This window comes from Clostridium sp. UBA6640 (genome assembly GCF_002455975.1).
Lineage (GTDB): Bacteria > Bacillota > Clostridia > Clostridiales > Clostridiaceae > Clostridium_J.
Map to the genome: position 1 here is coordinate 794 of NZ_DKLM01000128.1, position 46,586 is coordinate 47,379.

At 29.3% G+C, this 46,586-nt stretch carries 43 protein-coding genes and 1 pseudogene; 41 read left to right on the forward strand and 3 right to left on the reverse strand.

What is annotated here, in order from left to right; genetic code table 11:
* Window positions 1-53 precede the first annotated feature (53 nt).
* Window positions 54-1,052: a hypothetical protein gene (locus tag B2W91_RS13645; protein WP_291581843.1), complete on the reverse strand. Its 999-nt coding sequence runs from the start codon at window positions 1,050-1,052 to the stop codon at window positions 54-56.
* 344 nt (window positions 1,053-1,396) lie between these two features.
* On the opposite strand from B2W91_RS13645, the gene cdaA reads away from it, so the two are divergent.
* From cdaA to B2W91_RS13790, 30 genes and pseudogenes are all read left to right on the forward strand, one after another.
* Window positions 1,397-2,245 carry a diadenylate cyclase CdaA gene (cdaA, locus tag B2W91_RS13650; RefSeq protein ID WP_291581845.1) on the forward strand — a complete coding sequence of 283 codons (849 nt, stop codon included), beginning with the start codon at window positions 1,397-1,399 and terminating at the stop codon, window positions 2,243-2,245.
* The gene (locus B2W91_RS13655; RefSeq protein WP_291581847.1) at window positions 2,215-3,468 is read left to right on the forward strand and encodes a CdaR family protein; all 1,254 of its coding nucleotides are present in this window, start codon (window positions 2,215-2,217) and stop codon (window positions 3,466-3,468) included. Before cdaA ends, B2W91_RS13655 begins: the two co-directional genes overlap by 31 nt.
* Window positions 3,449-5,053 carry an NAD(P)/FAD-dependent oxidoreductase gene (locus B2W91_RS13660; protein ID WP_291581850.1) on the forward strand — a complete coding sequence of 535 codons (1,605 nt, stop codon included), beginning with the start codon at window positions 3,449-3,451 and terminating at the stop codon, window positions 5,051-5,053. Before B2W91_RS13655 ends, B2W91_RS13660 begins: the two co-directional genes overlap by 20 nt.
* A 102-nt stretch (window positions 5,054-5,155) precedes the next feature.
* Window positions 5,156-6,244 carry a butyrate kinase gene (buk, locus tag B2W91_RS13665; RefSeq protein WP_291581854.1) on the forward strand — a complete coding sequence of 363 codons (1,089 nt, stop codon included), beginning with the start codon at window positions 5,156-5,158 and terminating at the stop codon, window positions 6,242-6,244.
* A 704-nt stretch (window positions 6,245-6,948) separates the two neighbouring features.
* On the forward strand, window positions 6,949-7,854 hold the full coding sequence (gene ptb, locus B2W91_RS13670) for a phosphate butyryltransferase (protein WP_291581856.1): 906 nt from the start codon (window positions 6,949-6,951) through the stop codon (window positions 7,852-7,854).
* A gap of 17 nt (window positions 7,855-7,871) precedes the next feature.
* Window positions 7,872-8,942 (forward strand): butyrate kinase, encoded by a 1,071-nt coding sequence (gene buk, locus B2W91_RS13675; protein ID WP_291581859.1) that lies wholly within the window; start codon window positions 7,872-7,874, stop codon window positions 8,940-8,942.
* A 12-nt stretch (window positions 8,943-8,954) separates the two neighbouring features.
* Window positions 8,955-9,626, forward strand: coding sequence for an ATP-binding protein (locus B2W91_RS13680; RefSeq protein WP_291581862.1), 672 nt, complete (start codon window positions 8,955-8,957; stop codon window positions 9,624-9,626).
* 135 nt (window positions 9,627-9,761) lie between these two features.
* Window positions 9,762-9,971: a 4Fe-4S dicluster domain-containing protein gene (locus B2W91_RS13685; RefSeq protein WP_291581865.1), complete on the forward strand. Its 210-nt coding sequence runs from the start codon at window positions 9,762-9,764 to the stop codon at window positions 9,969-9,971.
* 16 nt (window positions 9,972-9,987) lie between these two features.
* A complete protein-coding gene (locus B2W91_RS13690) occupies window positions 9,988-11,055 on the forward strand; it encodes a 3-methyl-2-oxobutanoate dehydrogenase subunit VorB (RefSeq protein WP_291581868.1) in 1,068 nt (355 codons plus the stop codon).
* Window positions 11,055-11,804: a thiamine pyrophosphate-dependent enzyme gene (locus tag B2W91_RS13695; RefSeq protein ID WP_291581871.1), complete on the forward strand. Its 750-nt coding sequence runs from the start codon at window positions 11,055-11,057 to the stop codon at window positions 11,802-11,804. Before B2W91_RS13690 ends, B2W91_RS13695 begins: the two co-directional genes overlap by 1 nt.
* 2 nt (window positions 11,805-11,806) lie before the next feature.
* Window positions 11,807-12,337: a 2-oxoacid:acceptor oxidoreductase family protein gene (locus tag B2W91_RS13700; RefSeq protein ID WP_291581873.1), complete on the forward strand. Its 531-nt coding sequence runs from the start codon at window positions 11,807-11,809 to the stop codon at window positions 12,335-12,337.
* 240 nt (window positions 12,338-12,577) lie between these two features.
* Window positions 12,578-12,763 (forward strand): hypothetical protein, encoded by a 186-nt coding sequence (locus B2W91_RS13705; protein ID WP_291581876.1) that lies wholly within the window; start codon window positions 12,578-12,580, stop codon window positions 12,761-12,763.
* Between the two features lie 1,035 nt (window positions 12,764-13,798).
* Entirely contained in the window at window positions 13,799-14,590 is a 792-nt protein-coding gene (locus tag B2W91_RS13710) for a polymer-forming cytoskeletal protein (RefSeq protein WP_291581878.1), read from the forward strand.
* A 32-nt stretch (window positions 14,591-14,622) separates the two neighbouring features.
* The gene (locus B2W91_RS13715; RefSeq protein WP_291581880.1) at window positions 14,623-15,243 is read left to right on the forward strand and encodes a YhbD family protein; all 621 of its coding nucleotides are present in this window, start codon (window positions 14,623-14,625) and stop codon (window positions 15,241-15,243) included.
* 83 nt (window positions 15,244-15,326) lie between these two features.
* The gene (locus B2W91_RS13720; RefSeq protein ID WP_291581883.1) at window positions 15,327-15,680 is read left to right on the forward strand and encodes a hypothetical protein; all 354 of its coding nucleotides are present in this window, start codon (window positions 15,327-15,329) and stop codon (window positions 15,678-15,680) included.
* 345 nt (window positions 15,681-16,025) lie between these two features.
* Complete coding sequence (gene glmM / locus B2W91_RS13725; protein WP_291581886.1) at window positions 16,026-17,375, forward strand: phosphoglucosamine mutase; 1,350 nt, start codon at window positions 16,026-16,028, stop codon at window positions 17,373-17,375.
* Between the two features lie 592 nt (window positions 17,376-17,967).
* The gene (locus B2W91_RS13730; RefSeq protein ID WP_291581889.1) at window positions 17,968-18,687 is read left to right on the forward strand and encodes an ABC transporter ATP-binding protein; all 720 of its coding nucleotides are present in this window, start codon (window positions 17,968-17,970) and stop codon (window positions 18,685-18,687) included.
* Between the two features lie 12 nt (window positions 18,688-18,699).
* Window positions 18,700-19,293, forward strand: coding sequence for a putative ABC exporter domain-containing protein (locus B2W91_RS13735; RefSeq protein ID WP_291581891.1), 594 nt, complete (start codon window positions 18,700-18,702; stop codon window positions 19,291-19,293).
* A 47-nt stretch (window positions 19,294-19,340) separates the two neighbouring features.
* Window positions 19,341-20,249, forward strand: a pseudogene (locus B2W91_RS13740) (putative ABC exporter domain-containing protein); the annotation flags it as partial.
* A gap of 173 nt (window positions 20,250-20,422) precedes the next feature.
* Window positions 20,423-20,989 carry an RNA polymerase sigma factor gene (locus B2W91_RS13745; protein ID WP_291581893.1) on the forward strand — a complete coding sequence of 189 codons (567 nt, stop codon included), beginning with the start codon at window positions 20,423-20,425 and terminating at the stop codon, window positions 20,987-20,989.
* Window positions 20,968-22,386 carry a hypothetical protein gene (locus B2W91_RS13750; RefSeq protein ID WP_291581896.1) on the forward strand — a complete coding sequence of 473 codons (1,419 nt, stop codon included), beginning with the start codon at window positions 20,968-20,970 and terminating at the stop codon, window positions 22,384-22,386. Before B2W91_RS13745 ends, B2W91_RS13750 begins: the two co-directional genes overlap by 22 nt.
* A 602-nt stretch (window positions 22,387-22,988) precedes the next feature.
* Window positions 22,989-23,462: a sensor histidine kinase gene (locus tag B2W91_RS21125; protein WP_422653275.1), complete on the forward strand. Its 474-nt coding sequence runs from the start codon at window positions 22,989-22,991 to the stop codon at window positions 23,460-23,462.
* Window positions 23,447-23,689, forward strand: coding sequence for a sensor histidine kinase (locus tag B2W91_RS20930; protein WP_349680808.1), 243 nt, complete (start codon window positions 23,447-23,449; stop codon window positions 23,687-23,689). The genes B2W91_RS21125 and B2W91_RS20930 overlap by 16 nt, the downstream gene beginning before the upstream one ends.
* A gap of 2 nt (window positions 23,690-23,691) precedes the next feature.
* Window positions 23,692-24,342, forward strand: coding sequence for a response regulator transcription factor (locus tag B2W91_RS13760; protein ID WP_291581900.1), 651 nt, complete (start codon window positions 23,692-23,694; stop codon window positions 24,340-24,342).
* A gap of 450 nt (window positions 24,343-24,792) precedes the next feature.
* Window positions 24,793-25,728 (forward strand): ABC transporter ATP-binding protein, encoded by a 936-nt coding sequence (locus B2W91_RS13765; protein WP_291581903.1) that lies wholly within the window; start codon window positions 24,793-24,795, stop codon window positions 25,726-25,728.
* 10 nt (window positions 25,729-25,738) lie between these two features.
* On the forward strand, window positions 25,739-26,923 hold the full coding sequence (locus B2W91_RS13770; protein ID WP_291581905.1) for an ABC transporter permease: 1,185 nt from the start codon (window positions 25,739-25,741) through the stop codon (window positions 26,921-26,923).
* 11 nt (window positions 26,924-26,934) lie between these two features.
* Entirely contained in the window at window positions 26,935-28,143 is a 1,209-nt protein-coding gene (locus B2W91_RS13775; protein WP_291581908.1) for an ABC transporter permease, read from the forward strand.
* 342 nt (window positions 28,144-28,485) lie between these two features.
* Window positions 28,486-29,805: an erythromycin esterase family protein gene (locus tag B2W91_RS13780; protein WP_291581911.1), complete on the forward strand. Its 1,320-nt coding sequence runs from the start codon at window positions 28,486-28,488 to the stop codon at window positions 29,803-29,805.
* 864 nt (window positions 29,806-30,669) lie between these two features.
* The gene (gene glmS, locus B2W91_RS13785) at window positions 30,670-32,496 is read left to right on the forward strand and encodes a glutamine--fructose-6-phosphate transaminase (isomerizing) (RefSeq protein WP_291581914.1); all 1,827 of its coding nucleotides are present in this window, start codon (window positions 30,670-30,672) and stop codon (window positions 32,494-32,496) included.
* 287 nt (window positions 32,497-32,783) lie between these two features.
* Window positions 32,784-33,320, forward strand: coding sequence for a GNAT family N-acetyltransferase (locus B2W91_RS13790; RefSeq protein WP_291581917.1), 537 nt, complete (start codon window positions 32,784-32,786; stop codon window positions 33,318-33,320).
* A gap of 168 nt (window positions 33,321-33,488) precedes the next feature.
* Here the strand turns inward: B2W91_RS13790 and B2W91_RS13795 are convergent, their stop codons facing one another.
* On the reverse strand, window positions 33,489-34,388 hold the full coding sequence (locus B2W91_RS13795) for an AraC family transcriptional regulator (protein WP_291581920.1): 900 nt from the start codon (window positions 34,386-34,388) through the stop codon (window positions 33,489-33,491).
* Between the two features lie 286 nt (window positions 34,389-34,674).
* Between B2W91_RS13795 and B2W91_RS13800 the strand changes: the two genes are divergently transcribed.
* The 11 genes from B2W91_RS13800 to B2W91_RS13850 all read left to right on the forward strand — a co-directional run bounded on the left by B2W91_RS13800 (window position 34,675) and on the right by B2W91_RS13850 (window position 45,046).
* A complete protein-coding gene (locus B2W91_RS13800) occupies window positions 34,675-35,577 on the forward strand; it encodes an alpha/beta fold hydrolase (RefSeq protein WP_291581923.1) in 903 nt (300 codons plus the stop codon).
* Window positions 35,578-36,154: 577 nt separating this feature from the next.
* On the forward strand, window positions 36,155-36,862 hold the full coding sequence (locus tag B2W91_RS13805) for a hypothetical protein (protein WP_291581925.1): 708 nt from the start codon (window positions 36,155-36,157) through the stop codon (window positions 36,860-36,862).
* Between the two features lie 65 nt (window positions 36,863-36,927).
* Window positions 36,928-38,619, forward strand: a complete 1,692-nt coding sequence (locus tag B2W91_RS13810; protein ID WP_291581928.1) for a M3 family oligoendopeptidase — start codon at window positions 36,928-36,930, stop codon at window positions 38,617-38,619.
* A gap of 63 nt (window positions 38,620-38,682) precedes the next feature.
* Complete coding sequence (locus B2W91_RS13815) at window positions 38,683-39,141, forward strand: GNAT family N-acetyltransferase (RefSeq protein WP_291581931.1); 459 nt, start codon at window positions 38,683-38,685, stop codon at window positions 39,139-39,141.
* Between the two features lie 84 nt (window positions 39,142-39,225).
* Window positions 39,226-39,657, forward strand: a complete 432-nt coding sequence (locus tag B2W91_RS13820; protein ID WP_291581933.1) for an NUDIX hydrolase — start codon at window positions 39,226-39,228, stop codon at window positions 39,655-39,657.
* A gap of 60 nt (window positions 39,658-39,717) precedes the next feature.
* Window positions 39,718-40,176: a GNAT family N-acetyltransferase gene (locus B2W91_RS13825; protein ID WP_291581935.1), complete on the forward strand. Its 459-nt coding sequence runs from the start codon at window positions 39,718-39,720 to the stop codon at window positions 40,174-40,176.
* A gap of 153 nt (window positions 40,177-40,329) precedes the next feature.
* Window positions 40,330-41,175, forward strand: a complete 846-nt coding sequence (locus tag B2W91_RS13830) for an aminoglycoside 6-adenylyltransferase (protein WP_291581937.1) — start codon at window positions 40,330-40,332, stop codon at window positions 41,173-41,175.
* Between the two features lie 247 nt (window positions 41,176-41,422).
* Window positions 41,423-41,905, forward strand: a complete 483-nt coding sequence (locus tag B2W91_RS13835; protein ID WP_291581939.1) for a GNAT family N-acetyltransferase — start codon at window positions 41,423-41,425, stop codon at window positions 41,903-41,905.
* A 31-nt stretch (window positions 41,906-41,936) separates the two neighbouring features.
* On the forward strand, window positions 41,937-42,812 hold the full coding sequence (locus B2W91_RS13840) for a putative PEP-binding protein (protein WP_291581940.1): 876 nt from the start codon (window positions 41,937-41,939) through the stop codon (window positions 42,810-42,812).
* Window positions 42,809-44,239 carry a UDP-N-acetylmuramate--L-alanine ligase gene (murC, locus tag B2W91_RS13845; protein ID WP_291581942.1) on the forward strand — a complete coding sequence of 477 codons (1,431 nt, stop codon included), beginning with the start codon at window positions 42,809-42,811 and terminating at the stop codon, window positions 44,237-44,239. The genes B2W91_RS13840 and murC overlap by 4 nt, the downstream gene beginning before the upstream one ends.
* 237 nt (window positions 44,240-44,476) lie before the next feature.
* On the forward strand, window positions 44,477-45,046 hold the full coding sequence (locus B2W91_RS13850; RefSeq protein ID WP_291581943.1) for a hypothetical protein: 570 nt from the start codon (window positions 44,477-44,479) through the stop codon (window positions 45,044-45,046).
* 245 nt (window positions 45,047-45,291) lie between these two features.
* Here the strand turns inward: B2W91_RS13850 and B2W91_RS13855 are convergent.
* The coding region (locus tag B2W91_RS13855) for a radical SAM/SPASM domain-containing protein (protein ID WP_291581944.1) at window positions 45,292-46,586 on the reverse strand (1,295 nt) is incomplete at its 5' end.

Consider the following 46,586-nt stretch of genomic DNA (forward strand, 5'->3'; position numbering starts at 1 on the left):
TTATGGAAATTAAAATCATGCATAAATTAAATTTTTATCGTGGAACTCTATATTTAGATTAGAGCAGGTGCACTTTTAAGTTTTTTATAAACGCTTTTAAATTTACTGTAGTGAGTTTCTGCACTACTTAAATGTTGTTTTGGTGTTATATATAGAGATTCGTAAAAATCGCTATCAGTTTTTTCATTTTTAGCATGGACTTTTTCCATGGATAACGCGTACTTAAAATTTTGAAGATAATTATAATATTCCTCCATAGAGGCATCTAATTCTTCATAAGATTTTAATCCACTATTAGGTACTGAAATATCTTTTAAGCTATCTTTTAAAGTTTTTAGAGAAGTAATTTGAACATCAATATCAGAAATAGCTAATTCATAAGTTAAAAGATTATTTCTAGCTTTTAAGGATAGAGGAGAAAAATCTATTTTTAATTTATCGTAATAACTACTAACGTTATCTATAGCATTTATAAATAGTGTATTTTGATCATCGTTAACTTCTTTTTCTTTAGTGGAATTGAAAGCTGATAAGCAATAATTAGTAATATTATCAATTGCAAAAAAACTTGATTTTAATATAGATATAGCATTTTCACTAAAGATAGAATAATAATTTGAAGCAATAGTATAATAAGTTTTTAAATTTTTAGCTGCTTTTTCTATATCATTTCCTGCTGGATTTTTTAACATAGCTTCCATTTGTATATACATAAGTATGTTATTTTCCACTCCATTTCTTAAGCTATCTAATTTTTCAGGATCATATTCTTGAATGTTGATATCATCCTTTATTTTATTTAACTCATTAATCATTTGAGGAATTATTTTTAAAGACTTATTTACATTGATACTATCTTTCACTATAAAGTCATTACATCTATTATTTATTGTATTGATTTCTTTCAAAGTACTATCAATGTAATTTACTTGTGAATTTACAGTTTTATCCTTAAAAAAATTATAGCTAAAGCAGAATAATGATATAGCTGCAACAACAATCATCAAATAGTTTAGAAATATTTGCTTTTTATCTTTGATTTCTATATTCATGAAATCATCCTCCTAATATTAAAAGTTTATTAATTTTTAAAAGTATGTTTAAGATTTAGATATCTAAAAAATAATTAGTTAAAACTTTTAGAATACTTCACATTTCACAAAAAGTTAGATTGCAAAATTATAGAATAATTAGTTTATGAACATTAGATATAACTGTATCTACTTAAGGATGGAGTTATTACTTTTTTATTATTGTTATATTAGGGATTAAGGGAAAATATTCATAAATTGTAAATTCATTATTTTACTAAATAAAAATAAACTTACAATGTATTATAAATAAAGTTATTAGTGTATAATTATAATTAGGAATTATAGTAAGAGGTGAGGCAACAATGGAGGGTTTAAATTTTATAATAAATAGCTTAAAAGGATTTGATAAGTTTGCACTTATAGATATTTTGGTGGTTTCTGTAATATTTTATAAAGGATACACACTTATAAAAGAAACAAGAGCTGTACAACTCTTAAAAGGCATATTACTTATACTTTTATTAATGCCTATAAGTGAGTTTTTCAATTTGACAATGATTAAGTGGATCTTAAGCAATACACTCACAATTGGATTAACTCTTGTTGCTATTATCTTTCAACCTGAATTGAGAAAAGCATTAGAACATATAGGAAGAACTTCTTTCATGGATAAGATAATTTATGAAGATGAAGAAATTATGAATAATGTTGTTAATGAAATTGTTGATGCTGTAGAAGAGTTAGCTAAAGAAAAAACAGGAGCACTAATTGTAATTGAACAAAAGACAGGACTTGGAGATATTATAAATACTGGTACTAAAATAGACGCAGTGGTTTCTTCTGCATTGCTTCAAAATATATTTGTTGTAAATACTCCTTTACATGATGGAGCTACAATTATTAGAAATGATAGAATTGTATCAGCAGGATGCTTTCTTCCACTTACTAATAATGATAAATTGAATAAGCAGTTAGGTACAAGACATAGAGCAGCTATAGGTGTTACTGAAATAACAGATTCACTTACAATTATAGTTTCTGAGGAAACAGGTGTTGTATCTTTAGCTGTAAATGGACGATTGCTAAGGCACTATGATAAAGATAAGTTAAAGAGTATTCTTGTTAAGATAATGAAGAGCAGACATAAAACGAAAGTAACATTTAAAGAGAGGGTTAGAGTATGGATAAAGAGAAAAGACAAGATATCTTAATTAAAATCTGCTGTATCATAGCCTCATTTGCATTATGGCTTTATATAAGAGGTACAGAAAATCCTATTACAAGTCATTCAATAAAAAATATATCAGTACAAGTCTTAAACGAAGAAGCTTTAGCTCAAAATAATTTAGTGTTACTACCTGGCCAAGATTTTAAAGTTAATTTAAATGTAAAAGGACCAGCATCAGCTGTTTACCTTATAGATAAAAATAAAGATTTTAAAATTGAAGCAGACTTAAGTAAATATGCTCTAAAGGCAGGACCTAATAAGGTACCGATAGAGATAACGAAGAGCCCAAATAGTGTAAATATAGTGAGTGAAAATTTATGGATAGATGTACAAATTGATACTTTAAAGGAAAAAGAAGTAGCAGTTATACCAGATATACAAGGAGATTTAACTTCAGGGGCATATAAAGAAGAGCATTTTATTTCTCCATCAGTTGTAAAGGTAAATGGACCATCTAAGTATGTAGATATGGTACAAAGCGTATTAGGGAAAATAGATGTTACTAATATGGACAGAGATATAGAAAAAGTTGCTGAATTAATACCAATTGATGGTAATGGGGATGTGGTAAATAATGTTACATTATCAACTTCCACTGCAACAATAAAAATCTCAATAAAAAAAGGTAAATCTGTACCAATACAAATTAATACTACTGGGCAAGCACCAGATGGAGTGACGATTGAAACTATGGACGTCAATCCAAAAAATGTTGAGATAATAGGTGTTAGCGACGTGGTAAATAATATAGCTAGTTTATCAACAGAACCTATAGATTTAAGTATTATAAATGCCGATACAACTTTAGATGTAAATTTACAAGTACCTGAGGGTGTTAGAATATCAAATGATATTATTACGGTAAAAGTTAAGTTTACTTTAGATTTAAAGAAAAAATCAGAAAAAACCTTTAATATAGGCATAAAACAACTTAATGTTCCAGAAAAATCAACGGTAACTCTAGATAAAGATGCCTTGGAATTAGTATTATCTGGTTATGATGAAGATTTATCTAAGGTGACTTCAGAAGCTATTACTGCAACTTTAGATTTGAAAGATTTAAATGAAGGAGATCATGATGTTCCAATAATTATCTCTGGTATTCCAGAAAATTTAACAAAAGTATCACAAAATATACAAACGGTAAAAGTAAATATTAAGAAACCTACGGAGGGAAATAACGATAATGTGGATTCGAGTGAATAACCTAATCCTAGATATAGAAGAGGATATTAATTTATTAAAAACAAAAGCAGCTAAAAAGTTAAAGATAAAAGAAAATCAAATAAAAGATTTTAGAATTTCTAAGGAATCTATAGATGCGCGTAAAAAGAATTCTATAAAATTTAATTACTGCGTTGAAATTACCTGTGACAATATGGAGAAAATTGTATTAAAGGCTAATAGTAGCGATGTTAAAATAGAAAAGAAAAAATATAATGCAGAAATTGAATTTGGAAATGAAAAAATGCATAGTAGACCAATTATAATAGGGATGGGACCAGCAGGACTTTTTGCTGGTCTTCTTATGGCTCAAAAGGGATATAAACCTATAATAGTTGAACGGGGCCAAGATGTAGATAGTAGAAGTAAGGCTGTGGACAATTTTTGGATTAAAGGAAAGTTAAATACAGAGTCTAATGTCCAATTTGGAGAAGGAGGAGCAGGTACTTTTTCTGATGGAAAACTAACGACAAGAATTAAAGATGATAGATGTGATTATGTTTTAGAGGAATTGGTTAAGGCAGGAGCACCAGAAGAGATATTATACATGGCAAAACCGCATATAGGAACAGACATATTAAAGTTAGTAGTTAAGAATATAAGAGAAACTATTATTAATTTGGGTGGAGATGTATTATTTAATTCTAAGCTAGAGGATTTAATTATAAAGAATAACAGAGTAGAAGAGGTAATTGTAAATGGACAAAAAATACCTTGTGAAGCATTAATATTAGCTATAGGCCATAGTGCAAGAGACACTTATGAAATGCTTTTTAAAAGAGGGGTATTTATGACACCAAAGCCTTTTGCTATAGGAGTTAGAATAGAACATCTTCAAAGTTTAATAAATGAAAATCAATATGGAAAGTATAAAGACCATCCTAGGCTAAAAGCTGCAGAGTATAAGTTAACTTATAATAGCAAAAACTTAAATCGATCTGTTTATAGCTTTTGTATGTGTCCCGGTGGTCAAGTAGTTGCTGCTGCTTCAGAGGAGAATACAGTAGTAGTTAATGGAATGAGTAATTATAAAAGAGATAGCGACAATGCTAATTCAGCTTTAGTAGTATCCGTTAATCCAGAGGATTTTGGAAATACTTCTCCAATAGCAGGTATAGAATTCCAAAGACATTATGAAGCTTTAGCTTATAAGGTAGCAGGGAAAAGTTATAATGCACCGCTACAATTAGTAGAAGATTTCTTGAAAGATAGAAGATCAACAAAATTAGGTAAGGTTAAACCAAGCTATACACCAGGTTATGAATTTAGTGAAATGAAGGATTGCTTGCCTAATTATGTCATAAAGGCTTTAAAAGAAGCACTACCAGTATTTGATAACAGAATAGCAGGATTTGGTAGTGGTGATGCAGTACTTACAGGTGTTGAAACTAGAACATCTGCACCAGTTAGAATAAATAGAAATGAAAGCAATACAAGTATCTCAACAGAAGGATTATATCCTGCTGGTGAAGGTGCAGGATATGCTGGAGGAATTATATCTGCTGCTGTAGATGGACTGAAAATTGCAGAAACAATAATGAAGAAATACAATGTACCGAATTGTTAGTCATTTTAAGTTGATATTTACATTGAAAATTTGATAAAATATAAGTGGGGATTTATAAAAATTGTAAAAGTATGACGAATTTTCGGCATAGAGGGGGATATTATGGCAAAGAAAAGTTATATGTTAGTAATTAATCCAGGATCTACATCTACAAAGCTAGCAATTTTTAATGATGAAAACTCTATAGTATCAACAAATTTAACTCATGATATAGAAGAAATTAAAAAATTTGATACTATATACGAACAAAAAGATATGAGAGTTAAAATGATTTTAGAATGGCTTAAAGAAAAAGGCATAGAATTAAATGAATTAGCTCTTGTAGTAGGAAGAGGTGGGCTTCTAAGATCCATGCCAGGTGGAACTTATGAAGTCACAGAAAGAATGCTTGAAGATTTAAAAATAGGAATACAAGGACAACATGCTGCAAATCTAGGTGGAATTATTGCCTATGAAATAGCTAAAAAAGTAGGCATACATTCTTACATTGTTGATCCAGTTGCAGTAGATGAAATTGAAGATGTAGCAAGAATATCAGGAATGCCTGAACTGCCAAGGAGATCTTTACTTCATGCACTAAATATGAAGGCAGTAGTTAGGAAAGTTTGTAAAGATAAGGAGTTAGATTTTTTTAATAGCTCTTTTGTAGTAGCACATCTTGGTGGAGGAATATCTATATCACCATTTAAAGATGGAAAGTTGATTGATTGCAATAATGCAAGCCATGAAGGCCCACTTTCTCCAGATAGGACAGGAACGCTTCCAGTAGGCGATTTAGTTGAACTTGCTTTTAGTGGAAAATATACGGAAAAAGAGCTAAGTAAAAAAGTAATGGGACAAGGTGGCTTAATAGCTTATCTTGGAACTAATGATGGAAGAGTTATAGACAAACTTATTGATGAGGGAGACAAAAAAGCAGAGCTTATTTTTAAGACTATGGCTTATCAAATTGCAAAAGAAATTGGATCTATGTCAATAGCACTAAAAGGTAAAATGGATGCGATAATAATAACAGGGGGATTAGCTCATAATAAAAGGTTAATGAACTGGATTTCTGAATATGTAGGATTTATTGCACCAATAGAATTGGTTCCTGGTGAAGATGAAATGTTAGCTTTAGCTCAAGGTGCTTTAAGGGTACTCAAAGAAGAGGAAATTGCAAAAATTTATGAGCAAGAAGTAAGCTTTTAATTCTTCATTTTGAAGCATAGTCACGCACTCTCGTGGGTTCAGTCATGAGTTAGTGGTGGCTAAATAAAGTAGGGTAGGAAGTATCCGAACTAACGCCCATAGACATAGTAGGTTACGAGGTGGATGATGTGGGAAAATCTAAGAGTAATCTTAGAAGCACGTGACTTTAGTTATGTGAGCTTCACTTAGGCATCTTGCAAAAAGTAATAAGTCAGTATGTTAGCCTATTTTGCATCATACTGCGTTGTTGGAACCAATCTATTATTACTATGAATGGAACCTGAGACCTTGTCTGATATAAAATAGACTAATATCTTTGGCTTATTATTTTNNCATCTTCAAAAAAATAATAGACTAGTATGCTAGCCTATTTTCTATCATACTGCGCTCACAGAACCTGCCCATAGCACCACTATGAGCAAAATCTGACGCCTTGTATGATATGAGGCATATTCAAAAAATAACTAGTCAGTATGTTAACTTATTTCGTATCACACTGCGTCGTCAGAACTTCATGATAGCTAAACTATCGTGAAAACCTGTCTTCTTGTCTGATACAAAATATATTCCGAATCTTTAAACTAGTTATTTTATTTCATATGCTTAAAATATACTAACATCTTTAATCTATTATTTTCTTCCAGATGTCTTATAAATTATCATTAGCTTAAAAAGCTATAACTAATGCATAGGGAGGATAAAAAATGATAAAGTCATTTGATGAAATTATTGGTAAAGTTAAATCTCAAGCTATAAAAACTGTAGCAGTTGCAGTGGCTCAAGATGAACCGGTATTAGAAGCTATAAGAGATGCTAAAAAAAGTGGCATTGCAAATGCTATACTAGTTGGTGACAAAGAAGAGATAATTAGTATTGGTAAAAAAATAGGAATGAATATGGATGACTTTCAGATTATTGACGAAAAAAATGTAAATGCTGCTGCATTAACAGCAGTTAAATTAGTATCAAGTGGTAAAGCTGATATGATGATGAAGGGATTAATAGATACAGCTACGTTTCTAAGAGCAGTATTAAACAAAGAAGTGGGACTGAGAACTGGAAAGCAAATGTCTCATATAGCAGTGTTCGAAATTCCAGGATATGATAGATTAATATTTTTAACTGATGCAGCCTTTAATATGTATCCAGAATTAAAAGAAAAGGTAGATATAGTTAACAATGCTATTATGGTTGCAAAAGCAGTAGGAGTTGAAATTCCAAAAGTAGCGCCAATTTGTGCTGTAGAAGTTGTAAACCCAGCAATGCAAGCAACACTAGATGCTGCTATGCTTTCAAAAATGAATGAAAGAGGTCAAATAAAGGGATGCATAATTGATGGCCCACTAGCACTTGATAATGCATTATCAGAAGAAGCAGCTCATCATAAGAAAATATCTGGGCCAGTTGCTGGAAAAGCAGATATATTACTTATGGCGAACATAGAGGCTGGCAATGCAATCTACAAATGCTTAACATATACAACAAAATCTAAAAGCGGTGGATTACTTGCTGGAGCAGCAGCACCTGTTATAGTTACATCTAGAGCAGATTCACCAGAATCTAAGATGAATTCTATAGCACTAGCTGCATTAGTTGCAGAAAGTAGATAGTTTAGGAGGATGAATTTATGGCATTTAAGTTACTTATTATCAATCCAGGTTCCACTTCAACGAAGATTGGTGTGTACGAAGACACAAATCCTATATTAGTTGAAACATTAAGACATAGCTCTGAAGAAATTGGAAGATTTCAAGCTATATATGACCAATTCAATTTTAGAAAAGAAGTTATATTAAATGTATTAAAGCAAAAGAATTTTGATGTTAATACATTAGACGCAATTGTTGGAAGAGGCGGATTACTTAAGTCAATTGAAGGTGGCACATATGATATAAATGAAACTATGTTAGAAGACTTAAAAGCAGGAATACAAGGACAGCACGCATCTAATTTAGGTGGAATAATAGCTAATGAAATAGCTAAAGAGTTAAATATCCCAGCCTACATAGTTGATCCAGTGGTTGTAGATGAAATGACTGATATAGCTAGAATTTCTGGTATGCCAGAATTAGAGAGAAAAAGTATATTCCATGCACTAAATCAAAAAGCTGTTGCTAAAAGATATGCTAAAGAAAAAAATATTAAATATGATGAATTAAATTTAATAGTAGCCCATATGGGGGGCGGAATTTCTGTTGGAGCGCATGAAAAGGGTAAAGTTGTTGATGTTAACAATGCATTAGATGGAGAAGGACCATTTTCACCAGAAAGAAGTGGTGGATTACCAGTTGGAGACTTAGTAAGTATGTGTTTCAGTGGAAAATACGCCAAAGAAGAAATTAAAAAGAAAATTACTGGGCAAGGTGGATTTGTAGCATATTTAAATACAAATGATGCTAAAGAAGTTGATGATAAAGCTTCAGCAGGAGATGAAAAATATAAATTAATATTCGAAGCAATGGGATATCAAGTGGCAAAAGAAATAGGTAAGTGTGCAGCAGTTCTAAGAGGAAAAGTTGATGCTATAATATTAACAGGAGGAATTGCATATTCTAAATCAATGGTAAACTATATTAAAGAAAGAGTTGAATTTATCTCTGAAGTAGTAATTTACCCAGGAGAAGATGAATTATTAGCACTTGCTGAAGGTGGATTAAGAGTTTTAAAAGCAGAAGAACAAGCTAAAGAATATAAATAAAAAGGTGATAATATGAGTAGAATTAGGGTTTTTACAGGGCATTTTGGAAGTGGAAAAACAGAAATAGCAATAAACTACGCCATAAATCTAGCAAAAGAAGGAAAAAAGGTTGCAATAGTCGATTTAGATATTGTAAATCCATATTTCTGTGTTAGAGATTTAAAAACTGAATTAGAAAAATATAATATAAGGGTTATATCTTCTAACCCAGATTTCGTAAATGCAGAGCTTATGGTGGTACCAGCAGAAGTGCTTTCTGTATTTAATGATAAAAGCTATGATGTGGTATTTGATGTAGGAGGAGACGACTCAGGGGCAATAGGATTAGGCCAATATAACAGATATTTTAGAGAAGAACCTTATGATATGTATTTTGTTATAAATGGAAATAGGCCATTTACATCAAATAATATAGATACTAAAGAATATATAGAAATGATACAAAGGGCTTCAAGACTTAAAGTATCACACTTAATATCAAATACTAATTTATCTTATGAGACTACTAAAGAGCACATAATTAAAGGTGATAAGGAAGTTTCAAAATTAAGTAAAGATCTTAATATACCTCATGCATTTACAGTTTGTACAAAAAATATAGTGGATGAAGTAAAAGATGAGATCAGTGGAAAATTATTCCCGATAGACATTTTTATGTTACCACCATGGCGTAAATTTGAATAGTCAGAATTTTAACAATCAATAAAATTGACAGGAAATTCAGACGGCGTTAGAATGTAGTTAACAAGCTTAAAATTATTTATCTGATATGTCGAATTGTTAAAATATAGGATTTGGCATTATAAGGAGGTAGAAGTTATGGCAAGAGTTATATTTAGAGAAGAAAGATGTAAAGGATGTGGTAACTGTATAGCATCATGTCCTAAGAAAATAATAAGCTTCTCTGAAAAGCTAAACGTAAAAGGATACCATCCAGCTACAATCGCTAAAGATAAAGAAGACGAATGTATTGGATGTGCGTCATGCGGAAGAATGTGTCCAGATCTTGTAATTACAGTTGAAAAGTAAATAGGAGGTTAGATTCATGGCAGAGAAAGTATTAATGAAGGGAAATGAAGCTATCGGTGAAGCAGCTATTAAAGCTGGATGTCAATGCTTCTTTGGATATCCTATAACACCACAAACAGAAATATCAGCATATCTTTCAAGAAGAATGCCTAAAATAGGAAGAGTATTCTTACAGGCAGAGAGTGAAATTGCAGCTATAAACATGGTTTATGGATCAGCAGGAACAGGAACAAGATGTATGACATCTTCAAGTTCACCAGGAATAAGCTTAAAGGCTGAAGGAATATCATATATAGCAGGGGCTGAACTTCCTTGCGTAATCGTTAACATTGTAAGAGGAGGCCCAGGACTTGGTGGTATTCAACCAGCGCAATCGGATTATTTCCAAGCAACCAAAGGCGGAGCTCATGGTGACTTCAATATGCCAGTATATGCTCCAGCTTCAATACAAGAAATGGTTGATATAATTCAAGATGCTTTTGATGTTGCTGAAATATACAGAACTCCTGTAATGATAATGGGAGACGGTATGATGGGTCAAATGATGGAACCTGTTGAATTTAAAGAAAGAGAATCTAGAGAACTTCCAGTCAAAACTTGGGCTGCTGAAGGATTAAGAGGAAGAAAAACTCATAACGTAATAAATTCTCTTTACTTAAAACCAGAAGGTTTAGAAGATCATAATAAAAAATTACAAGCCAAATTTAAAGCTATAAAAGAAAATGAAGTCAAATATGAATTATTTAATTGCGATAGAGAAAATGAATTAGTGTTAGTTGCTTATGGAACAACTTCAAGAATTTGCAAAAATGTTGTTAAAATGGCAGAAAAAGAAGGTATTAAGTTAGGTTTAATAAGACCAATAACTTTATGGCCATTCCCAGTAGAAGCTTTTGAGAAAACTGTAAATAATACAAAAGGATATTTATCAGTTGAACTTAGCTGTGGACAAATGGTTGAAGATGTAAGATTAGCAGTTGAAGGAAGAAAACCAGTAAGCTTCTTCGGAAGAAGTGGTGGAATGGTTCCAAACCCAGATGAAATTTTAGATAAAGTAAGAGAAATAGTAGGAGGTGCTAAGTAATGGCTATAGTATTTGAACCAACAAAAGCATTATTAGATGTTCCTACACATTATTGTCCAGGATGTACACATGGAGTTATCCATAGATTGGTAGGAGAAGTTTTAGAAGAATTAAATGTTTTAGATAAAACAATAGGAGTTGCTCCAGTTGGATGTTCAGTTTTAGCATATGATTATTTTGCATGTGATATGTTTGAAGCAGCACATGGAAGAGCACCAGCAGTTGCAACAGGAATAAAAAGATCAAAACCAGATTCAGTAGTATTCACATATCAAGGAGATGGAGACCTTGCTGCAATAGGAACAGCAGAGATAGTTCACGCTGCAACAAGAGGAGAAAATATAGTTACTATATTCGTTAATAACTGTATATATGGTATGACAGGAGGACAAATGGCTCCAACTACATTACCAGGACAAGTAACCGAAACTTCTCCATATGGAAGAGATGTAAAAACTCAAGGACATCCAATAAGAGTTTCAGAAATGATAGCTACTTTAGAGGGTGCTTGTTATGTTGAAAGAGTGTCTGTAGATAGTGTTCCAAATGTACTTAAAACTAAAAAAGCTATAAAAAAAGCTTTTGAGAATGCTATAGCAGGAAAAGGATTCTCATTAGTTGAAGTATTATCAATATGCCCAACTAACTGGGGATTATCTCCGAAAGAGTCAATGGAATGGTTAAGAAGCAACATGATGCCATTCTACACTTTAGGAGTTAAAAAAGACGCAACTGCGGAGGTGAAGTAATTATGGCATCACAAGAAATTATATTTGCTGGATTTGGAGGACAAGGTATTCTTTCAATGGGTAAATTCTTAGCTTATGCAGGAATGGACGCTAATAAAAACGTTTCTTGGTTACCATCTTATGGTCCAGAGATGAGGGGAGGTACAGCTAACTGTTCTGTAATAGTTACTGATGATCAAGTTGGATCTCCTATAGTTACTAAGCCAACTTCAGTTGTAGTAATGAATAGACCATCATTAGATAAGTTTGAAAAAACATTAGTTAAAGGTGGATTACTAATAATAGATAGTAACTTAGTAGATAGAGATATTGAAAGAACTGACATTGAAGTTATAAAAATTCCAGCACAAGATGAGGCTGCTAAAGTAGGAAGTGGTCAAATAGCTAACATGGTGCTTTTAGGAGCATTAGTGGCTAAAACTCAAATAGTTTCTATGGATGAATTATTAGAGGCTTTAAAAGCACATGGAAAAGAAAAATTCTTTGAAATTAATAAAAAAGCGTTAGAAATAGGAGCTTCATACACTAAATAATAAAAGGAGCTAAGGATTTAGAAGAAAGAGCTAAAATATTCGCTGAAGCTAAGAAGATATTGCTTTATGAAGATACAGCAATTAGCCTGGGAGTATGGAGATTTTTAAATACCTATATACGTAATTTTATTAAAAAATATAATTCACTAATTTTTGGGGTACCAGATTATAAATGCGTTTATACTGGTGAAGAGAATAATTTATATAATATGCAAAATATAAAAAAATGGGGGACTTAAAATGGGGAAACAATATCGTGGAAAAGGGCTATGGAAATTACCAGCTAGAGGTAGGGGTACTTGTCCGATATGCAAAGCTGAAAGGATAAAAGTTTTATATGATATAACTTTAGAAGACGGAAGTAAGATAAAAGTTTGCAAAAGATGTCAACACAAAAAAGTTGATGCATTGTCAACAGTTAGTTGATAATAGGGAATTATCATTAAAACTGAGAGTTTAAATGGGGCTATTGCATTAGCAGTTAAAAACTGCTGATGCATAGCTCTTTTTTATTCTATAGGAAATTATAAAAAGTCAAATATGTGGATAACCTTAGATAATGGACAATTGACAATTGAGGTTGAAATTATTTTTAGAGAAAAAATTCCTTTAAATTTATCTTTAACTAGCAATATAATTGCTAGTTTTTTAAAGAAAGTTACCCTGTAACTTCAAAAAAGAATCAATTTAGAATTTCTCAGTGGCAACTGAGAAATATCCATAATTGTGAACTTTGCATTGTGAATTAGAAAAAGGAGCTGGGCACTAATTACTTAGTGCGACAGCTCCTTTTATTAAGATATAAAATATATTACAAGATTTTAAATATTTTTAGCGTCTTTATCTTCATGTGCTTTAATATAGCCGTTATAGCTACAATTTGGGCATTGGGTTTTATAATTGTTATAAATAAGAGATGTTTTATTTGTCTTAGAATTAAAAATAAAGCCACATTCTGGACAAATAAAATAGTATTTCTTAATTATATTTTTAAAGATAAAAGTAATAATTAGTGTCAAAGATATTGCTATAATTATAGGCAATATACTAATAATAGAAGAATACATTCTTCAATAATCCCCCTTTATGATTAAACCAATAATAAATTATATATTACTGAAAATAATAACTTTAAGCAAGAATATTTCACAACTAGGAATTTCAAATATAATCATTATAGTAGATTAGTAGCTTAAAGCTAACTAGAAATTACCTTATATTATATAGCCCTCTATTATTTCAAATAGATATGCAGAATTGTGAAATATTAATGAAAAAGTTATGATTTCGTTGTAATTATATTATATTAAAATAAATGATAATTTACATCCTATTTAAAAAAATTTAAATATAATATTGTGTAATGAAACAATGTTATGTTACAATGAATATATAAAATTTAAATGAAACTTTATATAGAGTTATTGTAGAAGAATTTATATTTGAAGAGAGGTAATGTTTATGTCTTTTGATAAAAATCAATTGAGAGAATTAAAAATTTCAGGAAGTGGAACTTCATCAGGTGGCAAATTTGACGATGTGAGCATAAGTGGAAGTGGAAAGATATATGGTGATACAGAGTGCAATGACTTTAAAATAAGTGGAAGCGGTAAGTTAATTGGAAATTTAAATACATCAGAATTTAAGATAAGTGGCAGCGGTGGAGTAGAAGGTAATTTAAAATGTAAATCAGGAAAGATTAGTGGTTCAGCAAAAATATTAGGAGCCGTTGATTCAGAAGACTTTAAAATAAGCGGCTGCGGAAGGATTGAAGGGGATTTTAAAGGAAAAGATATTAATATTTCTGGATCAGCAAAGGTTCTAGGAAGCATTTATGGAGAAGATATTAAAATTTCTGGTGGTATTGATATTGAAAAGAATATAGAAACTGATAATTTTCAGATGACTGGTAATTTTAGGTCAAAAGGCATGTTGAATGCTGAGAATGTCAACATATATTTAGGTGGAAATTCTAATGTAGAAGAGATAGGTGCTACTAATATTGAGATTTTAAAGAGTCCCAGGAAAAACGGTATAGTATCATTAATAGCTAAAGTTATTGGAAATAATTTTGGCACGCTGACAACTAAGGTCATTGAGGCAGACGAAATCTATCTTGAAAATACTAATGCGGAAGTTGTTAGAGGGAAAAATATTATAATAGGTGATGGCTGTAATATAAAACTAGTAGAATATAAAAATGAACTTAAGATAACAGGTGATAGTATAGTTAGGGAAGAAAGACATATATAAGTTGGAACTAAAGAAAAATAGGAGGTGATAGCATGGAGGAATTAATCTCTAAAAAAGAGCTTTTAGAAATAACCAATATTTCATATGGCCAACTATATAGATGGAAAAGAAAGAAGTTAATTCCAGAGGAATGGTTTATAAAGAAGTCTAGTTTTACAGGACAGGAAACCTATTTTCCGAAGGAAAAAATATTAGATAGAGTAGAAAAAATTTTATCTTTTAAAGGAGATATGCAGCTAGACGATTTAGCAGAAATGTTTTCACCTAAAGTTCAAGTTGATAAAAAGAGTAAAGAAGAACTTCTAAAACTAAATATTATAGATAACTCTACTCTAGAAATTTATAGTAAGGTATATGGCGAAAAGGAAATATATGATTTTCATCATATACTCTCAATGTATATTTTAGATAATATTTTACCTAAGGGAGAAATAATTTTAGATGAAGCTAAATCTATAATAGCTATTATAAATAATAATTATATGGAATTTCAAAGTAATAATTATAAAATATTCTTAATGAGAAAATTAGGAGTTTCTTTCTGTATAGCTACTGTTGAAAATAACAACGTAATATTAGATGAAAACGTAAAAGTTGTACTAAAATTAGAACTATCTAATTATATAGAAGAGCTAAAATTAAAGTTAATGTAATTTAAAATAATTCTATTTTCTAGAATTACTATAATCATCTTATCATATACTTTATGAGTAGTACTAATTTAGGGGGGGAGTCGATGAGGGATGAATTAACTAATATATTAACTTCTCTTAAGGAAAATAATATATCTGTTGATAATGCCAAGATGCTAATTGAACGATTATATACTCCTTATAAAGGAAAAAATATGAATATTATAGTATTGCAAAGTGGAAAAGAGTCTGTTAAGCTCAATTTGCCTATAAAATTTGTACTTTCTGTAATTAAAACCTTTGGTGTAATACCAAATTTAGGAATAAAACAATTAGATTCAGTTGATTTAAAAAAACTTTCAAAACTTGTACCAGTAGCAGTACAGGAGAAGATTACAGGTGAAATTTTAGAGCTAGAAACAGATGATCATAATATAATTAAGATTTCTATAGTGTAAACCTTAGTCAGGGGAGAATTGAGGATGGAAGATTGACAATTGTGATTGAAATGCGAACTTTTTTAATATATAAATTAAATTTGAATTAGTATAACTATAGGTACATTTAGAAGCATGGTATAAGGCCATGCTTTTTTTTACTTAAGATCATTGTCGCAATTTCCAATTTCTTCTCATATTGTAGAGGTAAGGGTTTTATATTATAATAACAATGTATATTAATTAATGATTTATGAAAGAAACTATATTTATATAAAATTTGATTTTAGACGTCTGAGATAAAATAATTAGTAAAGATGTCTTGTACGAAATTAGAGAAAAACTAATTAGAAAAGAGGTAAAAATATGAGTAGAATATTTGGTACTGATGGTGTTAGAGGCATTGCTAATAGTGAATTAACAGTAGAATTTGCATATAATTTGGGACGAGCAGGAGCTTATGTGCTAACTGAAACAGCACATAAGCCTAAAATATTGGTTGGAATGGATACTAGAATATCAGGAGATATGCTTGAAGCAGCATTAGTTGCTGGAATTTTATCTGTTGGTGCGGAAGCAGTTTGTTTAGGTGTTGTTCCAACTCCAGCTGTTGCTTATTTAATTAAGAAATATAATGCTGATGCAGGAGTAGTTATATCTGCTTCTCATAATCCTGTGGAGTATAATGGTATAAAATTCTTTAATAAAGAAGGATTTAAATTAAGTGATGAATTAGAAGATAAAATACAAGCTACTATAGAAAATAACTTCCAAGGAGTACCTGTTCCTGTAGGAAAAGACTTAGGAAAAAAATCTATAGTTGACACAGCTATTGAGGACTATGTTGATTTTACAATTTCAACAGTTGAAGGAAATCTAGAAGGATTAAAAATAGCAATAGATTGTGCTAATGGTGCTTCATATAAGACTTCAGAATTAGCACTTAAAAAGCTAGGAGCAGAGGTTTTAACTATAAATAATACTCCAGATGGATGTAACATAAATTTAAACTCTGGTTCAACTCATCCTGAAGGATTAATGAAATTTGTTGTTGATAATAAATGTAACTTAGGACTAGCCTTTGATGGTGATGCTGATAGATGTTTAGCAATTGATGAAAAAGGAAACCTTGTTAATGGAGATTTTATGATGGTAATTGCTGCAAAGCATTTAAAGCAGCAAGGAAAGTTAAATAAGGACACAGTAGTTGTAACTGTTATGAGTAATTTAGGATTAGATATAGCATTAAAAGAAGAAAATATAAAAACTATCAAAACTAAGGTTGGAGATAGATATGTTTTAGAAGAAATGAAAAAGAGCGGATATAGTATAGGTGGAGAACAATCAGGGCACGTTATATTCTTAGATTATAATACAACAGGGGATGGACTAGTGTCAGGATTACAACTTGCTGAAACAGTTAAAGTAAGTGGAAAGACTTTAAGTGAACTTGCTTCAGTTATGACAGAACTTCCACAGATATTAGTTAATGCTAAAGTTCCTAATGATATGAAGAATATTCATAATGAAGATAAGGAAATAATGGATGAAATAGCTAAAATGGAAGCAAGACTTCAAGGGTGTGGAAGAGTATTAATAAGACCTTCAGGAACAGAACCACTAGTAAGAGTAATGCTTGAAGGAAAAGTTCAAAGTGAATTAGATGAAATGGCACATTCATTAGCTAAGTTAATAGAAAAAAAAGCAAATAAATAAATTTTTTAACTAGCAATAATATTATTGCTAGNNGGTTCCCCTGAGGTGCAGTATACTTTGGAACAAAATCAGAGATATTAAACAAAAATTGTAGAGATAAGCAATATAATCCAAATATTAAATAATATAAATATTGTAGTATAATACACTACACCTCATGGAGGGAGGATAATTTTGTAGCAGAGAGCATTGTTCATCATTTTCCACATCAGGATAGCAGTAGTCAGTCTTGAAGTAAATCGCCTAATTTAATAAAAAATTGTGTTGGAAATTAGTTCATAATGAATTAATATATTCAAAAATTGTAGATTATAAACTGCATATTGTTAATTTAATAACATTATTTAATTATTAAAAATTCATTAAGTTACCAAATTTAAAGTTTTTATATGCAATAATAGAAAAGAAACAAATTTATCACATAACTCTATTTATAATTAAATTATGAATTTCTTCAATTTTATGAAAAGATATCCGTAAATTCATAATTGTTTAAAATTTACTTGTATTTATAAAAATAACGAGTTATTATATACTATATTAAACGATATAAAATAATATGTATTATATGTTATTGGCAAGGGGGAAAACAATGTTAAAGGTTGAGAATCTAACAAAGAAATATGGTAAAACCTTAGTAGTAAAGGATGTATCTTTTGAGGTTAATGATGGAGAGATTGCTGTATTATTAGGACCAAATGGTGCAGGAAAATCAACCACTATAAAATCAATTTTAGGATTATTAAAAACTAAGGGAGAAATTAAGGTAAATGGGTATGATAATAAATCTATTGAGGCTAAAAAGGATTTAGGCTTTATTCCAGAAATGCCGGTTTTATATGACTGGTTGACAATAGAGGAACATGTTGAGTTTGTATCTAAGGCCTATGGAATAAAAGATTATAAAGAAAAAATGGAAGAATATTTTCAGCGATTTGATTTAAAGGATAAGAGAAGTAAGCTTGGTAGAGAATTATCTAAAGGTATGCAACAAAAGGTTTCAGTTATTTGTGCACTAATTACAAATCCAAAAGTAGTTTTATTTGATGAACCAATGATAGGACTTGATCCTAAGGCGATAAAAGAGATTAAAGCAATTGTTAAAGAATTAAAAGATAATGGTTGTACTATTGTTATTTCAACTCATATGATAGATTCTGTAGATGAACTTTGGGATAGAGCTTTAATAATGGACAAGGGTGAAATTGTAGTGTCTAAGTTAAAATCTGAAGTTGAAGAAGGTGGAGAATCCCTAGAAGAGATTTTCTTTAGAGTAACGGAAAAAAGCAGTGAAGAAGCAGAAGAGAAGTAGGAGGTGAGATAAATGAAACCATTACTTTATATACATTATAGAAGCTTTATTAATTTCTTTAAGGATATGGTTAAAAAACCTTTAAAGCTTTTAGGGATGCTTTTCTATGTGGCATTATTAGCCTTTGCAATAATTGCAGGAATAAAAAGTGGAAGAGAAGGGGATTATAAGTCGCCAGAAATGCTTTTAGCTATAACATCAAGTGTTTGTATTTTCTTTTATGGATTGGCTTTATTTGGCAGTGGAGATAGTAAAGGCTTATTTAGAAAAAGTGATGTAAACTTTGTATTCACATCTCCTATTAAGCCGCAAAAGGCAATTGTTTATGCTTGTATTAAAAACATGACACAGCTACTTATATTTGTTATTATGATTGCTTTTAATTCAGCTACATTGGTGAATTTATTTAATTTAAAAGATACAGGCTTAATAAACATTTATGTATCAATAATTTTTTGTTTAGCTTCAACTAGTACAGCGTCTGTATTATTAATATCTCTAAATACCAAATATCCTATAGTAAATAAAATAACTAAGTATATAGCATATATACTAGGGGCAATTCTTGTTATGCAATTTGGATTTAGTTNNATGAAGCGTTTGTAAATACCCTTAATAATAATCTTTTATATTATGTTCCATTATTAGGATGGAATATGCAGATAGTTAAGGGTGGATTAGTTGGTTTTGAAGTTAATACTATTATTTTCATAGGAGCATTTTTATTATTTATAGCTGTAATAATCTATACTATAAATAGAATGAACTTAGAATACACAGAAGAAATGGTACAAAGAGCGGAAGACTTCGAGGAAGCACTGGAATCTGTTAAAAATGGTAAACAAATGAATGTTTTCACCAAAAAGGGAAAGGCGAAAATGTTAAGAGAAGCTAAAGTTAATTACAGCAAAAGTGGTGCTGCAACAATCTTTAAAAGACAGATTTTAGAATTTAAAAAGCGTGGAGTATATACTCAAGGATTAAAAATATTAGGATTTACACTAATTACTATTATAGCAACATATAAATCAGGAGAAAACGGCTTCGATATGGCACTTGGAATAAATATATATTTTGCTTTTATAATGACAATGTCAGGATTAGTAGGGTCAGAAAGAAGAAAGCATTACATTTATCTAATTCCAGATAGTAATTTTAATAAGTTATTTTATAGTACTTTATTTGATAACTTAACCACTGCTTTTAATGGATTAATAATTTTCTTCCTTCCTGGTGTTATATTTAAGATAAGTATAATTAATATGCTATTGAACATAGCTATATATTCAATGTTTCACTATTATTTAAGATATAATGAAATAGTATTTGCTAAGTATTTAGGAAATATATTAACAAAACAATTGAAACCACTTATATATTCCTTACTTTTGGTTATAACTTTAGCCTTAGGTGGAGTAATAATTGGAGTAACATCAGCTTACATTGGTGAAGCATTCACTATTATTTATGGTAAAATAATAGCATTAATATATCTCACAATTTTATGTTTCATATTTATGATATGGGCAAAAGCTGTATTTAATAATATGGAATTGGAATAAAGGGATTTAAGAATAGCAATAGAAGATAGTCTTGAAAGAGGCTATCTTTTTTTATGATTAAATTAATAGCTGTAATACATAAAATTTTATTATTTTTCCAAAATTTAAGCTTTAAAGTTGTATTACTATATGAAAGGCTTTTCAAATTAATAAATTTTGGGAGGAGGGGTATTGTGGATGATAAAGAAATCATCAAATCAATATTAGAGGGAAATAAGAACGATTTTGAAAAAATACTTATTAAGTATGATAAAAAAGTATATGGATTTATATGTAAACTTATAGAGGATAAGTATATAGCTCAAGATTTAACTCAAGAGACTTTCCTTAAAGCATATAGAAATCTATCTAGTTTTGATTATAATAAAAATTTTATAACTTGGCTTTTTACTATAGCTAAGAACACCAGTTTTAATTATTTAAAAAGCAATGAAGCTAAAAGCTTTGAAAGAATTGACGAAGAATTTATCCATGGTTTAACACCAGAAGTGGTTATCGAAAATAAAGAAAACATGAAAGAACTATATGAATTAATTCATAGCTTGCCTGAAAAATATAGAGTTTTAATATTACTTAAATACGTAGAAAAATTAACTGCAGAAGATATAGGAAAAGTTTTAAACTTGCCAAAAGGTAAAGTAGAATCAAGACTTTATATAGCTAGGCAAAAACTTATATCCATGAGAAATAAGAATAATGAAAAGAAGGTGAAGAATTTATGCATGATAAAAGACAATTAAAACTTATAAAGAAGTTATTTAATATAGAAAAAACATATGATATAAATTCTGAAGAAGAAGCCATTCTTGAGGAAGAACTTTTAGAACTATTTGAGGAAGAAATACCAGATGAAAACTTTAGAAGTAATGTAATGGAATTAATAAATAAAGAAGAGGTGCAATTTAAAAATAAAAAATTAGGAAAAAATAAAAAATCTTTAATAGCAGTTTGTGCAGCTATAATAGTTTTAATAATAGTATTACCTTATAACAAAGTTATAGTAGACGCTATTGAACAATGGGTAAGAAGCATAACTGTCACAAATGATGGAATATCACAAACTTTTAAAAATATGGAGGATATAGAGGCTTGGACGGAAAGTAGTAAAGAAATAAAAGTAAGTGAATATGAAAAAATAAAACGGTTTAGACCAATCTGTGGAAAAGAATATATTAATGCTGATTTAAAAGGAGCAGAAGGATTTTTTGATTCAAAAGGAGCAGAAGAATACCTTAAGAATGAATCAATAATACAATTGTATAAGCTTGGAGATTTAGAATTAGATAAGATGATATATTATGAATATAACGATAGCAAAGTTTTTCAATATTTTTTTTCAAATGGATATCGAATAAATGATGACTTAGAGGATTATGGCAATATAAATGTTTTAATAGAAAAATACGATAAAGGACCTGTTAATAGTACTATTTATTATGAAGAAAATAGTAAATTTAAAAAGGTTAAGGTATTATCTTATGAGGGTGCTTTTCAACATGGGACCTTTGAGTACGAAAACCATCCGTATAATTCTAAATTTATAATTATACCTATTCCAGAAGAAGGAGTAGAAATAAGATTAGAATTTAATAATTACTTAAGTAAGAATTTAGATAAAAATCTTGAAGATGAAGTAATAAAAATGGTAGAGAAGATAATAAGAGAAATAAAGAGAAATAAGAATTTAAAAGTAGTTACTGAGAAAAAATATGATACTGTAAAAGAGGGAGAGAAATATATAAAAGAGCAATCAATTATAAAATTACATGAACTATTAGGAATACAATTGGATAGTATGGAATATAAAAAGTATACTACTAAAGAAAAATTCAGCTATTTATATATAGATAAAAACCTTGATGCAACATCTTCTAAGAGTATAAATAATATTAGTGTAGATATAACAAAATATAATGAAAATAATAGTGGCAATATATCAGTACCAATTTCAAATTTTGAAAAAGTAAAGATTTTATCTTATGATGGAATATTTATGACACCTTTTGATGATGGCGAATGCCTTGAATTATATATGCCAGATAAAAAAATTAAGATACATTTATCTTCCACTAATTACATGAACAAAGAAGACGCAATAAAAGCGATGGAAACAATAATAAGAGATATTAATAAATAATTTAATAAAATTTAAAAAAAGTGGTATTTAAGAGGTTCTTAGATACCACTTTTTTATATAAATTATAACAGAGTGATTTTTATTTACTATTTATTCTAATTAAATTATCATATAAATTAGAAGCTCTGGGGGTAATTTTCATGAAAGAAACAAGTTTATTTTATTTACTTTTATCAAGATTTATAACTTATATAGGTGTATTTATAACATCTCTAGTTATCATGAATAAAGATATAAACACATTAGTAATGTTTTCTTTTCTATTTATAATAATTTTAATAAATTCTTCCTTTAGAGTAAGTAAATTTATATATAAACCTTCTCTTTTTATATTATCAGCACTTGTAGAAATTCTAATTGTTATATATATGCAATATGGTAATAATTCAATTGCTTTTGTATATTTTTATATAATAAATATAGATTTATATTTGCTTTTAGAATTAAAGCAAGCGCTTTATTTATCTATTCCCATATATATTGGAATGTTTATATGTTTATTACCTAACACTTTAGAAGTTATTCTTAAAGATTTTATTTTAAATTCTTCCATTATGATATTTATGTCATCATCCGCATCTTTAATGAGAATTGAAATTGTAATGAGGCAGAAAATACAAGGATTATATGATGAACTTAAAAAATCTAGAGACGAGCTTGAGAGTGCAAATGAAAAGCTTACTGAATACTCTAAAAGAGTTGAGAATATTGCTGTATTAAATGAGAGAAATAGGTTAGCAGGAGAAATTCATGATACTATAGGTCACAGTCTTACTGCTTTAATAATGGAATTAGATATATGTGATAAATTAATAGATAAAGATATTGGTAAAACAAAGACAGAGCTAAATAAGGCAGCAAAGCTTGCTAGAGATTCCTTATCTGAGGTAAGAAGGTCTGTTAAAGCTATCAAACCTTCAGATAGCAAAAGTCTTGCAGGAATACATGCTATAGAAGAGCTTATAAAGAATTTTGAGAAAAGTTCTAAGATTGATATAGAATTTAAGATTTCTAGAAATCAATATAAGTTGTCTCCAACGGTCGAAGTTANNCTAGAGCCATACAGGAAGCATTAACAAATTCAGCGAAACATGGAAAAGTAGATAAGGTTTTAATAGATTTAATTTTTAGCAGTGGCAAAGTAATTCTTAATATTAAGGATAATGGAAAAGGGAATGGCGTATTTACAAAAGGTGTAGGCCTTAGAACTATGGAAGAGAGAGTACATTCTCTTGGAGGACAAATAAAATTTTTATATGATAATGGATTTACAGTATATATAGAAATACCTTTGGAGGATTAGTTATGGATAAAATAAAGATTGTTATAGCAGATGATCAATCTATAATAAGGGACGGGTTAAAGCTCATCTTAAGTATGGAGGACGACTTAGAAGTTGTTGGCGTTGCATCTAATGGTGATGAAGCATATAAAATGGTAAAAGACTTAAAGCCTCATGCAGTGCTTATGGATATAAGAATGCCTGTTTGTGATGGAGTTATAGGTACAAAGAAAATTTGCGAAGAATATCCAAATGTAAAAATTATAATACTTACAACTTTTAATGATGATACTTATATTTTTGAAGCTTTAAAAGCCGGTGCCAAAGGTTATTTACTTAAGGATGTCCAATCTGATGAACTTGCAAACTCCATAAGAATTGTTGCTAAGGGGGGAGTGCTAATCCACCCAGACGTTGCAGCAAAAGTGGTAAAGGAGTTAGGTAATCATAACAAACATGATGAAGGTGAAAATAAGGCATTAAACGACCTCACAGCAAGAGAATTTCAAATAATGAAGCTAATAGGCAAAGGAAAAACCAATAAAGAAATTGCTTCAGAATTATTTATATCTGAAGGAACAGTTAAAAATCATATAACTAACATACTAAGTAAACTTTACTTAAGAGATCGTACCCAAATAGCCCTCTATGTTACAGAAAACAAATTTGTATAATATCTTTAAATCCACCTCTGGGGAACTTAATCNNTCAATGGAGAATTGAGAATGGAAAATTGACAACTTAAATCAATGCACAATGCACAGTTCACAATGCACAATTGTGGGTGAAATTATTTTTTAGCAAAATAATTTCTTTAAATAGATTTTTTTGACTAGCAATTTTATATTGCTAGTTTTTATAAAAAGTTACGGAGTAATTTGAAAAAGTAATAATTATAAATTTCTTAGCTTTTGCGAAGAAATATCCATAAATTCTTCATCCTTCATTTTTAATTCTTAATTACTTATAAGATTACAGGAGAACAAAGTATTAATCCTGAATTGTCACCATGACTTAGGTCATGGTTTTTCTATTCTAAATTATGACCTTATGTAGATTTAGGATAAAGAATTTTTTCATATAATTTAGATAGAGTAGAAAAAGTTATGGGGAGAGGGGATATTTTGAGCTTTATAGAGATTAAAAATTTAGTAAAAAGATATAAAGGCAATACTGCTGTAGATAATGTTAGTTTTCATATAGAAAAGGGGGAGTTGTTTGGTCTTTTAGGGCCTAATGGTGCAGGAAAATCCACTACGATATCTATGCTATCAGGAATTTTACAACCATCAGCCGGAAATATCTATATAAATGGTAATGATGTTGTGGAGAAAAATATTATTGTTAAAAAAATTCTAGGACTCGTTCCACAGGATATTGCTTTATATCCTACATTGAGTGCAAAAGAAAACTTAATGTTTTGGGGGAAAATGTATGGAGTGCCTAAAATGGCTTTGAAAAATAGAGTATCAGAAGTTTTGCAAATAGTAGGACTTGAAGAAAGAAAAAATGAAATGATAAAAAACTATTCTGGTGGTATGAAAAGAAGAATTAACATTGGAGCAGCTCTTCTTCACAATCCTGAGATATTAATTATGGATGAACCTACAGTAGGTATTGATCCACAATCAAGAAACCATATACTAGAAACAGTAAAAAAGTTAAATCAAGAGGGTATGACTGTAATATATACAAGCCACTATATGGAAGAAGTAGAGTATCTTTGTAATCAAATCGGAATAATGGATAAAGGAAAGTTAATAGCTTTTGGAAATAAAGATGATATTAAGAAAACTGTAATTAATAAAGAAAAAATAGAAATTAAATTATCACAAATTACTCCAGTGATAGGTGAAACAATAAAAGAATTTCCTTCCGTAGAAGAGCTAATTATAAAAGACAGGGATATCACTATATATTCAAAAGGTAATGGCGAGCTTTTAGAAGATATAATTTCTATAACTAATAAGGCAGAGATAAAGATATTATCTATAAACATTGAAGAACCAAATTTAGAAAGTGTATTTATACATCTTACGGGAAAAGCATTAAGAGATTAGGAGGACAGATATGAAGATATTAAGTATAGCCTTTAAAGATTTGCTCATAACGGCAAAAGATAAGGGAGCATTAGGTATTATAATGCTTATGCCTATAGTTTTAATATTTGTTCTTGGTATGAGTTTATCAACTATGTTCAATGAAGATAAATTAATCATGAAGCCTTTTGATGTTGTAGTGGTAGATAAAGATAAAGAAGAATATGGAAAACACTTTAAAGAATTTTTAAAATCTAAAGATATAGAAACTATAGTTAATATAAAAGAACTAGATGAAAATATAGCAAGAAATAAAGTTAAAAATGGCGATATACCTGTATTAATAATAGTTCCAGAACAGTATTCAAAATCTATAAGGGAAGGAAAGGAAACTAATATTGAAATCTATACAGATCCAGGAAGTCCACTTAGTAGTAAGATAATTGAAAGTTTAGTAAAAAGTTATACAGGTATAAACTCTTCAATTCAGGGAGCAATTGATGCAGCAGATAAAGTTCTTAAAGATTATAATATGAACGGATATATGATTGTACCTGATTTAGAGAAGGTTATAGAAAGTAATAAAATTCAATTTAAAGAAAGCAGTTTTAAAAGTGGTAGTGGATTGTCTGCAATTCAATACTATTCTGCAGCAATGACTGCAATGTTTATATTATTTGTAGGAATGATAGGAACAAGTTCAATAATTGAAGAAAGAAATCGGAAGACACTTTTAAGACTTATGAGTTCATCAGTGTCAAAAGGAACTATAGTTGCAGGGAAATTTCTCGGACTTTTTGCTATTGGTGTGCTAGATGTTTTTATTTTAATAGTATTTACAAAACTTGTATTTAAAGTAAGTTGGGGCAATTCTATTTTAGGGTTAATAATACTTTCAACTTCAATGATATTTGCATCCTGTGGATTCTCCATGCTATTAGCTGCTATGTTTAAAATTTCAAAGGCCGTTAATTCAATAAATCCGGCTTTAATAATGATAATGTCCTTTTTAGGTGGAAATATGTATCCCCTATCTTTAATGCCTTCAACATTACAAGCTGTTTCAAAAATAACCCCAAACAATTGGGCGCTTAGAGGATATTTAAGCCTTATGCTAAATAATGGTGTTAGCTCAATTTTTCTTCCTTCAACAATTTTATTTATTATGGGTATGGTATTTCTTATATTAGGAATATCAACACTAAAGCTTGATTAGGGGGAGATAATATGAAGAAACTTATTGATATAGCATTATTAAAAGTTAAAATTACACTTAAAGATAAGACTGCATTATCATGGATGTTCATTGCTCCATTAATATTCATAATAATACTTGTTTGGGGCTTTGGATCAGGAGATAAAAGTGAGGAAAATTACCCAATAACTATAACAAATATGGACAAAGGTTACTATTCAAAGGAGCTTATTACTATGCTTAAAAATGACAAGGCATTTGAAATAACAGAATGCGACTATGAAAAAGCAAAGAAAACTGTTGAGGATGGCAATACTGCTATGGGCATTATTATTCCTAATGGGCTTTCTAGTTCTATAGAAAAGGAAGAAAAGATTCAAATTGAGCTATTAAAACTTCAAGATAATGAAAGCACAGCTTCAATAACTACTATTATAAATAATTATATATATCAAATTAACATTAAATATAAAGCAAAAGATGCTGTGTCTTCGATTTTATATAGAATTGAAAATATAGATGATAAAGAGAGAATAAATGGTGAAAAAGTTATGGAAGCTTCACTGTTAAATAATATGAATTCTCCAAAAATAAAATACTCTATAAAAAGTACTCTAGAAAATGAAGAAAAGAATATTGATAGTCTATCTTACTCATCTTTAGGCATATTAGTAATGTTTATAGGACTTTTTCTATCAGGAGATTCAGGGGCAATACTTGAAGAAAAGGATATTAACACTTGGCATAGAATAAAATCAACCCCAACAAAACAGTATAGTTTTCTTGGAGGACATGTCTTAGGTAACTTTATACTTGGATGGATACAGGTTGGCCTATTAATAATCATAAGCAGATATATATTTAATATAAATTGGGGAAATTCTATACTTGGATTATTTATATTGTTTTCTACCTTTATTCTTTCGATAATTGGGTTAGGAATTTTCCTATCGTCTCTTGTAGACTCTAAAGCTCAGCTTTCTGCATTAGCACCCTTAACTACTATGCCTGCATCACTACTAGCAGGATGTATGTGGCCAATAGAAATAATGCCAGATATAATGATAACCATATCCAACTTTGTACCACAAAGATGGGTTATAAAAGGAATGACAGACTTAATTTCTAGAGGGGGCAGCATAAGTTCAATATATATACCATCTGCAGTGTTACTACTATTTGCAGCTATATTTTTTATATTAGGACTAACAGTTAATCAATTGAGATTTGAGAATGGATAATTGACAATTATGGTTGGAATTAATTCTTAAGAAATTAATTTCTTTAATATACTTTTGTAGGGGTGAACAGTGTTCGCCAGTTCCATAATATATTTTCAGAACCTGTTGCAAAATGACTAAGCTGTAGTCAAAGGCAACAGGTTCTTTTTTACAAAGATTATTTCCATGCTTTTATATAAATTGTTGTAATATGATGAAGATTGCGTATTTTATTTATGAAATTTGTAAGCGATTAAAAAAGATACTATATTTACAAAAAAGATAAAAAACGGACAAAGTATTCATAAAATATTAATTATATTAGATTTATGTATACTATCAAAAATTAAGGGGGAGAAGGTTTTGAAGAGAAAAATTATATATATTATATGTTTTATATGTATTTTAGCAGGAGGAATTATTTTTTATAATCGCCCTATGGATAATATTGATTATATTAAGAAAAACAGTAGGGATTTAAAACTTAATGATATTAATGATAATAATGATTTAGATTTAATATGGGAAGATATAAAGGATAAAAGCGTAATCTTTACAAACGAGACCCATGGAGTTAAAGAAAATACAGATATTCAATATAAATTTATAAATTATTTAATGGATAATTGGGATTTAAAATATTTTTTAATGGAATGTGGGCATGCATCTGGACTTATCTTTAATAAATATTTACAAAGTGGAGATGAAAAATTATTAGATGATATTTTTCAATGGGGAATTGTAGGGAAAATGAACACTGAGTCTACAAAGGCACTTATGAAAAAATTATATTTAAAAAATAAGGATTTACCAGAGGAAAAGCAATTAACTATAGTTGGATTAGATGTTATGGAAGGTGTTGAAGGAGTAACTTATTATTTTAAAAATATATTAGAAAAGTATAAGGAAATGCCGAAAGAACAATTAGATAAAATGAGAAAAATTTTAGAATGCTCTGAAGAGGAAGATACTATTGGAGAAAAAAGCAGCAAATTTTCTAAAGCCATTGAAGATTTGGAGAAGGATCTAAAAGTAAATGAAGATATATATGCGAAATACTTAGATGGTGAAGAAATATTTAATCTTAAGTTAATAGTAAATAATTTAAAAAATAGTTCTAAGTTAGGATATACAATTGATGGAGGAATAACTGTTAATAAAGAGCTCTATGAAGCAAGAGATAAAGTGAATTATGAGAACTTTAAGAAAATATTCGAGCATTTTGGTGGTGGGAAGTATTATTGTCATTATGGTATAGACCATGTTTATCAAAATGAAATTAATAATGTTAAGTTTTTAGGCGCAAATATTAAAGAAGATCCTAATTTTAAAGATCAAATATATAGTATAAATACCATATACAAAGAAGGACAATGTTATAATTATAGTGATTTATCACCAATGCATTTTTATAGTATTACTACAGAGTTAGAAAATATTTTAAAAGATGCTGGGATAGAAAATGGGAATAAAATAATTGTATTAGATGCTAAAAAAAGTCCATATAAAAAGAATATTTTTAAAGAATGTTTCTCATTTTTAGATGTATATGTAGATGAAAAGCTCTTTGAAGCTAATAAAGGTGCAACGACAGATTATTTTCAATCAATAATAGTAATAGAAAATCCAACTCCAATTAAGTGGTTGTATTGGGAAGATCTTATGAAAGGAAACATTAAATAAAGATTAAAAACTCTACAATGATTTCGAAATAAATAATACATTAATAGTAAAATTGAATATTATAGTTAAATGTGAAAGAGGCTGTTTTATAAGAAGTTACTATGTAACTTGAAAAGAAATTTTTGTAGGGGCGAACAGTGTTCGCCAGTCCTCTTTTGTTTATGAATCATAATTTAATATAGATTGATATAGATTGATATAATAGCGAACGCTGTTCTCCGGTACAGTTAGGTAATTAATATGGAGATTAATTTTTACTAGCATGAAGATGCTAGTTTTTCCACCTCTGGGNNAGGGTTCCCCTGAGGTGCAGTAAAATTCGGAGCAATGCCTAATGAATTTAACTAATATGATGGAGATACAGAGTACAATTAAAGTATTAATTAATTTACAGTAAGCCTCATGTTACTTATGTGTTATACTAAATAACACCAAAAATAATCTTCAATCTTGAACAAATTGTTATTTGCTTTCGTAAATATAATGTATAATAATATTATTTTTAGGAGGTAAATATTTGTTGGCATAAATTAACATTGACCATTTTAAATTACTTGAATATAATAAACTGTGATTTAATTAGTTTAAATCTTAGATTTTTAAAGCGCCAGAACTTATAAAGTTTTTATAAGTTGACGAGGATGGGGAGTATCGAATCTTCGGCGGGTGCCCCACGGTATCGCACTACCGTTAACGATTGACAAAAGCAGAGAGTAATTTCTGTTACAAATCAATCTGGTGTTAAAACCTTATTATGCAATATAAGGAAACGGTTCTATTTTTATGGTATTTATTGAATATTGTGACAAATGACCTTTGCTTATCTTTGTGTAAAATATTTTAATATGGAAGGAAGAAGATTTTATGTGCGGAATAGTAGGTTATTTCGGAAAAAGAGAAGCGTCACCGTTATTAGTTGAAGGTTTAAGTAAACTGGAGTACAGAGGTTATGATTCAGCAGGAGTTGCTATTTTAAAAGAAGGTAATCTTGAAATAGCAAAATGCAAAGGAAGACTTTCTTGTCTTGAGGAAAAATTAAAGGATAGTCCTCTTCATGGAACAATAGGAATAGGACATACAAGATGGGCAACTCATGGACAGCCATCAGATGTCAACTCACATCCACATTCAAATGGAAAGAAAACTATAAGTGTTGTTCACAACGGAATTATAGAAAATTACATTAGTATTAGAGAGTGGTTAATATCAAAAGGATATGAATTCACATCTGAAACAGATACAGAAGTAATACCTCAACTTATAGACTATTACTACGATGGAGATTTGGTTAAAGCTGTAATGAAAGCAGTTTCCAAAATGGAAGGAGCTTATGCAATAGGAGTTGTTACAACTCATGAGCCAGATAAGATGGTGGCTGTAAGAAAAGATAGCCCGCTTATAGTTGGTCTTGGAGAAGATGAAACTTTTATAGCTTCAGATATACCAGCAGTTTTAAACCAAACTAGGGATATTTATTTATTAGAAGATAAAGAATTTGTTATTATAACTAAAGATGGCGTTAAAATAATAACTGAAGATGAAGAAGTTGTAAATAAAGAAGTTTATCATGTAACTTGGGATGCAGATGCTGCTGAAAAAGGCGGATATGAGCATTTTATGATAAAAGAGATACACGAACAACCAAAGGCAATAAAAGATACAATGACATCAAGAATAGTTTTAGGACAACCTATAAAACTTGATGATATTCATATAACTAAAGAGCAAATAAATAAATTAAATAAAATTTATATAGTTGCTTGTGGAACAGCCTATCATGCTGGAGTAGTTGGAAAATATGTTATAGAAAAGCTTGCTAGAATACCAGTTGAGCTTGATATAGCATCTGAATTTAAATATAGAGATCCAATTTTAGATGAAAATTCATTAATGATAGTTATAAGCCAATCAGGAGAAACAGCAGACACTATGTCAGCGTTAAGACTTGCTAAATCTAAAGGTGCAAGAGTTATAGCTGTTACAAATGTTGTAGGAAGTTCAGCTTCAAGAGAGGCAGATGACGTTCTATATACTTGGGCAGGACCTGAAATAGCAGTTGCATCAACAAAGGCTTATGTAACTCAGCTTATAGCAATGTATATAATTGGATTATTCTTTGCACAAAACAAAGAAACTCTATCAAATGAGGAAATAGAAGAAATTAAAGCTGCAATGTTAGAACTTCCAGAAAAGGCAGAAAAAGCATTAGAATGTAAAGAAGCAATACAAAAAATGACTTCAAAAACATCTATGCAAAAGGATATGTTCTTCTTAGGAAGAGGACTTGACTATGCAGTAGCAATGGAAGGTTCATTAAAGCTTAAAGAAATATCTTACATTCACTCAGAAGCATATGCTGCTGGAGAATTAAAACATGGTCCAATAGCATTAATTGAAAATGGAACTATAGTAATAGCATTAGCAACCCAAGAAGTGTTGTACGATAAAATAGTAAGCAACGTTCAAGAGGTTGTATCAAGAGGAGCTAAGGTATATATGATAGCACAAGAGGGACATTCTGAAGTACAGAAAACAGTTAACTCAGCAATCTATATACCAAAAGTAATGGATTTACTAGCACCAGTAATCACAGTAATTCCACTACAACTATTCTCATACTACATGGCAATAGAAAAAGGCTGCGACGTTGATAAACCAAGAAACCTTGCAAAATCAGTAACAGTTGAATAGGATATTAGTTTAATATAATAAGAGAAAATCAGGAATTAGATTCTGGTTTTCTCTTTTTATATAAAAGAGGATATTATACTTGAGTTTTCTAGTCAATGTCCAAGTATAGATAAATCTGTATTTGTGCAATATGTAAATAATTTCTATGAAGAATTAAAGGGATATGGCATAGTAAAGTCTAATTCTTAATAGGATATAGTTGGTAAAGTTTGATTCTAATTTAGAATAGACAACTTGCTAAAAACAATATAAAACTAAAATTAGGGATTATATGAGGAGGAGTAACAATGATTTACTATGAAAGCAATGAATTTAATATAAGGGATATACGTCAAGATGATGTTATAAGGCTATTTTACTGGTCAGTAGATAAAGAATTAAACAAACATGATCCAAAGCCTATTCCACGAAATGCAAAAGAGTTAATGGCAGAATGTAATGATTACTGTACGCGATTTGACAAAGAAGTAATGAGTGATAATGTAGAAAACATAAAATATAAATATTTTATTATAACTAACAATGAAGATACACCTATAGGATTTGTTAACTTTTTTAGTATAGATAAGATAAAAAAACAAGGAGAAATGGGTGTTAAGTTAGGTGATATACGATATTGGAGTAAAGGCATTGCATATTCAGCAGTAAGTACTATTATCAATTATATATTTAAAAATATGGATATAGATAGAATACATATAGAAACAGGAGAAAGTAATACAGCTGCATTAAAATTATTCAATAAGCTTAATTTCAACAAATGTGGTGAATATCTTGAAGATGAGGATTTTAAGTTTATTGTAATGGAAAAATTTAAAAGATAACCTCCCAGTTATTAGTTATAAAGGGTCATATCTCAAAATTCTATTTTAAGATAGTTTTTTAAAGTAAGATGTAGAATTTAAAATATATTAATACATTAATATATGGGGTCGCAAGTTTAAAAGTAAATAAAAGAACCTTCTAAGCTAGAAGGTTCTTATGCAAATCCTTTATTTTCTTAGAATAGGTGCGTAAATCTTAATCATAGATGATTCATCTTTAAAATTAGCATCGTACACCTCAAAATTAGGAAGTTTTGTGTAAACATATTTGTTCTTTGTATGAACTGTTTGAGGTTGTTCCAGACCTTGCTCATTTAGCCATGTCTTATAAAAATATTTCCAAAATTCTCCGCTAGTTTCCATGCCGAGGGTGGTATCAAACACTGCGTATTCGCAAGTGTCGAATCTACGAGCAATGAAACCAGTCGGCAAGTTGTCAAGTGTAGAAACTTCTACACCAATCATATATTTAGCTGTGTCATTTTCTCCCGATTCATGAGTCATACCATATACTACGGGATAGTTTACTTGATCAGGAATTAATTCTACCAAATTTTCATTATTCCATTGGTCATACAAATCTCCTATATTGTCAGTACCTATATTGTAGTCAATGTCAGTTTCAATTCCTACTACTAGGAAGCTTTCTTTTGTCACAAACTTTACATTTTCGAAGCATTGTTTTAAATCCATAATTATACCTCTTTCCATAAATAAATTCTCTGGAGGAAAAGGATCAATAGGTGGATTTATTCTTCTGAAATGTGCCGGTGGAATTTTGTATTGACGTACAAATTTCTTAGTAAGTGATTGCTGAGAAGAAAAGCCTGACTCAAAGGCTATAGAAATGATTCTCTTATCACTTTCTTTAAGTGCCTTTGCTGCTTGGTATAAACGGTATTGATTAACATATTCTTTCACTGTGTAACCCGTAATAATTCTAAATACCATTGAGAAATAAGATGGTGAAAGATATACATATTCAGCTATATCAGAAACTAAGATATTTTCGTCATAGTTTCTGTGTATAAACTCCGTCGCTTCAAATATAGTATTCAGATAATCCATGTTAATCCCTCCTTCCAATATTATACTACTATATCAGACATCTAAAAGTTTTGTCAGAATCAACTTAGTTTGAAATTTACCTATCAAAGAGCCTTTTTATAATTATCAACTTTAATTTGAGAGAGAATAAAGCAATTAGAAGAAGGGATTAAGAATATAGACTACGGGTCTATTATTTTTTTCAGATGCCTAAGTATGTGCTAGAAAAGAATAGTAGAAATATACTACTTTTAAAATTTCTATATGGTATAATTTTGATAAATGAAAATTATGTATATTCAGTAAAATGGAGGTGAAGGTAATAGCGTTAATTAATATTGGAGATATAAATCTTGAGTGTTTAATTGAAGGAACTGGGGAGAAGACCGTAGTTATTGTACCAGGAATGGGATGTAGTTTTTATCCATGGTTATCTATTGCAAATGAGATATCAAAGTATGCTAAGGTGGTCTCATTTCATAGAACGGGCTACGGAAGCAGTGATGCTCACATAGAATCAAGCACTACAGAAATAGCAACTGTGGATTTACATGCTTTGCTGGAAAAGCTTAATATTAAAGAGAATATTATACTAGTAGGACATTCATATGGAGGATTGTGTGTTCAACATTTTGCTAGGGTATATCCGAAGAAAATATGCGGAGTAGTTTTGGTAGATTCTTCTTCAGTAGATGGATACAAATTTAATGAACTACATCTACCTGTATCCGATAAAACTGAGGGAGATGATATATTTATAAAAGAATGGACAAGATATTCTAAATATACAAAAGAACAATTAGAAAATGAATTAAAACCATCATTATCAGCAAAAGAATTACAATTACCAAGTGAGGTCCAAAATAGAATTTTAGATTTTTTAGTAAATCCAGAATTGTATAGGAATACATTGTCAGAGTTAATTGACTTAAGAATTGGGGTAAGAAAAATTAAAGATACAGGAAGCTTCCCGCAGGTGCCTTTAAAAATATTAGTTAGAGATACAGAATATAACATCAATGAGAGTATAAAAGCTGACGGAATACCTAGAGTAGAAGCTGAAAGCATCGAAAATCTATGGAGAGATCTATCTTTGGAATTAAAGCAGCTATCAGATAAAAGCGAGATTAAATTTATTGAAAACAGTGGTCATTGCATTCATGAAGACAATCCAGAAGAGGTCATTAAGGCTATAAAGGATTTAATTTAATCAGAATGTGTGTAAATTTTAGTAGGGGTTATAAGAAAAAAGATAAAGAGATCTAAAAGAGAAGCATGATAATTTATAGAAAATAATCATACTTCTTTTTTTATATTAAAAATGATTTATTGTATGAAAAAACAATTAAAGAAGATTATGTAAGCGATGCTGAAAATCAATATAAGCTATGGATTAAGTGTACACAACTAAAAATATTATGTAGTTAATGGCAGAAAAGTCATAGTTGGAAGTCAGAAAGAAAATAGGGAAGAACTTTTTATTGGATCCTAGGGTTACTTTATTAAGCTATAAATTAAAGCTTAAAGGTTAATAAATAAAAGGAATTAACAGAGTATTGTAGAAAATAATGGATATATTTAAAAGTATTAAAAATCGAGAAGCTATTACGACAGAGAAGATAAAAATAAAATAAAGTAGATGAAATTATTAAGCAATATGATAATTGCTGGCCTATGGATAGTACACCTACTATTGTAATCTATGTAATAGCAGGTGTTTGTTTTGGCATATAAAAATAGTGAAAATTCAGATAGAAATATGTTATTTAAATGAAAGGAAGATAAAAATGACTAATAAAAATTGTGGAGTGGCTACACAAGGAAGCAGGTTATATCTACAGCAGTATATGGTTAATGCAGAAGATAAATTATCAGAAATGATAGTTGCAGCGTCACCATCATTATTAATATTTGCTGCAAATAAATCCAATATAGAGTGGAAATCACCATTAGAGAAATGTTCAAAAGGTGAGTTTTATGAATATAGAGATGATTTTTTAGAGGTATTAGGTTTAGAAGATGAAAGGTATAAAAAGGCAAAAGAGAATCTTAGAGAGTTCTGGCCTAAGAACGGGCCACAATGGGATGGATTAGCAGTTGTTAATGGAATTAATGGACAAAAAGGATTTTTACTTGTAGAAGCAAAGGCACATTTAGATGAAACTAAATCAGATTTAAAGGCAGTATCAAATCAAAGCATTAATAAAATTAAAAAATCTATTAGTAGAACTCAAGAGTACTACGGAATTGAAACTAATGACTGGACAAAGAACTACTATCAATTAGGGAATAGAATAGCATATTTGTATTTTATGAATGAAATTTTTAAAATACCAACTTGGTTAGTACTAATAAATTTTACAGATGGAGAATATAAAAAAACAGAATTAAATGAATGGCTAAAGCATTATAACCAAATATATACAAGCATGGGTATAAATTTGAATTCTAAGTTGCTAAATAATATTATTCAAATTTTCATAAAGGCACTATGATTTATTGAAAGAATGCAATATAGAAAAATATGTTCAACAATTTATTTTGAGGAGGAAAATACAAAGTGAAATTTAGTGAATTTAAATATGAAAGAATAGATATAAATGCAGTTAGGAACAAAATACAAAAATTGATAATGAATTTTAATAAAATGGATTCCTTTGAGGAACAATGTACGATTATAAACGACATTAATACTATAAGAGATGAATTCAAAACCATGCAGGTATTAGCTGAGCTAAGGAAAAATTTAGGAATAAATAAAGAGTTTTACTGTGAAGAAATTGATTATTATGATGAAGCTGAACCTATTTTAGAAAATTTAGTTTCTGATTTTTATATAGCATTAACCAATTCAAAATATAAGGATAAACTACGTAATAAATATGGTGATAAAATATTTGATTTAGCCAATCAAAAGGTGAAATGTGTTTCTGAAGAAATACTTGAAGAATTACAAGAGGAAAAAAGGTTAATAACGGAATACGTTAAATTAGGTGAGTCAATTAAAACAATATATGAAGGAGAGGAATTTGGCCGCTGGGATTTTGATCCTTTAATGTGCTATGAAGATAGAAATATTAGACAGAATGCTTATAAGGCGCAAACAGAATTATTTGCTAAATATGAAGATGAAATGCAAAAACTTTTTGATAGATTTGTAAAGGTACGACATAAAATGGCTTTAAAAATGGGCTATAAGAATTTTATTGAAATGGGATATTCGCGAATGAATAGAATTGGTTATGACAAAGAAATGATTGCTAATTTCAGAAAGCAAATATTAGAATATGTGGTTCCACTTAATGTTGAGTTAATAAGAAGGCAAGGAAAAAGATTGGGAATTAATTCTATCAAGTATTATGATGAATCTATATTCTTCAAAGATGGAAATCCTATAATAAAAGGGAATTCTGGTTTTATCGTGGACAAAACTCTAAAAATGTATGAGAAATTATCAAAAGAAACTGATGAATTTTTTAAATATATGAATGCCAAAGAACTTTTAGATATTGAGGACAGAAAAAATAAAGAAGCTGGTGGTTTTTGTGAGTATATGCCTAAACACAAATCACCATTTATTTACGCTAAGTACAATGGGACTATGGAAAATTTTAATGAAGTAATTCATGAAGTAGGACATGCTTTCCAAAGTTATTTATGTAGGGGTTATGACCTGCCAGAGTATGTAATCGCAACTGAAGATATATCAGAAATTCATTCCATGAGTATGGAATTTTTAATTGAACCATGGTTAGAAGAGTTCTTTGATGATGGTGCAGATAAATATAAGTTCCTACATATGTGCAGTGCATTATTCTTACTTGCATATATTGCTGCAGTTGATGAATTTCAACATAATATATACGAAAATTCAGAAGCAACTTTTGAAGAGAGAAATAGCATGTGGAGTAAGATAGAAAAGAAATATATTCCATATAGAAACTATGAAGATAATGAATACTTAAATAAAGGAGCATATTGGCTCCGTCAATCACATATATTTTGGGGTCCTTTTTATTATATTGACTATGGATTAGCTCAAGTTGTTGCATTTGAATTTTGGAGCAAATCAAATATTAATAGACAGGAAACTTGGAATGATTACGTTAATCTGTGTAAGGCAGGCGGTTCTTTGACATTTACTGAAGTTCTTAAAGCTGGAAATATGAAAAATCCATTTGAGCAGGGTAGTATTGAAAAAATTATTAAGGATATTGAAGGATGGATACTTGACATAGAAGAAAAGCTATAATTGGGTATTTGTCGCATAGTTTGAAGAATGACAAATGACTTTTATGAAGGAGGTTTTAACATTATGGTTAACATCAGACGTGCTAAGGCAGATGAATATGAAATTCTAACTGACATAGCTATTAAATCCGAGGCCTATTGGGGATATGATTCTGATTATATGGATAAGTTTAAGTCCATTTATAATGTAAGTGAAGAATTTATAAAAAACAATCCAACTATTCTTATAGAAGAAGATAACAGTATTGTTGGATTTTATGGCTTAGTATGCAAGGATAATGAGACTTCTTTAGAGTATTTTTTTATTGAGCCTAAATATATAGGTAAAGGATATGGAAAATTACTATGGAATTATCTAGTTAGCGATTGTAAAAATCTTGGTATTAAAGACTTTGACATAGTAACAAGTCCACAGGCTAAAGAATTTTATGTCAAAATGGGAGCAATACCATGTGGAGAAGTAGAGTCTCTTCTAAAAAAAGGACGTATAATTCCACAATTAATTTATACAGTAGAAAAGTAAAGACTTATATATTATAAGGCTTATTTTAAATTTACATTCTTAATTAGTAATTGGGGGAGAGAATGTGAAATTTCAGGAGGAATTATGGAAACTATTATTGGATGTTCAGTAATAATATATGATACTAATAAAAAAGTTTTGATTGCACAAAGAAGCAAAACAAAACGTAAATTTCCGTTATTTTGGGAAACAGTAGGCGGAACTTTAGAAAATGGAGAAAGTCCAGAAGAATGTATTAGAAGAGAAGTCAAAGAGGAATTAAATTGTGCTATTAGTGATCTAGAATTATTTAAGGTATATGTTATTGATTCAGATAATCGCTATGTTTTAATTGTTTATACAGGTAAACTTATTGGTGAAGTAGAAGCAAATGGGGAGATAGAGCAGATTAAATGGGTAGCAAGGAATGAAATTGATAAATACAATTTTATGGGAAATTGCAAAGAAAAGATTATAGACTTTTATAATGAGGAAGCTGAGAAAAGAATTGAAGAACTTAGAGATAAACAGATATGAAAAGATATAAAGTGGGTAATTGTAGGAAATTGCATCCAAATTAATTTTAGGGAGGTACTTATGTATCAATATTATAAGGGATTGATTATTAGAGAAGGAGCAGATGGGCTTAAAGGGGATACGATTAAAAAAATGTACAATGAGGTTGGTTGGGTGTCTGCAAGTCAACCGCTATGGCAAGATGAAAAGTATGAAATCTGCTTTAAAAATTCATCATGGGTTTTCACTGTCTGGGATAAGGAAGATATGATAGCTATGGTAAGGGCTGTGTCAGATAGAGTTATGACTGCAACAATCCAAGACTTAGCTGTGAAAGAAGAGTATCGAGGAAAAGGCATAGGTAAAAAGCTTGTGGACCTGTGTTTAGAAAAGTTACCCCATGGAAATTGGTGGGCTCATACAACTCCAGAAAATTATGACTTCTATAAAAAGTGCGAATTTGAAATGCCTCAAATATCTGATAGTTCAACAATGACATATATGGGATATACTAAGGCTAGATTAGATGGACATAGATAGATGATGTTTTAGATTTTTCTTAAAATGTGCATCAAATTGTAATTAAAAAATAATTAGGTTATAGACTACATTATTTATATGTATTCTATAACTTAATTATTACAAGGGACTAATACATTGTGCACTAGATATGATAAGAAAGGAACAATAAATATGCGAAGTGAACAAGAAATGATGAATTTAATATTGAATGTAGCAAAGAATGATGATAGAATTCGTGCTGTATATTTATCTGGTTCAAGAGTAGATCCTAATGCGACGCATGATAAATATTCAGATTTTGATATTGTCTATATTGTGAAAAATATTCAATCTTTTACAAGCAATGAGCAATGGTTGGAATGTTTTGGGGATAGATTAATTATGCAAAAACCAAATGATTGGTACAGCCATCCATATGATTATAGCAGTAATCAAGATTTTGTATATTTAATGCAATTTAAAGATGGGAACAGAATTGATTTGACTCTTGTAGACATTGAAAATATTCAGGGAAGAATATATGATAAAGAACCTAGAATTATATTACTTGATAAGGATGGAATAGAGGGATTAGATACTATTGAAGTAGGCAATTACTATTATATTCAAAAACCTACAGCAGAAGAATTTAGAGATTGCTGCAATGAATTTTGGTGGCTAAGTATAAATGTTGCAAAGGGACTATGTAGAGAAGAATTGATGTTTGTTAAGTCATTTATGGAACGTTATGAAATGGATATGTTTTTAAAGATGCTTAATTGGAAAATTGGAATTGAATACGATTTTTCAGTTTCTACAGGGAAATGCTACAAATATTTTAAGAGATATCTTAGTGATGAGGAGATGGACAGATTTACAAATTTATTTCCTAATGGTACATATGATGATATCTGGGCAAAGCTATTTGAAATGTGTAAATTTTTTCATGAGATTGCTTCTAAGGTGTCAGAACATTTTAAATTTGAATATTGCAAAGAAGAAGCAGAAAAAATTATGGAATATCTTAAAGCAATGTAGCAATAAAAAATAATTGGAGATAATTATAGTTAGCATTGGTTTTCAGTAAGAATTTGACAATAGAATAGTAGTAGATGATTATATGAAAACTAAATTATATGATTTAATAATAGTAAGTATAGTTTTAATACTACCTTTATTCACATTTTTTATATAGAAATAGAAATTAATATTACAATTATCATATAGATTTATTATAATTTAGTACATGTTTTATAGGATATTGTAAATTAAAGGAGAAATAAATATGTTAAGTGATGAACATTCATTATGCTATACAGAAATGAATGATATAGATTCATGGATTAAGATGGTTCATATTGTTAGAGATAAATTTCCGGGATTAGAGACAGCTGAGAAGATGGATGGTTATAAACAAATTGTAATTAAAAATATAAAAAGAAAAACTGCATTGTGCGTGAAGTATAATGGTGACGTTGTTGGGGTTATAATATTTTCTTATAATTCTAAATGCCTTTCTTTTATGGCAGTTCATCCAGATCATCGTAGAAAAGGAATAGCATCTGCGATGATAGAAAAAATGTTATCATTATTTCCTAATAATACATATATAACAGTTACAACCTACAGAGCAAATGATATAAAAGGAATTGCACCAAGAGCATTATATAAGAAGTATGGATTTGAGGAAGATGAACTTGTAACTGAATTTAACTATCCTCTTCAGAAATTGGTTTTAAATAAAAAATTTTATAAAGGTTTAAAATAAAGGATAAGGTCATATAAGTGAGGGATGACGAATGAATACATTATTAGCTTTAAATGGAGAAAAAAATATAAGTAATATTAATGATTTAGTTGCAGGGGTAGGGATGATTAGAAGTGAATACTTATTGCGTAAAATAGAGAAGTATATTACAACGTCCGAAGCACAGGAATATATTTATAATTATGTTTCTTATATATGCAGTGAATATAAAGAAAAACCTGTTTGGTATAGGACCGCAGAGTTAGTTACTCCAGAAGTAAATGTTTTAGATGGTGTAGATAGTGCTATTGAAGAAAAGCACTACATCTTAGGACTTAGAGGTGTAAGAAGAGGACTTAAATATCTTAAACCATTTGAAAAAGAAATAGAGATTATTAGTAAATTATCACATAAACATAGCAATTTAAATATATTATTTCCATATATAAAAGATATAGAAGAGATGAAAGAAATAATAAAAACAATTAATAAATATAAATTTAAAGGTAAATATGGAATAATGTTAGAGATACCTTCTGTATTCTTTCAATTAGATGAGTTTATAAAGTGCGGAATTAAAAATATAACAATAGGTATAAATGATTTAACCATGTTAACACTAGGAACTTTTAGAGGTTCTATGTATCATAATCCTTCTCATCCTGCAATTATAAAAATTATAAAGGAAACTTCAATTATAGCTGAAAGAAATAATATAGAATTAAATATAGCGGGTTATTTAACTGATGACTTTGTTAAAAACGTTTCTGATATTAAAGTTGATAATATTGTTATACATTATAAAGATTTACCTAAAATATGTAATGTACCTCTTGAAGATTTACCAGATATTAATTTGGTAGATGACATAAAAACATTAACTAAATCAAGAATAAAAGATAGGAAAAATAGGAGTGATTCATATTGAAAGATAAAATTAAAGTACACTTTATGGGGATATGCGGAAGTGGAGCTGCCCCTATAGCAATTATAGCTAAAAATATGGGATTTGAGGTATCTGGCTGTGATTTAAATGTAAAAGGATACTATAGCAATGCTCTTATGGAAAATAATATAGAAGTTAAAGAAGGGCATGATTCAAGACATATAGAAGGCATTGATGTTTTGGCTATTTCACCTGCTATTTTAGATATTTCACCTAATCATCCAGAAATTATAGCAGCTAGAGAAAGAGGCATTTTAATGACGTGGCAAGAATTTTCAGCTAGATATATCCAAAATGAAAAGTTTGTTATTTCTATTGCAGGAACTCATGGTAAATCCACAACTACAATTTTAATGGGACTAGTTTTAGAAAATGCAGGATTGGATCCAATTGTTGAAGCAGGGACAACTTTTAAAAAGTGGGGTGGAGGATATAGGATAGGAAACTCAAAATATTTTATCTGCGAGGCAGATGAATTTAATAATAATTTTCTTAATTATAATTCTTCCATAGCCATAATAAACAATGTAGAAATGGATCATCCAGAATTTTTTAAGGATTTAGATGAAGTTAAAGATTCTTTTAAAGAATTTATAAAAAAGCTTCAAACACCTAAAATTTTAATTGTTAATGAGGAGAGCACAGCCCTTAAAGAAATATTGCATGAATTAAAAGATTGGATTGAAGAAGAACAAGTAAGAGTTATAGGATATTATATAGATAATAAGTGTGATTTTCCTTTTGATAAAGAATATAAAGCAGTTTTAGGCACAGCTACTCCTGAATACTCAGCATATAAGATAACGAATGGAGATAAAGAATATGAATTTCAATTAGGATTAATAGGAAAGCATAATATTGAGAATTCTCTAGGTACATTAATTGCTGCCTTAGAATTAGGCGTTGATATTGAAGTAATAAAGGATTCCTTTAAAAATTTTAAAGGAATAGGAAGAAGATTGGATCTGATAGGAGATATAAAAGGAGTCAAAATTTATGATGATTTTGCTCATCATCCTACAGCTATAGCATCAACATTAGAATCAATTAAGGTTAGTCATCCAGGAAAAAAGGTTTTTGCTATTTTTGAGCCACATCAGATTTCAAGAATAAAGTTATTCTTTTACGAATTTGCAGAAGCATTAAAAAAAGCAGATAGAGTTATTATTTTAAAACCATTTTTAGGAAGAGAGGCAAATAAAAATATTGAGCCAATAAATGTAGAAACATTGGTTAATAAAATAAATCCAGATATAGCAGAATATATAGAAGACTATGATGATGTATGTAATAAAATCGTCAATGAAGTTAAAAGTGGAGATATAATTATGGTTTTTGGAGCTGGTGAATCGTATAAAGTATCTAGAAAAATCATTAATATGTTAGAAGAAAAAAACATAAGAAAGTAATATTTATAAGAATTGAAAGCTAACGCTGAAAAATATTCGCAATTGTGAATTGTGAATTCAATATTTTCAGCAAATAAACAGATAGATTATTTCTAACTATAAAACTAGCCTTAACCTAGCAATTTAAATGGTTAAGGCTAGTTTTCGTATTTGTATAGATTATTTTATGTATGTATAATAATCTATAGCCTTATTGACAATAGTAAGGCTAATTTGCTTTAAGAGAGGTACTTTAAAATGAGAAAAAAATATTTAATTGCTCTGGCAATTACTTGTATTCTTTGTATTACTGGTTGTAGTAATTCAAGTGCAAATGTCGAAAATTATCTTAAGAGTGGGACACCAATTGATTCAAAGGCAAAAGACATTATGCCAGATCTAGAAGATTTACCTGAATATAAAGATATAGAATACAAATATACAGAAAAGTCCATGTTAATTTTTAAAGCTCATTCTGTTGCCCTTATTGTGAGCTATGATGATGATACATTCGAAAGTGAAAAAGAGAAATTAGGTGAACAATATACTTTTTTAGATGAAAAAGTCAGCTCTTATTTTGATGAAAGCAAATATTACATTCCTGAATATGAGTTTTCAGTAAAGAGTTATACTTTTAGAGTTATAGATAAAGAGGGTACTTCTAACACAGAATTTCCTAAATCTTTTGGAATGATTGGAGTATCTGAAGAGAAAAAAAGTATAGCATATTTGTATTTCTATGATGGAGATTTAGATTATATAGAAGATGAAAATGAAAAAAATCCTATGGCTAATTTCGTTAAGGAATATTTTAAATATAATTTTTAGCATACATCTTTATATTATAAGCATTAACTTTAGTTTATAATTTCGATATTAAACAATTTCAGTATAAAATTAAATGGCTAAAAGCTATTGATAATGTAGTAATTAAATCAAAGTTTATGTGGAAAAAATAAGAATTGAAGTTTTTTTCTAATGGAAACTTCAATTCTCACATTTATGTAGCATTTATTTATTATAAATTGCAAAGCCTCTTCTAGTAAATAACAAGAAAAGGCTTTATAATCGAACTATTCATCCCATAAAACTTTACTTAAATAAGGCTTTAAATAATTACATCTTTTTTCAAGGGACTCTTTATCGTTATAATAGAAATCATTAACACCTGAACATCTATCTATGCAAAAATACCTTACATTACAATCTTTACATTTAGGTATATCATCAACAACACTTTTTCTAACTTTATTATTAATAAAGTTCATATATTCTTTAGAAGCAAATATTTCATTTAGCTCATCATTTAGAATATTTCCGAAGTTATATTCTTTATTATCTAAAATAAGGCATGGATGTAATTCTCCTAAATCATTAATGGAAAGTTTACCAGTTCCTGCTCTGCACATTATATTACATTGTAGACATTCTCTGACTTCTTCTAAATCATTAGAGTTATCTAATTTCAGATTTGAATAGTTATCAACTCCAAGATTGCTATAATTATCAAAACCTCTACCAAGAGGTACAAATTTTCTAACTCCTCCAGTAACATCAAGCTTTTCACATAATGAGTTAAAGTCATTTTCATGGTTTAAATTTTGATTTGTTGTTGTCATTGTGAGAATTATAGTCTCTTTATTAAATCCTGCTTCTTTAAGATTATCTATAGCTTGTATAATTTTATCATAAGCGCCTTTTCCTCTTATAAAATCAGTAGAGATTTTGTCATAACCATCTACACTAATAGAAACAGCGGTCACACACTTTTTTAATAAATGAGCCATTTCTTTATCAATTAATGTTCCATTTGTTATTAAATTTACTACACCTTTAAAATTGTTTCGAATATACGGAAGTAAAGTTTCTATATCTTGTCTTATTAGAGGTTCTCCTCCAGTTATAAGTAGAGTGTCTATATCCAATTTAAAAATCTTATCTAAAATCAATTTAATTTGATTAGTAGATAAAGTATCTATGTTGCTTATGTCAGAAGAAGCGGCACAGTGTAGACATTTAAGATTGCATTTATTAGTTATTTTAAATTCAATTTCACTTATATTAATTTCTTCTTTTTCATTAGACTTTACAATGATCTCCTCATCAAATAGAATTTCAAAAGCCTCCGCTAATTCCTGCTTTTCCGCTATACTCTCTAAACTATCTATATATTTTAATGGAGCTACCTTATTATCTATACAATATTTTATTTTATTTAACATAGGTTTATTAATGATTAACCATATACCAGAATCACCATTTATTATTATAAATTCATCTCTATTTTCCATAAACTTTACATATTTAGAAAAACTGATGTTATTATCATTTAAGTTTATCATGTAGCACCTGCTTTCAAAGTTATTTA

Bases quoted from the DNA above. Each gene is read 5' to 3' on its own strand.
- B2W91_RS13680 (WP_291581862.1), top strand. From the start codon at position 8,955: ATGAGTAGAATTAGGGTTTTTACAGGGCATTTTGGAAGTGGAAAAACA.
- B2W91_RS13720 (WP_291581883.1), top strand. From the start codon at position 15,327: ATGAGGGATGAATTAACTAATATATTAACTTCTCTTAAGGAAAATAAT.
- B2W91_RS13770 (WP_291581905.1), top strand. From the start codon at position 25,739: ATGAAGATATTAAGTATAGCCTTTAAAGATTTGCTCATAACGGCAAAA.
- B2W91_RS13800 (WP_291581923.1), top strand. From the start codon at position 34,675: ATGGAGGTGAAGGTAATAGCGTTAATTAATATTGGAGATATAAATCTT.
- B2W91_RS13715 (WP_291581880.1), top strand. From the start codon at position 14,623: ATGGAGGAATTAATCTCTAAAAAAGAGCTTTTAGAAATAACCAATATT.
- B2W91_RS13685 (WP_291581865.1), top strand. From the start codon at position 9,762: ATGGCAAGAGTTATATTTAGAGAAGAAAGATGTAAAGGATGTGGTAAC.
- B2W91_RS13825 (WP_291581935.1), top strand. From the start codon at position 39,718: ATGTATCAATATTATAAGGGATTGATTATTAGAGAAGGAGCAGATGGG.
- buk (WP_291581859.1), top strand. From the start codon at position 7,872: ATGGCATTTAAGTTACTTATTATCAATCCAGGTTCCACTTCAACGAAG.
- glmM (WP_291581886.1), top strand. From the start codon at position 16,026: ATGAGTAGAATATTTGGTACTGATGGTGTTAGAGGCATTGCTAATAGT.
- B2W91_RS13850 (WP_291581943.1), top strand. From the start codon at position 44,477: ATGAGAAAAAAATATTTAATTGCTCTGGCAATTACTTGTATTCTTTGT.
- B2W91_RS13750 (WP_291581896.1), top strand. From the start codon at position 20,968: ATGCATGATAAAAGACAATTAAAACTTATAAAGAAGTTATTTAATATA.
- B2W91_RS13655 (WP_291581847.1), top strand. From the start codon at position 2,215: ATGGATAAAGAGAAAAGACAAGATATCTTAATTAAAATCTGCTGTATC.
- B2W91_RS13700 (WP_291581873.1), top strand. From the start codon at position 11,807: ATGGCATCACAAGAAATTATATTTGCTGGATTTGGAGGACAAGGTATT.
- B2W91_RS13730 (WP_291581889.1), top strand. From the start codon at position 17,968: ATGTTAAAGGTTGAGAATCTAACAAAGAAATATGGTAAAACCTTAGTA.
- B2W91_RS13710 (WP_291581878.1), top strand. From the start codon at position 13,799: ATGTCTTTTGATAAAAATCAATTGAGAGAATTAAAAATTTCAGGAAGT.
- B2W91_RS13790 (WP_291581917.1), top strand. From the start codon at position 32,784: ATGATTTACTATGAAAGCAATGAATTTAATATAAGGGATATACGTCAA.
- B2W91_RS13705 (WP_291581876.1), top strand. From the start codon at position 12,578: ATGGGGAAACAATATCGTGGAAAAGGGCTATGGAAATTACCAGCTAGA.
- B2W91_RS13695 (WP_291581871.1), top strand. From the start codon at position 11,055: ATGGCTATAGTATTTGAACCAACAAAAGCATTATTAGATGTTCCTACA.
- B2W91_RS13760 (WP_291581900.1), top strand. From the start codon at position 23,692: ATGGATAAAATAAAGATTGTTATAGCAGATGATCAATCTATAATAAGG.
- B2W91_RS13795 (WP_291581920.1), bottom strand. From the start codon at position 34,388: ATGGATTATCTGAATACTATATTTGAAGCGACGGAGTTTATACACAGA.
- B2W91_RS13775 (WP_291581908.1), top strand. From the start codon at position 26,935: ATGAAGAAACTTATTGATATAGCATTATTAAAAGTTAAAATTACACTT.
- B2W91_RS13645 (WP_291581843.1), bottom strand. From the start codon at position 1,052: ATGAATATAGAAATCAAAGATAAAAAGCAAATATTTCTAAACTATTTG.
- B2W91_RS13805 (WP_291581925.1), top strand. From the start codon at position 36,155: ATGACTAATAAAAATTGTGGAGTGGCTACACAAGGAAGCAGGTTATAT.
- ptb (WP_291581856.1), top strand. From the start codon at position 6,949: ATGATAAAGTCATTTGATGAAATTATTGGTAAAGTTAAATCTCAAGCT.
- B2W91_RS13690 (WP_291581868.1), top strand. From the start codon at position 9,988: ATGGCAGAGAAAGTATTAATGAAGGGAAATGAAGCTATCGGTGAAGCA.
- glmS (WP_291581914.1), top strand. From the start codon at position 30,670: ATGTGCGGAATAGTAGGTTATTTCGGAAAAAGAGAAGCGTCACCGTTA.
- B2W91_RS13820 (WP_291581933.1), top strand. From the start codon at position 39,226: ATGGAAACTATTATTGGATGTTCAGTAATAATATATGATACTAATAAA.
- B2W91_RS13840 (WP_291581940.1), top strand. From the start codon at position 41,937: ATGAATACATTATTAGCTTTAAATGGAGAAAAAAATATAAGTAATATT.
- B2W91_RS13830 (WP_291581937.1), top strand. From the start codon at position 40,330: ATGCGAAGTGAACAAGAAATGATGAATTTAATATTGAATGTAGCAAAG.
- B2W91_RS13660 (WP_291581850.1), top strand. From the start codon at position 3,449: ATGTGGATTCGAGTGAATAACCTAATCCTAGATATAGAAGAGGATATT.
- cdaA (WP_291581845.1), top strand. From the start codon at position 1,397: ATGGAGGGTTTAAATTTTATAATAAATAGCTTAAAAGGATTTGATAAG.
- buk (WP_291581854.1), top strand. From the start codon at position 5,156: ATGGCAAAGAAAAGTTATATGTTAGTAATTAATCCAGGATCTACATCT.
- B2W91_RS13815 (WP_291581931.1), top strand. From the start codon at position 38,683: ATGGTTAACATCAGACGTGCTAAGGCAGATGAATATGAAATTCTAACT.
- B2W91_RS13835 (WP_291581939.1), top strand. From the start codon at position 41,423: ATGTTAAGTGATGAACATTCATTATGCTATACAGAAATGAATGATATA.